This is a genomic window from Leucobacter luti (assembly GCF_004217175.1).
In the GTDB taxonomy this organism is placed as follows: Bacteria; Actinomycetota; Actinomycetes; order Actinomycetales; family Microbacteriaceae; genus Leucobacter; species Leucobacter luti.
In genome coordinates this window covers 458,730-516,400 of the sequence record NZ_SHKI01000004.1, presented here as the reverse complement: position 1 = coordinate 516,400, position 57,671 = coordinate 458,730, and the positions used below count along the sequence as shown (strand labels likewise).

At 69.9% G+C, this 57,671-nt stretch carries 51 protein-coding genes and 1 tRNA gene (1 of these 52 only partly in view); 35 read left to right on the top strand and 17 right to left on the bottom strand.

Going from position 1 to position 57,671, the window contains the following annotated elements:
* From EV139_RS08730 to EV139_RS08720, 3 genes are all read right to left on the bottom strand, one after another.
* Positions 1–638 carry the 5' portion of a bifunctional 3'-5' exonuclease/DNA polymerase gene (locus EV139_RS08730; RefSeq protein WP_241989005.1) on the bottom strand. Its footprint begins 1,126 nt before the window's first position, so 638 of the gene's 1,764 nt are visible here — the first part of the coding sequence; it begins with the start codon at positions 636–638; its stop codon lies off the left edge, out of view.
* 132 nt (positions 639–770) lie between these two features.
* Entirely contained in the window at positions 771–1,463 is a 693-nt protein-coding gene (locus tag EV139_RS08725) for a response regulator transcription factor (protein WP_130453916.1), read from the bottom strand.
* Entirely contained in the window at positions 1,463–2,710 is a 1,248-nt protein-coding gene (locus tag EV139_RS08720; RefSeq protein ID WP_130453915.1) for a sensor histidine kinase, read from the bottom strand. Before EV139_RS08720 ends, EV139_RS08725 begins: the two co-directional genes overlap by 1 nt.
* A gap of 135 nt (positions 2,711–2,845) precedes the next feature.
* On the opposite strand from EV139_RS08720, the gene phoU reads away from it, so the two are divergent.
* The 3 genes from phoU (at position 2,846) to rlmB (ending at position 5,994) form a co-directional block, all read left to right on the top strand.
* A complete protein-coding gene (gene phoU, locus EV139_RS08715; protein WP_130453914.1) occupies positions 2,846–3,487 on the top strand; it encodes a phosphate signaling complex protein PhoU in 642 nt (213 codons plus the stop codon).
* Between the two features lie 63 nt (positions 3,488–3,550).
* Entirely contained in the window at positions 3,551–4,990 is a 1,440-nt protein-coding gene (cysS, locus tag EV139_RS08710; protein WP_130453913.1) for a cysteine--tRNA ligase, read from the top strand.
* The gene (gene rlmB / locus EV139_RS08705) at positions 4,987–5,994 is read left to right on the top strand and encodes a 23S rRNA (guanosine(2251)-2'-O)-methyltransferase RlmB (RefSeq protein WP_130453912.1); all 1,008 of its coding nucleotides are present in this window, start codon (positions 4,987–4,989) and stop codon (positions 5,992–5,994) included. Before cysS ends, rlmB begins: the two co-directional genes overlap by 4 nt.
* A 36-nt stretch (positions 5,995–6,030) precedes the next feature.
* On the opposite strand, the gene EV139_RS08700 is transcribed toward rlmB, so the two are convergent.
* Positions 6,031–6,606, bottom strand: coding sequence for an Rv3235 family protein (locus EV139_RS08700; RefSeq protein ID WP_130453911.1), 576 nt, complete (start codon positions 6,604–6,606; stop codon positions 6,031–6,033).
* Positions 6,607–6,801: 195 nt separating this feature from the next.
* Here EV139_RS08700 and EV139_RS08695 point away from each other — a divergent pair, with 195 nt between their 5' ends.
* Positions 6,802–8,313, top strand: a complete 1,512-nt coding sequence (locus tag EV139_RS08695; RefSeq protein ID WP_130453910.1) for a sensor histidine kinase — start codon at positions 6,802–6,804, stop codon at positions 8,311–8,313.
* Positions 8,314–8,397: 84 nt separating this feature from the next.
* On the opposite strand, the gene EV139_RS08690 is transcribed toward EV139_RS08695, so the two are convergent.
* Both EV139_RS08690 and EV139_RS08685 read right to left on the bottom strand, forming a co-directional pair.
* Positions 8,398–8,811, bottom strand: coding sequence for a hypothetical protein (locus EV139_RS08690; RefSeq protein WP_130453909.1), 414 nt, complete (start codon positions 8,809–8,811; stop codon positions 8,398–8,400).
* Positions 8,808–10,598, bottom strand: a complete 1,791-nt coding sequence (locus EV139_RS08685) for a PspC domain-containing protein (protein WP_130453908.1) — start codon at positions 10,596–10,598, stop codon at positions 8,808–8,810. Before EV139_RS08685 ends, EV139_RS08690 begins: the two co-directional genes overlap by 4 nt.
* A gap of 114 nt (positions 10,599–10,712) precedes the next feature.
* Here EV139_RS08685 and EV139_RS08680 point away from each other — a divergent pair, with 114 nt between their 5' ends.
* Complete coding sequence (locus EV139_RS08680) at positions 10,713–12,281, top strand: ATP-binding protein (RefSeq protein ID WP_130453907.1); 1,569 nt, start codon at positions 10,713–10,715, stop codon at positions 12,279–12,281.
* On the top strand, positions 12,271–12,954 hold the full coding sequence (locus EV139_RS08675; protein WP_130453906.1) for a response regulator: 684 nt from the start codon (positions 12,271–12,273) through the stop codon (positions 12,952–12,954). The genes EV139_RS08680 and EV139_RS08675 overlap by 11 nt, the downstream gene beginning before the upstream one ends.
* 23 nt (positions 12,955–12,977) lie before the next feature.
* Here the strand turns inward: EV139_RS08675 and EV139_RS08670 are convergent, their stop codons facing one another.
* Positions 12,978–14,579 (bottom strand): phospholipid carrier-dependent glycosyltransferase, encoded by a 1,602-nt coding sequence (locus EV139_RS08670; protein ID WP_237464495.1) that lies wholly within the window; start codon positions 14,577–14,579, stop codon positions 12,978–12,980.
* Positions 14,580–14,699: 120 nt separating this feature from the next.
* On the opposite strand from EV139_RS08670, the gene EV139_RS08665 reads away from it, so the two are divergent.
* The 12 genes from EV139_RS08665 (at position 14,700) to infB (ending at position 28,448) form a co-directional block, all read left to right on the top strand.
* A complete protein-coding gene (locus tag EV139_RS08665) occupies positions 14,700–16,466 on the top strand; it encodes a proline--tRNA ligase (RefSeq protein WP_130453905.1) in 1,767 nt (588 codons plus the stop codon).
* Between the two features lie 213 nt (positions 16,467–16,679).
* On the top strand, positions 16,680–17,177 hold the full coding sequence (gene yiaA / locus EV139_RS08660; protein WP_130453904.1) for an inner membrane protein YiaA: 498 nt from the start codon (positions 16,680–16,682) through the stop codon (positions 17,175–17,177).
* Positions 17,178–17,243: 66 nt separating this feature from the next.
* Positions 17,244–18,239 (top strand): transcription termination factor NusA, encoded by a 996-nt coding sequence (gene nusA, locus EV139_RS08655; RefSeq protein ID WP_130453903.1) that lies wholly within the window; start codon positions 17,244–17,246, stop codon positions 18,237–18,239.
* 544 nt (positions 18,240–18,783) lie between these two features.
* Positions 18,784–19,443 (top strand): response regulator transcription factor, encoded by a 660-nt coding sequence (locus EV139_RS08650; protein ID WP_241989004.1) that lies wholly within the window; start codon positions 18,784–18,786, stop codon positions 19,441–19,443.
* 3 nt (positions 19,444–19,446) lie between these two features.
* Positions 19,447–20,820: a sensor histidine kinase gene (locus tag EV139_RS08645; RefSeq protein WP_130453901.1), complete on the top strand. Its 1,374-nt coding sequence runs from the start codon at positions 19,447–19,449 to the stop codon at positions 20,818–20,820.
* Complete coding sequence (locus tag EV139_RS08640; protein ID WP_130453900.1) at positions 20,817–21,788, top strand: TAXI family TRAP transporter solute-binding subunit; 972 nt, start codon at positions 20,817–20,819, stop codon at positions 21,786–21,788. Before EV139_RS08645 ends, EV139_RS08640 begins: the two co-directional genes overlap by 4 nt.
* 120 nt (positions 21,789–21,908) lie before the next feature.
* On the top strand, positions 21,909–22,721 hold the full coding sequence (locus tag EV139_RS08635) for an amino acid ABC transporter ATP-binding protein (protein WP_130453899.1): 813 nt from the start codon (positions 21,909–21,911) through the stop codon (positions 22,719–22,721).
* Between the two features lie 60 nt (positions 22,722–22,781).
* Positions 22,782–23,657, top strand: coding sequence for a glutamate ABC transporter substrate-binding protein (locus EV139_RS08630; protein WP_130453898.1), 876 nt, complete (start codon positions 22,782–22,784; stop codon positions 23,655–23,657).
* Positions 23,658–23,759: 102 nt separating this feature from the next.
* Positions 23,760–24,410: an amino acid ABC transporter permease gene (locus EV139_RS08625; protein WP_130453897.1), complete on the top strand. Its 651-nt coding sequence runs from the start codon at positions 23,760–23,762 to the stop codon at positions 24,408–24,410.
* Complete coding sequence (locus EV139_RS08620) at positions 24,407–25,237, top strand: amino acid ABC transporter permease (RefSeq protein ID WP_130453896.1); 831 nt, start codon at positions 24,407–24,409, stop codon at positions 25,235–25,237. The genes EV139_RS08625 and EV139_RS08620 overlap by 4 nt, the downstream gene beginning before the upstream one ends.
* Positions 25,238–25,356: 119 nt before the next feature.
* Positions 25,357–25,614 carry a YlxR family protein gene (locus EV139_RS08615; protein WP_130453895.1) on the top strand — a complete coding sequence of 86 codons (258 nt, stop codon included), beginning with the start codon at positions 25,357–25,359 and terminating at the stop codon, positions 25,612–25,614.
* 74 nt (positions 25,615–25,688) lie between these two features.
* Complete coding sequence (gene infB, locus EV139_RS08610) at positions 25,689–28,448, top strand: translation initiation factor IF-2 (protein WP_130453894.1); 2,760 nt, start codon at positions 25,689–25,691, stop codon at positions 28,446–28,448.
* Positions 28,449–28,600: 152 nt separating this feature from the next.
* Here the strand turns inward: infB and EV139_RS08605 are convergent, their stop codons facing one another.
* Genes EV139_RS08605 through EV139_RS08595 form a run of 3 tightly spaced genes read right to left on the bottom strand, consistent with a single transcriptional unit; the run spans position 28,601 to position 30,283 of the window.
* Positions 28,601–29,008 carry a VOC family protein gene (locus tag EV139_RS08605; RefSeq protein ID WP_130453893.1) on the bottom strand — a complete coding sequence of 136 codons (408 nt, stop codon included), beginning with the start codon at positions 29,006–29,008 and terminating at the stop codon, positions 28,601–28,603.
* Between the two features lie 10 nt (positions 29,009–29,018).
* A complete protein-coding gene (locus EV139_RS08600; protein ID WP_130453892.1) occupies positions 29,019–29,456 on the bottom strand; it encodes a helix-turn-helix transcriptional regulator in 438 nt (145 codons plus the stop codon).
* Complete coding sequence (locus EV139_RS08595) at positions 29,453–30,283, bottom strand: DUF805 domain-containing protein (protein ID WP_130453891.1); 831 nt, start codon at positions 30,281–30,283, stop codon at positions 29,453–29,455. The genes EV139_RS08600 and EV139_RS08595 overlap by 4 nt, the downstream gene beginning before the upstream one ends.
* Positions 30,284–30,446: 163 nt before the next feature.
* Here EV139_RS08595 and rbfA point away from each other — a divergent pair, with 163 nt between their 5' ends.
* On the top strand, positions 30,447–30,896 hold the full coding sequence (gene rbfA / locus EV139_RS08590; RefSeq protein ID WP_130453890.1) for a 30S ribosome-binding factor RbfA: 450 nt from the start codon (positions 30,447–30,449) through the stop codon (positions 30,894–30,896).
* A gap of 810 nt (positions 30,897–31,706) precedes the next feature.
* Here the strand turns inward: rbfA and EV139_RS08585 are convergent.
* Entirely contained in the window at positions 31,707–32,690 is a 984-nt protein-coding gene (locus EV139_RS08585; protein WP_130453889.1) for an HhH-GPD family protein, read from the bottom strand.
* 72 nt (positions 32,691–32,762) lie between these two features.
* The gene (locus tag EV139_RS08580) at positions 32,763–33,212 is read right to left on the bottom strand and encodes a DUF2871 domain-containing protein (protein WP_241989003.1); all 450 of its coding nucleotides are present in this window, start codon (positions 33,210–33,212) and stop codon (positions 32,763–32,765) included.
* 78 nt (positions 33,213–33,290) lie between these two features.
* Between EV139_RS08580 and truB the strand changes: the two genes are divergently transcribed.
* The 11 genes from truB (at position 33,291) to hpf (ending at position 47,036) form a co-directional block, all read left to right on the top strand.
* Positions 33,291–34,298 carry a tRNA pseudouridine(55) synthase TruB gene (gene truB / locus EV139_RS08575; RefSeq protein ID WP_130453888.1) on the top strand — a complete coding sequence of 336 codons (1,008 nt, stop codon included), beginning with the start codon at positions 33,291–33,293 and terminating at the stop codon, positions 34,296–34,298.
* On the top strand, positions 34,295–34,651 hold the full coding sequence (locus EV139_RS08570) for a hypothetical protein (protein WP_130453887.1): 357 nt from the start codon (positions 34,295–34,297) through the stop codon (positions 34,649–34,651). Before truB ends, EV139_RS08570 begins: the two co-directional genes overlap by 4 nt.
* Before the next feature lie 203 nt (positions 34,652–34,854).
* Positions 34,855–35,163 (top strand): WhiB family transcriptional regulator, encoded by a 309-nt coding sequence (locus EV139_RS08565; RefSeq protein ID WP_130453886.1) that lies wholly within the window; start codon positions 34,855–34,857, stop codon positions 35,161–35,163.
* Between the two features lie 70 nt (positions 35,164–35,233).
* On the top strand, positions 35,234–38,605 hold the full coding sequence (locus tag EV139_RS08560) for a glycosyltransferase (protein ID WP_198677505.1): 3,372 nt from the start codon (positions 35,234–35,236) through the stop codon (positions 38,603–38,605).
* Positions 38,602–39,999: a DUF5719 family protein gene (locus EV139_RS08555; RefSeq protein WP_130453885.1), complete on the top strand. Its 1,398-nt coding sequence runs from the start codon at positions 38,602–38,604 to the stop codon at positions 39,997–39,999. The genes EV139_RS08560 and EV139_RS08555 overlap by 4 nt, the downstream gene beginning before the upstream one ends.
* A 327-nt stretch (positions 40,000–40,326) precedes the next feature.
* The gene (locus EV139_RS08550; protein WP_237464479.1) at positions 40,327–40,686 is read left to right on the top strand and encodes a metallopeptidase family protein; all 360 of its coding nucleotides are present in this window, start codon (positions 40,327–40,329) and stop codon (positions 40,684–40,686) included.
* A gap of 648 nt (positions 40,687–41,334) precedes the next feature.
* On the top strand, positions 41,335–42,018 hold the full coding sequence (mtrA, locus tag EV139_RS08545; protein WP_130453883.1) for an MtrAB system response regulator MtrA: 684 nt from the start codon (positions 41,335–41,337) through the stop codon (positions 42,016–42,018).
* Positions 42,019–42,028: 10 nt separating this feature from the next.
* Positions 42,029–43,726, top strand: a complete 1,698-nt coding sequence (gene mtrB / locus EV139_RS08540) for an MtrAB system histidine kinase MtrB (RefSeq protein ID WP_130453882.1) — start codon at positions 42,029–42,031, stop codon at positions 43,724–43,726.
* Positions 43,723–45,408, top strand: coding sequence for an LpqB family beta-propeller domain-containing protein (locus tag EV139_RS08535; protein ID WP_130453881.1), 1,686 nt, complete (start codon positions 43,723–43,725; stop codon positions 45,406–45,408). The genes mtrB and EV139_RS08535 overlap by 4 nt, the downstream gene beginning before the upstream one ends.
* A 186-nt stretch (positions 45,409–45,594) precedes the next feature.
* Positions 45,595–46,299 carry a ComF family protein gene (locus tag EV139_RS08530; protein WP_130453880.1) on the top strand — a complete coding sequence of 235 codons (705 nt, stop codon included), beginning with the start codon at positions 45,595–45,597 and terminating at the stop codon, positions 46,297–46,299.
* A gap of 110 nt (positions 46,300–46,409) precedes the next feature.
* Complete coding sequence (gene hpf / locus EV139_RS08525) at positions 46,410–47,036, top strand: ribosome hibernation-promoting factor, HPF/YfiA family (RefSeq protein ID WP_130453879.1); 627 nt, start codon at positions 46,410–46,412, stop codon at positions 47,034–47,036.
* Between the two features lie 141 nt (positions 47,037–47,177).
* Here hpf and EV139_RS08520 read toward each other — a convergent pair whose 3' ends face one another.
* From EV139_RS08520 to EV139_RS08510, 3 genes are all read right to left on the bottom strand, one after another.
* Entirely contained in the window at positions 47,178–47,960 is a 783-nt protein-coding gene (locus tag EV139_RS08520; protein WP_237464477.1) for a polyprenol monophosphomannose synthase, read from the bottom strand.
* Between the two features lie 73 nt (positions 47,961–48,033).
* Positions 48,034–49,491 (bottom strand): catalase, encoded by a 1,458-nt coding sequence (locus EV139_RS08515; protein WP_130453878.1) that lies wholly within the window; start codon positions 49,489–49,491, stop codon positions 48,034–48,036.
* Between the two features lie 66 nt (positions 49,492–49,557).
* Entirely contained in the window at positions 49,558–49,998 is a 441-nt protein-coding gene (locus EV139_RS08510) for a Fur family transcriptional regulator (protein WP_198677504.1), read from the bottom strand.
* Positions 49,999–50,155: 157 nt separating this feature from the next.
* On the opposite strand from EV139_RS08510, the gene secA reads away from it, so the two are divergent.
* The 4 genes from secA to EV139_RS08490 all read left to right on the top strand — a co-directional run bounded on the left by secA (position 50,156) and on the right by EV139_RS08490 (position 55,432).
* Positions 50,156–52,912 (top strand): preprotein translocase subunit SecA, encoded by a 2,757-nt coding sequence (gene secA, locus EV139_RS08505; RefSeq protein WP_130453877.1) that lies wholly within the window; start codon positions 50,156–50,158, stop codon positions 52,910–52,912.
* A 59-nt stretch (positions 52,913–52,971) separates the two neighbouring features.
* Positions 52,972–53,928: a DsbA family protein gene (locus EV139_RS08500; protein WP_130453876.1), complete on the top strand. Its 957-nt coding sequence runs from the start codon at positions 52,972–52,974 to the stop codon at positions 53,926–53,928.
* 35 nt (positions 53,929–53,963) lie between these two features.
* Positions 53,964–54,036 (top strand) — tRNA-Thr (locus tag EV139_RS08495).
* A 448-nt stretch (positions 54,037–54,484) separates the two neighbouring features.
* Positions 54,485–55,432 (top strand): DMT family transporter, encoded by a 948-nt coding sequence (locus EV139_RS08490; protein WP_130453875.1) that lies wholly within the window; start codon positions 54,485–54,487, stop codon positions 55,430–55,432.
* 95 nt (positions 55,433–55,527) lie between these two features.
* On the opposite strand, the gene EV139_RS08485 is transcribed toward EV139_RS08490, so the two are convergent.
* Together EV139_RS08485 and msrB are read right to left on the bottom strand one after the other, a co-directional pair.
* Positions 55,528–56,079, bottom strand: coding sequence for a nitroreductase family protein (locus EV139_RS08485; protein ID WP_241989002.1), 552 nt, complete (start codon positions 56,077–56,079; stop codon positions 55,528–55,530).
* The gene (gene msrB, locus EV139_RS08480; RefSeq protein ID WP_130453874.1) at positions 56,076–56,516 is read right to left on the bottom strand and encodes a peptide-methionine (R)-S-oxide reductase MsrB; all 441 of its coding nucleotides are present in this window, start codon (positions 56,514–56,516) and stop codon (positions 56,076–56,078) included. The genes EV139_RS08485 and msrB overlap by 4 nt, the downstream gene beginning before the upstream one ends.
* A gap of 412 nt (positions 56,517–56,928) precedes the next feature.
* Here msrB and EV139_RS08475 point away from each other — a divergent pair.
* Positions 56,929–57,671, top strand: a 743-nt coding sequence (locus EV139_RS08475; RefSeq protein WP_206750808.1) for an Ig-like domain-containing protein, incomplete at its 3' end; no start/stop codon positions are given.

Here is a 57,671-nt window from a genome sequence, read left to right as displayed (position 1 = left end):
GCGGGCCGCGGGCCGAGCTCGGCCTGGAGCAGGCGGTCGTGCTCCGCCGTGTCCCAGGGGAGCCCGGCCGTGGCCATCTCGATCGCGATGAGCGCGCCAGCGGACTCCGCGGCGAGGAGCAGCCGCAGGTCGCCTCGCTCGCCAGACGCGGCCCGCTGTCGCGCGAACTCGGCGAGCCCCGCCGCGGTGTCGTGCGGCACCGAGTCGGGATGCGCGGCCGGGATGGCGAAGTCGAAGAGCGTGGCCTCCGGCTGCACCGGCGCCGTGGGGAGCGCTGGGCCCGCGTCCCACTCGGGCGCGGCGCGGAGGGGAGCGGGGTCGGCTACCCGCTCGGAGCCCGCGAGGATCGCGTGGCTCAGTCTGAGGTCGTGGCAGCGCGACACACACACGCCGGCGTCGAGCAACCGTGGGTACCAATGCGGGGTGTCGCTCCACACCCAGCGCACGGTGCCCGCCGCCTCGCGCGCGGCGACGAAGGCGGGGAACGCGGCGGGGTCCAGCTGCACGGCGTCGCCCGCGGCCCCGACGCTGTCGAGCGGCACGGCGGTGATCCCGCCTGCCCCGGACTCGCCGAGCAGCCACCACGCGGGCGCGACCGGCGGCGTGGGGGGAGCGGCGGGAACTGCGGGAGCGGGCACGCGCTCAGGCTATCGGCACCCACCGACACCGATGTTTCGCGTGAAACCGCCGGGGGTCCCGCGGCCCGGCCGCACCGCCCCGTGCCGCGCTACGCCCGGCGGTTGGCAGCGCTGCGGCCCCGCGCGCCGGGGCTATCCGAAGCGGTAGCCGACCCCGCGCACGGTCGAGATCAGCTTCGGCTGTGACGCCTCTTCTTCAATGCGCGCGCGGATGCGCTTCACGTGCACGTCGAGCGTCTTGGTGTCGCCGTAGTAGTTGCTTCCCCACACGCGGTCGATGAGCTGCCCGCGCGTGAGCACCCGGCCGGAGTGCCGCATCAGCATCTCGAGCAGTTCAAACTCGCGCAGCGGCATCGCGATCTCCTCGCCGCGCACGGTGACCGAGTGCCGCTCCGAGTCGAGCCGGATCCCCAGCTCGTCGAGCACGAACGCGTCCACGTTCTCGCGCTCCTCCTCGGCGGCGCCGGTGCGTCGCAGCGCGGCGCGCACGCGCGCGAGCAGCTCGCGGGTCGAGTACGGCTTGGTGATGTAGTCGTCGGCGCCGAGTTCAAGCCCCACCACGATGTCGATCTCGCTGTCCTTGGCGGTGAGCATGATGATCGGGACCTGCGAGGTGAGCCGGATCGCGCGGCACACCTCGGTGCCGGGCAGGCTGGGCAGCATGAGGTCGAGCAGGATGAGATCCGGCTGCGCCGTCGCGAACGTGGTGAGCGCGGCAGCGCCGTCGTCCACGACCGTCACGCGGTACCCCTCGCGCTCGAGGAGGAAGGCGAGCGGACGGGAGATCGATTCCTCGTCTTCAACGAGCAGGATGTGCTGTGCCACTACTTGGTTCCCTTCGGGGAGGATGCTGCCGGGGCAGCCGGGTTCGTATCAGCGGTGCGGGCGTGCGCTGCGGCGCGCACGGCCCGCTTTGCGCGCTTGATCCGCTTGGCGTTCTTTGCGGAGCCGCCGGTCTCGTGGAGCGGGAAGGAGAGGGTAAAGCTCGACCCGACCCCGGGCTGCGACCAGACGTCGACGTCGCCGCCGTGCGCGCGCATGGTGTGCCGGGCGATGCTCAGGCCGAGGCCAGTCCCGCCGTCGCCACGGGTGCGGGCTCCGTCGACGCGGTAGAACCGCTCGAAGATGCGGGGCAGGTGCTCCGGGGCGATGCCCTCGCCCTGGTCGGTGACGGTCACGGTGAAGCGGCCGAGTTCCGAGCTCATACCGATCCCCACGCGGCCCCCAGCGGGGGAGTGCCGGATCGCGTTGCTGAGGAGGTTCGCCACGGCCGAGGCCAGCGATGTGGGGCGGCCGAGGATGATCGGCTCCTCGCCGGCGCTCGAGTCGTCGGTAATCACCAGCTCCACGTCGTGCTGCCCGGCAAAGGAGCGGTGCGAATCGACCTCTCCGCGCACCAGGTCGCGCAGCGAGACCCGCTCGCGATCCTCCGGGCGCAGCGCCGACTGTGCCTCCGAGAGCTGGATGATGTCGCGCGAAAGCTCGCCGAGCCGGCGCGACTCCTTCACGAGGCTCTTCGAGAAGTCGCGCACCAGCTCGGGCTCGTCCGCGGCCTGCTGCGTGGCCTCGGCGAGGAGACCGATCGCCGCGATCGGGGTCTTGAGCTCGTGGCTGACGTTCGCGATGAAGTCGCGGCGCATCGCGTTTACCCGCTGTTCCTCCCCGAGATCCTCCGCGAGGATGAGCACGAAGCGCGGCTGGAAGCGAACAATGTGGATCCTGACGGTGTCCGCCGGGTTGTTCGGATCTGGCTCGTGCGTGTCCGGCACCCCGGTAGACATCACGCGGCGCACACTGCCGAGGAACTCCGGATCGGCGAGCTCAACGTCGCCGACGTGACGCTCCTCGCGTGCGGTGCGGTTCGCGTACACGGGGGCCAGCGCCGAGTCGAGGATCACCGCGAACGTGTCGATCTCGTCGAGGATCGACGTGGCGACGTCTGGCAGTTCGGGGCGCATTTCCGCCGCGCGGCGCAATCCTGCTCGACGGGCCCCCACGATTGCTACCGTGGTACCAGCGCCGATCAGCACGCCGAGTGTGATCGAGGTGAGCACGAGCGAAGCCGGGTCCATGTCTCTCATCGTAGGGGGGTGTTTTCCTGAAAGAGCAGAGTTCAACTGTTGTTCACCTGCCGGTGCGGCACGGTTTACCGGCGCCGCGCACACTGGTGAGGGTGCCCGGAGGCGCGAAATCAGAGAGGAAACCGCATGCGTGAAGTGTTTCAGCAGTCGCTGCGTGAAGTTCAGGAACGACTGGTCAAGATCGCGGAGCTCGTCGAGGACGCGATCGAGAACGCGACGAGCGCGTTCGGCAACTCGGACGTGGCAATCGCCGAGAAGGTGATCGACGACGTCGAGGAGATCGAGGCGCTCGCCGCAGAGCTCGATCTGCACGCCATCGACATCCTCGCGCGGCAGCAGCCGGTCGCGTCGGATCTGCGCCTGGTCGTTGGTGCGCTCCGAATGAGCGCGTCGCTCGAGCGCATGGCCGACCTCGCGCAGCACATCGCGCAGCTCGCGCGCTACCGGTACCCGGAGAGTGCGATCCCCAAGGGGCTGACTAAGACGTTCGTGCGGATGGCCGCGCTCGACGTTGAAATGGCTGCGAAGCTGGTGGAGCTGCTGCGCACGCAGGAGCTCGACGTGGTCGCCGAGATCCGCGATCTCGACGACGATCTCGACGAGCTGCACGCCAAGGTGTTCGAGAAGGTGCTCAGCGACAAGCTCGCGAACAACCCGACCGGCGTGGTCGACGCGACCCTCGCGAGCCGCTACCACGAGCGCTTCGGCGATCACGCGGTCAGCGTCGCGAAGCAGATGCAATTCTTCCTGAGCGGTTCGCTCGACTAACGCCCGAGGCGGCGGTCGCGTGCGGCTCGGGGCCGGCGCGACCGCGGACGCTAGGCTTACAGCGTGAAGCAACGCATCTACGATTCTCGTGCGCAAGCGGTCGTCGACTTCGAACCCCGCGAGCCGGGCCGCGTGAGCCTGTACGTGTGCGGTCCGACGGTTCAGTCGGCGCCGCACATCGGTCACCTGCGCAGCGTGCTCGTGTACGACCAGATGCGGCGATGGTTCGAGGCGACCGGGCTCGACGTGACGATGATCCGCAACGTGACGGACATCGACGACAAGATTCTTGATCACGCGCGCGCCGGCCAGGAGGCAGGTGGCACCGAGGAGTGGTGGGCGCTCGCGTATCGCGTGGAGCGCGAGTTCACCGCGGCGTACGACGCGCTTGGCGTGCTGCCCCCCACCTACGAGCCGCGCGCGACCGCAAACATCGCCGAGATGGTCGCCCTGATCGAGCGCCTCATCGAGCGTGGCCACGCCTATCAGGCGGGCGACGGCTCAGCGAGCGTGTACTTCGACACCGCGAGCTGGCCCGAGTATGGCGCGCTCACGCGGCAGCGCCGCGACCAGATGGAGGATGCCGCCGACTCCGAGCCCGTGGGCAAGCGAGATCCGCGCGATTTCGCGCTCTGGAAAGCGCACCGCGGCTCCGAGCCGGAGTCTGCCTCGTGGCCCTCGCCGTGGGGTCGCGGTCGCCCCGGCTGGCATATTGAGTGCTCTGCCATGGCGTCGCGCTACCTTGGCGCCGAGTTCGACATCCACGGCGGCGGCCTCGACCTGCGCTTCCCGCACCACGAGAACGAGCTCGCGCAGTCGCAGGCGGCCGGCGACCCGTTCGCGCGACACTGGATTCACAACGGCCTCGTCAACACGGGCGGCCAGAAGATGTCGAAGTCGCTCGGCAACTCGCTGTTTGCCGCGGATCTGCTCGCGCAGGCGCGGCCGATCGTGCTCAGGTACTTCCTCGGCTCGGCGCACTACCGCTCCGTGCTCGAGTACTCGGAGACCTCGCTCGCCGAGGCCGAGGCCGCGTTCTCGCGCATCGAGGGGTTCCTTGCGCGGGCCGCCGAGGCCGGCGTGGACCTGGCTGGGGCCGGAGCATCCGGCGGGGCCAGCCCTGAACTTCCCGCCGAGTTCGTGGCCGCAATGCGCGACGATTTTGCGCTGCCGCAGGCGCTCGCCGTGATCCACCAGACCGTTCGCGCGGGCAATTCGGCGCTCGATGCGCGCACCGAACAGGATGCTGCCCAGATTCACGCGTATACTTATCAGATTCTTGGCATGCTCGATGTGCTCGGCCTCAACCCCAACGATGCTCATTGGGCGGCCGCGGAGCGCACCACCGCGCTCGACAGTCTCGTCTCGGACCTTCTCGAGCAGCGATCTGAAGCCCGTGCGAGCCGAGACTTCGCCAAGAGCGACGAGATCCGTGACGCACTGCACCGTGCGGGCATCTCGCTTGAAGACACACCGACTGGAACACGCTGGAGCCTGACATGACGAATAAGAAGAGCCGTACCGGAGCTATCCGGAAGAAGGGGCTCGGCAAGGCTGTCGGGTCCGGCGGGCAGGGGCGACAGGCCCTGGAGGGCCGCGGGCCCACCCCGAAGGCGGAAGACCGCGAGTACCACGCCAAGTTCAAGGCGAAGAAGTCGCGCGAGCGCTACGACGCCGCGAAGGCCCGCTACGCCGAGCGCTCGGGGCAGACCCCCGAGCGGGGCCGCGGCTCCGGCAGCGGTCGCAAGAAGGAAGAGGCTGAGCTCGTCACCGGGCGCAACGCCGTGGTCGAGGCGCTGCGCGCGCGGATCCCCGCGTCCACGCTCTACATCGCGTCAAAGGTTGAGATGGACGACCGGATGCGCGAGATCCTGCGCTTGGCGACCAACCGCAACGTGCCCGTGCTCGAGGTGATGCGCCAGGAGCTCGATCGCATGACGGAGCGCGACACCGTGCACCAGGGCGTGGTGCTCAAGGTGCCGCCGATGGCGTACGCACACCCCATGGAGATGCTCGACGAGATCATCGACCGCGACGAGGTGCCGCTGATTGTGGCGCTCGACGGCGTGACCGACCCCCGCAACCTCGGCGCGATCATCCGCTCCGTCGGCGCGTTTGGCGGGCAGGGCGTTGTCGTGCCGCAGCGCCGCTCGGCGGGCCTCAACTCCGCCGCGTGGAAGACCTCGGCCGGCGCGGCCGCCAGGATCCCCGTCGCGATGGCGTCGAACCTCACGCAGACGATCAAGGAGTTCAAGAAGCAGGGCGTGTTTATCATCGGCCTTGACGGGGACGGCGACGTGTCGCTGCCCGGGCTTGAGCTCGCGGATCGCCCGCTCATGATCGTGATCGGCAGCGAGGGCAAGGGCCTGTCCCGGCTCGTGACCGAGACGTGCGACGCCGTGGTGTCGATCCCGATCCACGACGTGACCGAGTCGCTGAACGCCGGCATCGCGGCGAGCGTTGCGCTCTACGAGGTGTCGCGCCTGCGCGCGAACCCCGAGGCGTAACCGCCGGAAGCGCGGATCACTGGCGGGCGACGCACCTCACAATACTGTGAGGTGCGTCGCCCGCCAGTGTGTTCCCAGGAGCTCGAACCGCAGCGCCACCGCGCTCGTCCGGCCGCGCGCGTGCAGCACCACCGTGGCCTCGATCACCCCGGGCCGTGGCTCGCTGAGGTGCGCGGGACCCGGTGTGGCCACGATCACCCGCTGATCGCCGTAGAGGGTGCGGCGCTCCGTGCGCGCGGTGCGGCGCCACTTGAGCGTGCGGGCCACCTCCGGGGTGACGGCTCCCGCGAGCTGGCCGAGCGCGCGGGTGCCCTCAAGCACCTCGAACGCGGCGAGCGCGAGGCGCTGGATCCTGGCCGGCGTCGGCGCGAGATCTGGCGGGCGCTCGCCGGGGACCGGGAGCACCACCGCCGGGGCGTGCGCTGCCGGGTTCGCCGGGACCGCCTGGAGGTGCCCGGCCCGCCGCCGCGGCCCGAGGCCCCGCTGGGCGCCGGCGCCGCGCTGCGTCCCCGTTCGCTGCGTCGCCGTGGCGCCCCGCTGCGGTGCGGTGTTCGGGGCTGGCGTGCGCAGCGCGGCGGCAGGCACAGCTGAGTGATGGGCGGCGTGGGGCACAGGGGGTCCTTTCGGCTCTCCCGGGTGTGACGCGCCGTGCGTTCCCCCACGTCGCCCGCGTGCTTCGGGATTGAGATGTGTGCTGCCCACCATATGAAAGTCCAATTGGTGCCGGTCAAATAGCGTTTGCGTCCAGGTCGTTCATGACCGGAGTGCGAGCCGCGCACGAGCCGCTTCGTGCTCTACGCTGGGGACGTGGCCACTCTCAGGAACCTTGCGACGAAGTACTCCTCCCTCAGCGAGGAGGAGATCGAGTGGCTTGAGCTGCTCACCCTCGACTGGCAGCTCCTCGCAGACCTCGCGCTCAGCGACGTGGTGCTGTGGGTGCCGTCCGACACCGGCGAGTATCTCGCGGTCGCACACAGCCGGCCAGCCGGCTCCGTGACGCTGTTCTACCGCGACGTGATTGGCGACTTCCTGCGCTCGGACTGGCGCGCGCTCGTGGACCAGACCATGGAGAGCGGCCAGCGGGTCACCTCGACGTCTCCCGCCTGGTACGAGGAGAACCCGATGCGGCTCACCGCGTACTCCGTGAGCCGGCTCGACGAGCATGGCGCGGTGCGCGGCCCGTTCGCGGTCGTGACGGTGCACACGAGCGTTGCAGACACCCAGCCGGCCTCTCGCATCGGGGCCGCGTTCCGCGAGGTGGCCGACGACCTCTTCGGCATGATCCAGGCAGGCCTGTTCCCCATGAAGGGGAACGCGCGCGGTGGCGAGCAGGGATCCCCGCGTGCTTCCGACGGCCTGGTCCGCGTCAACCTCGACGGCGAGGCCACTTTCGCGAGCCCGAACACGCAGACCACCTTCACCACGCTCGGCTACCGCGACGAGATCGAGGGCGAGAATTTCTCCGAGGTGATCGCTGAGATCGTCAAGGGCCAGTTCGACACGAACGAGTCGCTTCCGCTGATCGCCCAGGGCAAGATCGCGAAGCGCGTGGAGATCGACACCAACGGTCGCACGATCACGCTGCGCTCGATCCCCGTCTTCCGCGACGGGGCGCGCGTCGGTGGGATCGTGCTCACCCGAGACGTGACGGAGCTGCGCCAGCAGGCGCAGGAGCTGATCACCAAGGACGCGACGATCCGCGAGATCCACCACCGCGTGAAGAACAACCTGCAGACCGTGGCGTCGCTGCTGCGTGTGCAGGCGCGCCGCGCGCGCAGCGAGGAAGCCAAGGAAGTGCTCGGTCAGGCCATGCGTCGCGTCGCCGCGATCGCCGTGGTGCACGACACGCTCGCGACCGGGCTGTCGCAGATCGTGAGCTTCGACGAGGTGTTTGACCGCGTGCTCGGCCTCGCCGCGGAGGTGGCTAGCCTGCACGGCACCACGGTGCACCCGCACAAGGAGGGCTCGTTCGGCGAGCTCCCCTCCGAGTACGCGACGCCGCTCGCGCTCGCGCTCACGGAGATCGTGACCAACGCGGTGGAGCACGGGCTCGCCGGCCGCGAGGGTGAGGTGTTCATCCGCGCCGATCGCACCGACGAGCGGCTCACCGTCGAGGTGGTCGACACCGGGACCGGCCTGCCGGGCGGCACCGTCGGCGATGGTCTCGGTACGCAGATCGTGCGCACGCTCATCGAGGGCGAGCTCGGCGGAAGCATTGTGTGGGCGCCCGACGCCGGCGGCGGGACCCGCGTGGCGATCCAGATCCCGCTGCACTGGATCTCAACCCAGACGCGTGAAATCCCGCGCATCAGAACGTAGCGCGGCTCAGCACGCGGAATTGCTCACGGCTCCGGCGGGGCGCATCACCGGATGCGTCCCGCCGGAGCCGTGTTCGCGCGCGTCCTAGCGCCGTCGGTTGCGGATGATCACCGCGGCGCCCACCACGAGCAGGATCACGCCGAGCCCGATGGTGGTGATCGTGAGCCAGGCCACCCCGTCGAGCTCGCCACCGCCGAACACGAGCTGCACCACGTACCCGCAGAACGCGAGGATGAGTGCGCCCCACACGATCGGCCCGGTCCTGGGGCCGGTCCTCGTGGGCGGGAGTGGCCGCGGCGGTGCCGCCGCCGCGGCTCCGACGTGCGACCGCGGTGCCGCCTGCGGCTGCGGCTGCGGTGCTGCGGTCTGCGGCTGCGATACGTCCTGCGGTTGCGGTGCGGCCTGCGGGAGCGCCGGTTGCGGTGCGTCCTGCGGTTGCGGTGCGGCGTCCCCAGCGGGGTCCCCGCCGGACGGCTGCTGCGTCGGTTCGGAGCTCATCGCGCCACCTCCAGGGTCTTCAGCTCGGCGAGTAGCTCATCCCGCTCGCGTTCAAGTGTGGCAGTCTCCCGCGTGCTGAGGCCGGGCTTCTCCAGCTGCCACTCGATCTCCGCGATCTGCTCGTCGAGTTCGGCCTGCGCTCGGGACACCCGTGCATCGTCTCCGCGCCCGGTGCCGGACGCGGGCGGCGGCGTCGCGGTGGTGGTGGCGACGCCGTCGACCGAGACGCGGCCGGCGAGGAGGTAGACCACCACGCGGCTCGGCTCCTCGTCGAACCTGGAGCCTGTCTCTTCCGAGAGGTTCGCCGTGAAGGTGTGGCCCAGCAGCGGACCGGCGCGCAGCGTGCCCGCGGTCCCCTCCTGGTCGATCGCACCACCCAGCACGCGCACATCAACGATCGTCGGGGCCGATTCGGGCAGGGTGACCGAGACGTTTCCGGCGAGCTGCCAGGTGGTCAGCTCGGTGCGCTCGGTGGGGGCGGAGTCGAGGCTGCGCAGGTCGATCTCGGTGTTCCCGCCGAGCAGCACGGCGCCGGGGACCGTACCCGCTGTAACGCGCATGGTGCCGAACGGCTGCAGCTGCGAGCCCCAGGGGAGCACGACCGTGGTGAGCAGGGCCACGACGCCGCACGCGGAGAGGAACCCGATCCAGCCGGTGTGCTTGCCGCGCACGCCGGCCACGATGAGCGAGACGGCGCACACGGCGAGCGCCGCGACCAGCGCCGCGATGAGCGCCGCGGGGGCCGCACCGTTGACCGTGAAGTCGAGGTTCGCGCCGAGCGCCCAGACCGCCGTGAGTCCGCCCGCAAGCAGCGCGAGCGCCAGGGTGATGATGGTGTGACCGGCGCCGAGCCGGTACGTGTCGTGGCGCTCGGCGTAGCGCACGCTCCACTCGTCGGCCTGTTTGCCCACCTCGGCGCTCCACCGCGTTGCGGTGTCGCCGGCGCGCTGGCCCCAGTCACCTGCCCGCTGGCCCCAGTCGCCCGCACGGTCGCTGAGTCGCTGCGCGTACTCTTCCGTGCGGTCGGCGAAGGCGCGCGTCTGCGCTACGAACGGGTCTCCCGGCGCAGCCGCGGGATCGTCCGCGGGAGGCCCGCCCGGTGCGGCACCGGGGCCCGCTGCCGACGGTGCGGCCTCGGGCTGCGGCGGGGCCGCACCCTGCGGGGCGACTCCGCCCGGCCCCTGCGTGTGCGCCCGGGGCTGCGGCTCCCAGAGCGGCGCCGATCCCGCCGGCGGTGTCTCAGCGCCGGGATTCGCGGCGCGATCCCGGCCGCGCTTCAGCATGACTCGACGCAGCCAGAGCCCGCCGACCACGAGGATCGCGATCCAGATCAGCCACGCGATGGTGGCGCTCAGCCAGCTCGGCAGACCGATCCAGCCCCATGCCCCCCAGCCCCAGATGCTGAACGGGGTGCCGGCGCCCGGGATGATGAGCGAGAACAGTGCCGGGATGATGACCACGGCCGCGAGCACAATCGCGGCGGTCACGACCCCGGCGTGCGCTCGCCCCCGGACGATGTCCTCCACGTGGATCCGACCCGTGAAATCGGGCAGGAGCAACCAGCCGACGATGTAGAGCAGGATGCCCGGGCCGCCGAGCAGCGCGAGCACCACGAAGATGCCGCGAATGATCAGGGGATCGAGCCCGGTCTTTGCCGCGATACCGCCGGCGACGCCCGCAAACCAGCGGTCGGAGCCGCGCACGATGCCGAGGTCGCGGAGCCAGGAGAAGAACGCTGTCCCCGGGGGCGTGCCGCCGGGACGATCAGTGTCGGGTGAGTGGTTCATGTCTTCGAGTCTGGCGGAGGGCCGCACCGGCGGCTATGGGGGATCCCCCTGATCTGACCCTGATATTGCCTGCCGCGACCCCCGGTCGGGGCCGCGAACTGCTTGGATAGAGCCATGACCCGCCCCCCACTCGTGCGCGCGACAGACGACCGGCTCCTCGCCGGAGTCTGTGGCGGCCTCGCCGCGCACCTGGGCCTGCCGCCCACCGCGGTGCGCGCCGGGATGCTGGTGCTCGCCGCGCTCGGCGGCGCGGGCGCGCTCCTGTACCTGTGGCTGTGGGCGACCGTTCCCCGGGCGGAGGACGCGGGAGGTGTGCCGCCGCTGCGCCGCGCGCTCACTCGCCCCGCGGGTGACGGCGCGGCACCCGCGGCGCTCGGGGCCCCCGCGGTCCCGAGTGCCACCGGAGGATCCCCCGTGAGCGCCGCGGCTCCCGGAGCCCCCGAGACCGCTCCCGACCCCCGTGCGGCGGCCGCTGGGCGTGCGCCGGGCGCTCCGGGTGTGCCCCGCCCCGCGGTGCCGGGGGCGAGCTCGGCGCCGGCCGGTGCCGTGTCGGCTCAGGTGTATCCCGCCGGCGCCGCCTCGGGTGCCGCCGGCGGTGCCGCTGCAGCTCAGGCCACCGCACCACCGCTCGGCGCCGCCGCTCCGAGCGGTGCTGCGGGGCCCGGCGCCCCGGCGGCGTCCGGAGAGTCCGCCCGCGCCTTCCGCTGGCCGATCGCCGAGCTCCTGCTGGGGGCGTGTCTGCTCATCGCGGGAATCGGCCTGGTGCTCGTGCGCCTCGGCGTGCAGATCAACCTCGAGGTGATTCTGCCCGCAATGGCCGTGCTCGTGGGCGTGGGCCTCACCTGGTGGCAGATCGCGGATCGCGACCGGCCGGATCGCAACCAGGTGCCGCGCGTGCTCGGCGCGCTCGCGCTCGTTGCCGCCGGCGTGCTCATGTTCTTTGTGACGTCGCGGGAGCCGAGCGCGCTGACCGTGATCGCGGCCGCCTTCGCGGTGCTTGCCGGGGTCGCGCTCGCGATCGCGCCGTGGCTGCTGCGCCTCAACCGCGAGCTGATCGCTGAGCGCGCCGCGCGCGCTCGTGAGGCCGAGCGCTCCGACATCGCCGCGCACCTGCACGATTCGGTGCTGCAGACGCTCGCCCTGATCCAGCAGCGCTCCGACCCCGGCAGCGAGGTGGCGCGCATCGCTCGCGGCCAGGAGCGCGAGCTGCGGGAGTGGCTGTTTCGTACCGCCGACGGAGCCCCGCCGCCCCAGCGCGAGGCGGCGGGCCAGGAGCTGCGCGCGCACGCCGCGGCGCTCGAAGAGGAGCACCCGGTGCGCTTCGAGGTCGTGGAGGTGGGCGCGAGCGGCGTCGCGCCCGAGGCGATTGTCGCGGCCGCGCGCGAGGCAATGCTCAACGCCGCCCGACACGCTGGCGGCGACGTCACCGTGTTCCTCGAGTCGCGCGGCGAGCGGATCTCGATCGACGTGACCGACCGCGGCCCCGGCCTCGGTCTCGAGCACCTGCCGGCCGGCCGCATGGGCGTGCGCGAGTCGATCCTCGGCCGGATGGAGCGCGCGGGCGGCACGGCCAGAATCGTGCCGGGCCCGGGCGGCGGCACCTCAGTCCGGCTCGGGATCCCGCGCGAGGCCGCACCCGGCAGCGACGCGTCAACTCAAGAGAGGACCAGCAATGACGAGTGAGGCAGCGGGCACCACACCCCCGATCCGCGTGGTGATCGTCGACGACCACCAGATCTTTCGCACGGGGCTCCGGGCCGAGCTGGGCGCCGAGCTGGACGTGGTGGGGGAGGCGGCGACCGTCGACGAGGCGGTGTCGGTGATCGCCGAGCTCGCGCCTGACGTGGTGCTGCTCGACGTGCACCTGCCCGGCGGATCCGGCGGTGGCGGGGCCGAGGTGCTGCAGCGGCTGGTCGGGCTCCCTGGGGCGGCCGAGACGCGGATCCTCGCCCTCAGCGTGTCAGACGCGGCGGACGACGTGGTCAGCGTGATCCGCGCGGGTGCCCGCGGCTACCTCACCAAGACCGCCTCTGGCGCGGAGGTAACCGCCGCGGTGGTGCGCGTGCACGGCGGCGACGCGGTGTTCTCGCCGCGCCTCGCGGGGTTCGTGCTCGACGCGTTCGGCACCGGCGGCGGCGAGACGGCCGCGGCCGACGACGAGCTTGACCGGCTCTCCGCGCGCGAGCAGGAGGTGATGCGGATGATTGCTCGCGGCTACGCGTACAAGGAGGTGGCCGCCGAGCTGTTCCTCTCAGTGAAGACCGTCGAGACGCACGTCTCAAAGGTGCTCCGCAAACTGCAGCTCTCGAACCGGCACGAGCTCACGGCCTGGGCGCTCTCCCGCCGCCTGCTCTAGCCGGTGGGCGCCCCGGGCCGCGCCTAGTCCCAGCCGGGCAGCCAGAGGTGTGCGCGCCAGAACCACTCAGCCACGGGCATCCCAGACCAGGTCGGGAAGTAGAACAGCGCGAGCGCGAGCGCGACCGCGAGAAACAGCGCGGCCGCCGCGCGCCGCCCCCACAGCTCTGACGCTCCGAGCGGCCGGAGGCCGACCGTCGCGCTCACGTCGCGCAGCCCGCCGACCCGGCAGATCATCCCGATCACGAGCGCCAGCGCGAGCGCTGAGAACGGGGTGAGCACCACCGCGTAGAACTGGAACACCGCCGACCTCGACGTGGTGAGCACCCACGGGAGCCAGCCGGACAGATAGCCCGTGAGCACGAATGCGCTGGCGACCGCGAGCGGGATCCGGAGCAGGGGAGCCGGTGCCGCGCCGCTGGCGCGGCCGGGGGCTGTGGGGTCGAGGTGCGGCGGTGCGTCCGCGGAAATGTGCCGGGCCGCCGCAAACGCCGTGGCCCGGCGCCTGGTCTGGATCTCCCAGACCGCACACCACACGAGCAGCACGAGCGCGATCACACCGCCCCAGGTAATCAGCGGGTTCGGCAGGGGCGACACCGCAGCGACGCACTCGCCCCAGTTGCAGCCGTCGCTCCAGCTTTCCTCGTACATCGCCGTGGGACGCAGCGCGAACGGCCAGGTCAGCGGGTGCGACTGGTACGGGTGCGGTGCGCTGAGCGTGCTGTGCCAGCCGAGCATCTCGCGGTGGTACTGCAGCAGGGCGGCGGGCCAGGCGACGCCCGGCGTGCGGGCCCAGCCCCCGGCGGTCACGATCCAGCCGGTCCAGCTCGCGAGGTAGACGAAGAACGTGACGGGCAGCGTGACGAGCGCGGCGACTCCGGCCTGCGCCGCCGCCCGGAGCACCGGTCGCGGGGTGCGGGACCGGAGCCGGACCACGAGGTCGCGGACCGTGACGAAGATGAGGAACGCGGCGAGCGGGTACAGCCCCGACCACTTCACGGCCGCCGCCGCCCCGAACGCGGCCGCCGCCGCGATGAGCCACGGCCGCGCCCACGCGACCTTGATCGCCCGGCCGAGCTCGTGGGCCCGCGCGGCGCTCTCGGCCTGCGCCAGCTGATCGCGCCACACGAACAGGGCACCGAGCGCCACGAACATCGTGAGAAAGCCGTCGAGCAGGCTGACGCGGCTGAGCACCACGTGCACCCCGTCGATCGCGAGAATGAGGCCCGCCGCCCAGGCGACGATCCGGCTCCGCGAGAGGAGCCACCCGAGTCGCATGACGATGCCGACGGTGATCACGCCGGCGAGCGCGGACGAGGCACGCCAGCCCCAGCCGGTCTCCGGCCCGAACGCGAGGATACCGAGGCCGATCAGCCACTTCCCGAGCGGCGGGTGCACCGCGTTCGACGCGGCGTCGGTGAACGATGTGGCGCGCTCGCCCGCCATCGACGGGTCGCTGTCCGGCCAGGTGGTGGGGAACCCGTGGGCGAGCTGGCTGATCGCGTCGCGCACGTAGTAGAGCTCGTCGAACACGAGGGTGTCGGGGCGGTCGAGCGCCCAGAACCGGAGCAGGGCGGCGATCCCGAGCACGACGGTGGGAACGATCCATCCCAGGTGCCTGCGCATGGACCCCAGCCTAGGCCGTGCCGGCGAAATCCGGGGCCTCGGCGCCCGGCCGCGGCGCTCAGCCGAAACCGGGGCCGCCGCGGGGCGGCCGCGCGCCCCGCGGAGGGCTACGATAGTGGGGTGATGACACGGCTCAGCAACTACTTCCTGAAGACCCTTCGCGAGGATCCCGCAGACGCCGAGGTCGCCAGCCATCGGCTGCTGGTGCGGGCGGGATACATTCGGCGTCAGTCGCCCGGCGTGTTCGGGTGGCTGCCACTCGGGCTCCGGGTGAAGGGCAAGCTCGAGCAGATTATCCGCGAGGAGATGGCGGCCGCGGGTGCGCACGAGGTGCACTTCCCCGCGCTGCTGCCGCGCGAGCCATACGAGGCAACGGGCCGCTGGGAAGAGTACGGCGAGACGATGTTCCGCCTGCAGGATCGGCACGGCGCCGATCACCTGCTCGCCCCCACGCACGAGGAAGCCTTCACCCTGATGGTGAAGGACATCGTCACCTCCTACAAGGACCTGCCCCTGCAGCTGTTTCAGATCCAGGACAAGTACCGCGACGAGGCGCGGCCGCGCGCCGGCCTGCTGCGCGGGCGCGAGTTCACCATGAAGGACGCGTACTCGTTCGACGTGACCGACGAGGGGCTCGCCGCCGCGTACCAGAAGCAGCGCGACGCCTACGAGCGGATCTTCACTCGCCTCGGCCTCGAGTACGTGATCGTGTCGGCTGATGCCGGCGCGATGGGCGGCTCGCGCAGCGAGGAGTTCCTGCTCCCCACGCCGATCGGCGAGGACACCTTCGTGCGCTCCGCGGGCGGATACGCCGCAAACGTCGAGGCGTACGTGACGCCGGTGCCCGACGCGATTCCGTTCGACGGGCTGCCCGCCGCCGAGGTGTTTGACTCGCCCAACACCCCCACGATCGAGACCCTCGTGGCGCACGCGAACGCCGTGCTGCCGCGGGCAGACGGCCGCGAGTGGACCGCGGCAGACACGCTGAAGAACGTGGTGCTTGCGGTGACGCCGATCGGCGGCGAGCGGGAACTGGTGGTCGTGGGAATGCCCGGCGATCGCGACGCCGACATGAAGCGCGCGGAGGTCGTGTTTGCCGGCGCCGATGTGGAGCCCGCGACCGCGGCAGACTTTGAGAAGCACCCGGGCCTCGTGCGCGGTTACATCGGGCCGGTGCGCGATGGCGCCCCGATTCTCGGCACCGAGGGCGCGACGGGGATCCGCTACCTGCTCGACCCGCGGGTCGTTTCGGGTACCTCCTGGATCACCGGCGCGAACGTCGACGAGAAGCACGTGGCGTACCTCGTTGCCGGGCGCGATTTCAGCGCCGACGGCGTCGCCGACATGGCGAGCGTCCGCGACGGGGATCCGGCGCCCGACGGGTCCGGCCCGATCGAGACCGCGCGCGGGATGGAGATCGGCCACGTCTTCCAGCTCGGCCGCAAGTACGCCGAGGCTCTGGGCCTCAAGGTGCTCGACGAGAACGGGAAGCTCGTCACGGTGACGATGGGCTCGTACGGGATCGGCGTGACGCGCATCATGGCGATTCTCGCGGAGCTGCACCACGACGACCGCGGCCTGATCTGGCCCGAGGCAATCGCGCCGTTCGACGTGCACCTCGTCGCGACCGGCAAGGACCCGATCGTTGCCGAGGTGGCCGAGGAACTCGCTGCCCAGCTCGAAGCCGCCGGACTCGACGTCCTGTTCGACGATCGTCCAAAGGTGTCGCCCGGCGTGAAGTTTGGCGACGCCGAGCTGCTCGGGGTGCCGCGCGTGGTTGTGGTCGGACGCGATGCCGCTGAGGGCTTCGCGGAGGTCTGGGATCGCGCCGCCGGCACGAAGGATCGGGTCGCGATCGCGGAGGTTCCCGGGCTCTTCCGGTCGTAGCCCGCAGCGCTGACGCCACTCGGGGCGGGATCGTGGCACACGCCGCGGCCCCGCCCCGAGTCGTTTGTGCGACGCAGTGGCCACGACGCATGCAATTTCTGGCATGTGCTCGGCGCCGAAATCGGGCATATGCACGCTCGGGGATGCGGGGCTGCGAGAGTAGCGCCAGCACGGCCCGCACCGGTGCGGTCGTCACGAACGAGGGAGTTCATCATGACTGACACGACAGACCAGGCCGCCAAGCCGACACCGGCATTCGCGGGCGCTTCCTGGGTCGCACTCGTTCTCGGCATGGGCGCGTACCTGGTGGGTCTCTTCAACGCTGGCATGGAGCTCAACGAGAAGGGCTACTACTTCGCGCTCCTCATGTTCGGGCTGTTCGCGGCCGTATCGCTGCAGAAAACGGTGCGGGATCGGGCCGACGGCCTCCCGGTCACGAACCTGTACACCGGCATCGCCTGGTTCGCGCTCGTGATTTCCCTCGCGCTGCTCGCGATCGGGCTGTGGAACGCCGGAAGTCTGGTGCTGAGCGAGAAGGGGTTCTACGGGATCAGCTTCGCGCTCAGCCTGTTCGCGGCCGTCGCGGTGCAGAAGAACGTGCGCGACCTCGCACAGTTTCGGCTCGAATCCGGAGCAGAGGAGCACGCGGCCACCGAGACTGACCCGCCGCGGCGACAGACGGATCTGGCATCCCTCAGGGGTCTAGAGTAACCTGGTCACTTCTCCGCGCCCTCGGGCGTGACATCTAAATACACAGTTCAATATGAGGAGGGCACGATGAAAATCGAGCTAGTAACGCTGCGACAGATCGAACGCGAAAAGGAAATCCCGTTCGACGAGCTCGTCGAGATTATTGAACAGGCAATTCAGTCGGCCTACCTGCGCCACGCTGAAAACAACAAGCTCCCCATGCCGCGCGAATCAGACGTTCGCGTGACCCTCGACCGCAAGAGCGGCGAGATCTCAGTGCTGGTCCCGGAACTCGACGACGAGGGCCAGGTGATCGGCGAGGCGTACATCACCACCGACGAGTTTGGGCGCGTGGCGTCGAGCGCGGCGAAGCAGGTCATCAACCAGCGCCTCCGCGACCTCAGCGACGATGCCGTCCTGGGGACCTTCAAGGACCGCGAGGGCCAGGTGGTGTCCGGCGTGGTGCAGCAGGGCCCCAACCCGCGCATGGTGCACGTCGACCTGGGCGAGCTTGAAGCGATCCTGCCCCCCGAGGAGCAGGTGCCGGGCGAGAAGTACCCGCACGGCATGCGCATCCGCGTATACGTGACGAGCGTTTCAAAGGGCACGAAGGGGCCGCAGGTTGTGGTCTCGCGTACGCACCCGGGGCTCGTGCGCAAGCTGTTCGAGCGGGAGGTGCCCGAGCTCGCCGACGGTCTGGTGGAGATCGTGTCGCTTGCCCGCGAGGCCGGCCACCGCTCGAAGGTCGCCGTGCGCGCAAAGCAGGCGGGGATCAACGCCAAGGGCACCTGCATTGGCGAGATGGGCAGCCGCGTGCGCGCCGTGATGGGCGAGCTCGGCGAGGAGAAGATCGACATCGTCGACTACTCGCCCGAGCTGCCTAAGTTCGTGGCAAACGCGCTCTCGCCCGCCAAGGTGACCGACGTGTTTATGCTGAACGAGTCGCTCAAGCAGGTGCGCGCGCTGGTGCCCGATTTCCAGCTCTCGCTCGCCATCGGCAAGGAGGGCCAGAACGCCCGTCTCGCCGCCAAGTTGACGGGCGCAAAAATCGATATCCAGCCCGACTCGATCATGAACGACTAGCGGAGCGCTGGATATCTGATTTTTGCGCCGCAGCGCTCGGGGCGGGGCCCCGGTGGGGCCCCGCGCGCTGCGGTTCGGCGTGAGCCGGGGAGGAACTGTTGTCCAGCCCGACTCGATCATGAACGACTAGCGGAGCGCTGGATATCTGGTTTTTGCGCCGCAGCGCTCGGGGCGGGGCCCCGGTGGGGCCCCGCGCGCTGCGGTTCGGCGTGAGCCGGGGAGGAACTGTTGTCCAGCCCGACTCGATCATGAACGACTAGCGGAGCGCTGGATATCTGGTTTTTGCGCCGCAGCGCTCGGGGCGGGGCCCCGGTGGGGCCCCGCGCGCTGCGGTTCGGCGTGAGCCGGGCGGGCGCTGCGGTACTCCGCATTCGGGCAGGAAACACGAACTCGCGCAGGGTGAGACTCACATTCTCACCCTGCGCGAGTTTGTTTTTCCCGCGTGGCCGCGCGCGGTCCGGGAAGTTCTGCGCCGCGGCCGGGCTGCTAGCCTGAGGATTCCCCCACCCCCTCCCCGCACAGGACACGCGCCTTGAAGATACTGGTGATCGAAGACGACGATCGCGTCGCCGGTGCCCTGTGCGCCTTCCTCAAGAAGTCCGGGTTCGAGACGGTGCGGGCAGCGGATGGGGCTGCGGCGCTCGCCAGCCTCGACGCCGAGATCGATGTGGTGCTGCTCGACCTCGGGCTGCCGGACATCGACGGGATTGACCTGTGTCGCAGGATCCGGGCGCACACCGGGGTGCCGATCCTCATCGCGACGGCCCGCAGCGAGGTGCAGGATCGGATTCACGGGCTCCGCGCGGGCGCAGACGATTTCCTGGTGAAGCCGTACGACGTGCGCGAGCTGGTGGCGCGCATCGAAGCAGTGACGCGGCGGGTGCGGGCGATGCCGCAGGACGGCGAGCGCGGCGCGCCGCTCGAGGTGGGCGGAGTGGTGATCGACCTGGTGGCGCGCCAGGTCTCGGTCGCCGGCACCCTGGTGGAGCTCACGCCCAAGGAGTTCGATATTGTCGCGGTCCTCGCGCGCTACCCCGGCGTGGTGGTGCAGCGCGAGCGCATCATATTCGAGGTGTGGAATACGGAGTGGCACGCGTTCCAACGCTCGCTCGAGGTGCACGTCGGCTCGATCCGCCGCAAGACCGGGCACGCGGAGTTTATCGAGACGATCCGCGGGGTCGGATACAAGTTGCCGGTGACCTAGCCCGTGCGTCAGCGCCTGGTGATCGTGTTTCTCATTCCCATGCTGGGGCTGCTCGTGGTGCTCGGCGGCGGGTACGCCTGGAGCTCGGCGCAGAGCGTGCAGCAGGCCTTCTTCGCCGACAACGCCGGTGATCTCAGCTACTTCGTGACCAACGCGCGCCAGGCGCTCGCCTCCGGCAACTCGCTCGTGCTCGCGTCCGAGATCGAACGCTACGAAGAGCTCTACGGCGCGAGCGTTGTAGTGATCGATCGCACCGGGATTCCGTGGGAGTTGAACGGACGGGAGACTCGGCTTGACGAGGAGACGCTCGCGCGAGTGAGCCTGGCGCTCTCGGGCCGGCGCGGCGAGACGCCGCAGGCGATGCTGCCCTGGGCGGCCGAGCGGATGACGCTCGTCGAACCGGTGTTCACCGACGGCGACGTGATCGGAGCCGTGGTGCTCTCGCAGTCAATGGCTGCCCCGCGCGCGGCGATCACACAGCACTGGGGGTGGATCGCGGTGCTCGGAGCCCTGGGCACCGCGGCCGGGGTCCTCGTGGTGCTGCGGCTTGCCCGGTGGGTGCTGCGACCGGTGCGTCGTGTGGACGAGGCGATGGCGGCCATCGAGCACGGCGACATGGACGCCCGGATCGACAAGGCGACTGGGCCGCCTGAACTGCAGCGCATGATTCTGGTGTTCAACAACATGGCCGCCGAGATCGAGCGCGTGCTCGCGCGGCAACGGGAGTTCGCGCTGAACGCCTCCCACGAGCTGCGGAACCCGTTGAACGCGCTCCTCGTGCGCGTCGAAATGCTGGCGACCGGGCTGCCCGAGTCCTGGGACGACGACGTGGAGGCCACCCGGGAGGAGGGGCGCCGTCTGGTGCGGATCCTGGACACCCTGTTGAGTCTGTCGCGATCCGGGCACGGCGACGCTGAGGTGCGCGCGGTCGATGTGAGCGAGCTCGTCGCGGCGCGCGCCGCCGCCTGGGATGATGTTGCGGCGCGCGCCGAGGTGCGGCTTCTGGTGCGCGGGGAGCCGGGCGTGGTGTGCGCCACCGACGCGTTCGTCGTGGAGAGCGCACTCGACGCGATCATCGACAACGCGGTGAAGTTTTCGCCCCGCGGCGGCGCGGTCGAGCTGGGGGTGATCCGGCGCGGGGACGCGATCGGAATTGAGGTGCGCGATCACGGGCCCGGGGTGCCAGACGACGAGCTTGAGGCGATCACCGATCGGTTCTGGCGGAGCGCGGGCACCCAGAATGTGCCCGGTTCGGGGCTCGGGCTGGCGATCGCGACCGATCTGCTCGCGTCGATCGACGGCGCGCTCGACATCACGGCACCGAGCGGCGGGGGCCTGTGCGTCACGCTCTGGGTGCGCAGGGAGGCGGCCGCATGAGCGCGCACCGAACACTCAGCCGCACGGTGGCCACCGCGGCCCTCGCGCTCGTGGCCGCCCTCGGCCTGTCCGGTTGTGCCGCGCAGGGCCAGGACCTGCCGCGGCAGGAGATCGTGATTGCGGGGGGCGTGAGCGGCGGGATCTACGCGGGGTACGGGGCGGCCCTCGCCGAGGTGCTCGGGCGGGAGCTGCGGGTGGACGCGACCGCGCTCAGCACGGCGGGGTCGCTTGAGAACCTGCGCCTGGTCGGCTCGGGGGAGGCGCTGCTCGGCTTCGCGCAGAGCGACACCGCGGCCGATGCGATCGCCGGCACCGGCCCGTTTAGCGAGCCGCTCCCGATCGCCGGCGTCGCGCGGCTCTATGAGGAGTACGTGCACGTGGTGGTGCGCGCCGACTCCGACGTGGACCAGCTCTCGGATCTCGCGGGGCGCGCGATCTCGCTGGGGGCCCCGAACTCGGGCGTCGCGGCGGCCGCGGCCAGGATCCTCGCCGAGGCCGAGGTCGACCCCGAGCAGATCGACAACCCGCGGCTCGGCCTCGACGATTCGCTCGCGGCGCTCAGGGCCGGTGAGATCGAGGGGTTCTTCTGGGTGGGCGGGCTTCCCACACCGGGGCTGCAGGAGTTTTCGCAGGAGGTGCCGATCCGGCTGGTCTCGATCGAGCACCGTCTGGTGGATCGGCTCAACGAACGGCACGGCGGGGTGTACCGCACCGCGGAGTTCCCCGCCGGGCTCTACGGGCGCGACGAGGTGAGCGTCACGATGACGGTGCCGAACTACCTCATCGTGAACGAGGCGGTGCCCGACGACGTGGTGCGCGACGCCCTCGCCGCGGTGTTCCGCACGCGCGCGGAGGTCGCGACGCGCGTGCCGACCGCGGCGCTGCTCGATCGGCGGCTCGCGATCTTCACGGCCCCGCTTGAGCTGCACCCGGGCGCCGCGGCGTACTACCGGGAGACCAAGCACTAGCTGCGCGGCACCGACGCGCCACATTCTCAGCGAACCTCAAGAAACCCTCAAGCCGGGTGAAGCGGTTGGGGAGCCCTCCGTATCGTGGCGTGCATCCACCGATTCAACGGAGAATTTCAGATGAATGCAGCGGCACCAGACACGCCAACGACCCCCCTCGGCGAGACCACCGCCATCCGGGTACAGAGTGACGAGCGCGACCCGCTGGTCGTGATCTCGGGCGTCAACAAGTACTACGGCGACCTGCACGTGCTCAACGACATCAACACGACCGTGGGCCGCGGCGAAGTCGTCGTCGTCCTCGGCCCGTCGGGATCGGGCAAGTCGACGCTGTGCCGGGCGATCAACCGGCTCGAGACGATCGACTCCGGCACCATCTCGATCGACGGGGTCCCGCTGCCCGAGGAGGGCAAAGAGCTGGCCAGGCTGCGCGCCGACGTCGGCATGGTCTTCCAGTCGTTCAACCTCTTCGCGCACAAGACGATTCTCGAGAACGTGACGCTCGGGCCGATCAAGGTGCTGGGAATGAGCAAGCAGGAGGCCGAGGGCCACGCGATGGCCCTGCTCGAACGCGTGGGGATCGCGAACCAGGCGAAGAAGCTCCCCTCGCAGCTCTCGGGCGGCCAGCAGCAGCGCGCCGCAATCGCGCGCTCGCTCGCGATGCGGCCGAAGCTGATCCTGCTCGACGAGCCGACCTCGGCTCTCGATCCGGAGATGATCAACGAGGTGCTCGACACCATGATCGGGCTCGCAAACGACGGCATGACCATGGTGGCGGTGACCCACGAGATGGGCTTCGCACGCCGCGCAGCCGATCGGATCCTGTTCATGGCTGACGGCCAGATCGTTGAGGAAGCCACCCCCGAGCAGTTCTTCACTGACCCGCAGACCTCGCGGGCGCAGGACTTCCTCTCAAAGATCATCGGCCACTGAGCCGACCCACCCCGCACACCGGTCGACGCTGCCGTCGGCCGCACAGAAAGTAAGGACATCATGCGATTCACAAAGTACGCAGTAGCACTCGCCGCGACGGGCGCGCTCCTCCTCGCCGGCTGCTCCGGCGGCGGCGACCTCGACTCGGGTTCGGGCGAGGCTCCCGCGGTCAAGGAGGACGTCTCGTTCCCCGCTGGCAGCACGATGGAGAAGCTGAACAAGGCCGGCAAGATCACGGTCGGCACGAAGTACGATCAGCCGCTCTTTGGCCTCCGCGGGCTCGACGGAAACCCCGAGGGCTTCGACGTTGAGATCGCGAAGATCATCGCGGGCGAGCTCGGGATCGACGAGGGTAACATTGAGTGGATCGAGGCGGTCTCCGCGAACCGCGAGCCGTTCATCGAGAAGGGCGAGGTCGACATTGTCGTCGCGACCTACACGATCAACGACACCCGCAAGGAGGTCGTCTCGTTCGGCGGCCCGTACTACATCGCTGGTCAGGACCTGCTCGTGCTCGCGGGGAATCCCGACAGCATCGAGAGCATCGATGACGCGAGGGGGAAGAAGGTCTGCTCCGTGACGGGCTCCACTTCGGCCCAGAACCTGAAGGACGCGGGCGTCGAGGTCATCGAGACCGACACCTACTCCAACTGCCTGTCGCCGCTTCGTCAGGGCGAGGTCGTCGCGGTGTCGACCGACAACGTGATCCTTGCCGGCCTGGTCGATCAGAACCAGGGCGAGTTCGAGGTCGTGGAGAACCCGTTCACCGAGGAACCCTACGGCGTTGGCCTCGCGAAGGACGACGACGACTTCCGCAACTTCATCAACGACACGCTCGAGGCCTCGTTCACTGACGGCCGCTGGGAGCAGGCCTGGACGAGCACCGCTGGCACCGTCCTCGCCACCCCCGAGCCCCCGACCATCGACCGCTACTAAGCGCGCCGCCGAGTCGTCGGCCGGGCCGGGCTTCCCGGCCCGGTCGACGACTCGGCCTGACCACACCTCAGAGCGATCTGACTGGAAGGGAGCGTGGGACACATGAACGTGCTGATCGACAATCTCGACGGCGTGCTGACCGGGTTCTTCACGACCGTGCGACTGCTCGTCTTTGGCGGGCTGGGCGCCACGATTATTGGCCTCTTGGTGGCCACGATGCGCATCTCGCCGGTGGCGTCGCTGCGCGGCTTTGCCGTCGCCTACACCGAGCTGGTGCGGAACATCCCGCTCACGCTCGTGTTTTTCTTCATGACGTTCGTCCTGCCGCTGATCGCGACGAACCTGCCGCCCTACGAGATCCGGGCGGTGATCGCGCTCGCGATCTACACCTCCCCGTTTATCGCCGAGGCACTCCGATCCGGCATCAACGGTGTCCCGGTGGGCCAGGCCGAGGCGGCGAGGTCGATCGGACTCGGCTTCGGCCAGACCCTCACGCTGATCGTGCTGCCGCAGGCGCTCCGCATGGTGGTACCGCCGCTCATCAACGTGTTCATCGCCCTGACGAAGAACACCTCGGTAGCCGGCGGCTTCTTCGTGCTTGAGCTCTTTGGCACGGCGCGAATCCTCACGAACAATCACGGGAACGCGGTGATCCCGATCCTGGTCGGCGTCGCCTGCTTCTACCTGCTGATTACCATTCCGCTCGGCCTCATCGCCGGCCGGATCGAGAAGAAGGTGCGGGTGCTGCGATGACTGCTCAAGCTACCGTGCTCTACGACGCACCGGGCCCCAAGGCGCGCACGCGCTCGCGGCTCATCTCGGTGGTCGGGATCCTCGCGCTGCTCGGTCTGCTCGGCTGGATTGTGTACCGCCTGTCGATCCCACAGGTCGCGGCGAACGGCGCCGAGACGCTGCCGATTCTCGCGCCCGAGCGATGGGAACCCCTCGGCGATGTTCGAGTGTGGGAGCAGATCGCACGCGGCGTCGGCGCGACCCTCGCGGCAGCGCTCGTGGCGATGGTCGGCGCACTGATCCTCGCGGTGCTCCTCGCGTTCGGCAGGCTCGCCACGAACCCGCTGATCCGAGTCCCGGTGACGGTGGTGCTCGAGTTCTTCCGCGGGATGCCCGTGCTGCTGATGATGCTGTTTATCCTGCTCGTGGCGTCGACCGGGGCGTTCTGGGCCGTGGTGATCGCGCTCGTGGTCTACAACGGCTCGATCCTGGGCGAGGCGCTCCGCGCTGGAATCATCTCGCTGGGGAAGGGGCAGCGCGAGGCCGGGCTTTCGATCGGGCTCACGCCGACGCGCACGCGGTTGCTGATCGAGCTGCCGCAGGCGTTCACGCAGATGCTCCCGATCATCATGGCGCAGCTCGTGGTGCTGCTGAAGGACACCTCCCTCGGCTACATCGTTGGCTACTACGAGCTCCTGCGGACGGTGACCAACCTGTCGACGTTCTTCGGAAACCAGTACCAGTTCACGTTCTGGTTCGTTGGGGCGGCCGTGTACCTGGTGATTAACCTGCTCGTTTCGATGCTCGGGCGCCGCGCCGCGCGGGTGGTCGAGGCGAAGCGGGCCTAGCCGACTCGCCGCACACGCGCGGGCGCACCCCGCCCACACACGCCTGCCTCCCGGGGAAACTCGGGAGGCAGGCGTGTTCACAGCGCAGCGCCCCGTGCGGAGTGTGGGAAGCTGGTAGGATGGATGCGGTTCGGACCTGTGTAGCGTGTCGTACGCGCGCCTCGCGCACGTCTCTGCTTCGAGTGGTGGTGCGTGATGGTCAACTCTGTGTTGATGATCGCGCGGTGCTTCCCGGGCGAGGTGCGTGGGTGCATCCCACGACAGAGTGTCTGAAACTGGCGGTGACGCGCGGAGTCTTTCCGCGGGCGCTGCGTGTGTCGGGTAAGCCCGATGCAGGCCCTTTAGAGAACAGGCTGAAAACACACATGGACAACTAATGAGCGGCTCACGATGAGACCCGTCCAGTAATTTTGGTTCTCGCCTGTCTGGCGTGAACCCAGACAGGAGAAAAGTGGCTAACCCACGCGTACACGAGATCGCTGCGGAGATCGGTGTCGACAGCAAGGTCGTTCTGGCCAAGCTGAAAGAAATGGGCGAGTTCGTGAAAGCGTCCTCGTCGAGCGTTGCACCCCCGGTTGCACGCAAGGTCAAGGCAGCACTCGCTGCCGATGGCGTGACCGGCTCTGCCGGCGACGCCCCCGCTGCTGCGCCCGCCGCAGCCCCCAAGCGTCCCGCGGCGCAGAAGCCCGGCCCCCGGCCCGGCCCCAAGCCCGCGGCCCCCGTCGAGGAGCCCGCCCCGGCGGCCCCCGAGGCGGCTGCTCCCGAGGCGGCAGCTCCGGCTGCTCCCGCGGCTGCTGAGGCGCCCGCTGCTGAGGCAGACGGTGCGGCTGAGAAGGGTGCGGCCGACAAGGGCGCCCCGGCAAAGCCCGGAAGCGCCGCAAAGCCCGGCTCAAAGCCCGGCCCCAAGCCCGGCGGTCCCCGCCCGGGCAACAACCCCTTCGCGTCGAGCCAGGGCATGGGGATCCCGCGTCCCCCGCGTCCCGGCAACAACCCCTTCGCCCCCAACCAGGGCATGGGTCGTCCCGGTGGCGGCGGCGCTCGCCCCACGCCCGGAAACATCCCCCGTCCCGCAGCGCGCCCCCAGCCGGGTGCAGCGGGTGCGGGCCGTCCAGGCGGTCCCGGTCGCCCCGGCGGTGCAGGTCGTCCCGGCGGCGGCGGCGGCGGGTTTAACCGTCCCGGCGGCGGTGCAGGCGGCGCCGGTGCACCCGGCGGCGGCTTCGCTGGTCCCCGTCCGGGCGGCGGGTTCGCCGGTCGCGGTCGTGGCGGCCGCGGTGCAGGCACCGCTGGCGCGTTCGGTCGTGGCGGCTCCAAGAGCAAGGCACGCAAGTCGAAGCGGGCGAAGCGGGCAGAATTTGAGATGCGCGAGGCGCCGTCACTCGGCGGCGTGAGCGTACCCCGCGGCGACGGCACCACCGCGATCCGACTGCGCCGCGGCGCGTCGCTCTCGGACTTTGCCGACAAGATCAACACGAGCGCGTCGAACCTCGTGACGGTGCTGTTCCACCTCGGTGAGATGGCGACCGCCACGGAGTCGCTCGACGAGGCAACGTTCCAGATCCTTGGCGAGGAGCTCGGCTACCGCATCCAGGTCGTCTCCCCGGAGGACGAGGATCGCGAGCTGCTCGAGGGCTTCGACATCGACATTGAGAGCGAGCTCGAGGAAGAGGGCGACGACGTGCTCCAGGCGCGTCCGCCGGTCGTGACCGTGATGGGCCACGTCGACCACGGTAAGACGCGACTGCTCGACGCGATCCGCAAGGCGAACGTCGGTGGCGGCGAGGCCGGTGGTATCACCCAGCACATCGGTGCCTACCAGGTATCGACCGAGCACGACGGCGTCGAGCGCGCGCTGACCTTCATCGATACCCCGGGCCACGAGGCGTTCACCGCCATGCGTGCCCGTGGTGCGCAGGTCACCGACATCGCGATCCTCGTGGTCGCGGCAGACGACGGCATCATGCCCCAGACGATCGAGGCGCTCAACCACGCGCAGTCGGCCAACGTGCCGATCGTGGTCGCGGTCAACAAAATCGATAAGGAAGGCGCGAACCCGGAGAAGGTGCGCCAGCAGCTCACCGAGTTCGGCCTCGTCTCCGAAGAGTGGGGCGGCGACGTCATGTTCGTCGACGTGTCGGCGAAGAACAACGTCGGCATCACCGAGCTGCTCGACGCGGTGCTGCTGACCGCGGACGCCGGTCTCGACCTGCGGGCAAACCCCAACAAGGATGCACGCGGTGTGGCGATCGAGGCGAAGCTCGACAAGGGCCGCGGCTCGGTGGCAACCGTGCTCATCCAGTCGGGTACGCTCCGCGTGGGCGACGCGATCGTTGCGGGCACGGCCTACGGTCGTGTGCGTGCGATGCACGACGAGAACGGCGATGCCGTCCTCGAAGCGCTCCCGTCGCGTCCCGTCCAGGTGCAGGGCCTCTCGAGTGTCCCGCGCGCCGGTGACAACTTCATCGTGACCCCCGAGGACCGCACGGCCCGTCAGATCGCTGAGAAGCGTGAAGCGGCCGAGCGCAACGCTCAGCTGGCCAAGGCCCGCAAGCGCATCAGCCTCGAAGAGTTCACGAAGGCGCTTGAGGATGGCAAGGTTGAGTCGCTCAACCTCATCATCAAGGGTGACGTGTCGGGTGCCGTTGAGGCGCTCGAGGAGTCGCTCATGAAGATCGAGGTGGACGATTCGGTCCAGCTGCGCATCCTGCACCGCGGCGTTGGTGCGATCACCGAGTCGGACGTGGATCTTGCCACGATCGACAACGCGATCGTCATCGGCTTCAACGTGCGCCCCGACGTCAAGGCTCGCGAGCGCGCTGCGCGCGAGGGCATCGACATCCGCTTCTACAACGTCATCTACAACGCACTCGACGACATTGAGGCATCGCTCAAGGGCATGCTCAAGCCCGAGTACGAGGAGAAGCAGTCGGGTGTTGCGGAGGTCCGCGAGGTCTTCCGTTCGTCGAAGTTCGGCAACATCGCCGGTGTCATCGTGCGCTCCGGCACGATCACGCGCAACGCAAAGGCGCGCGTGATCCGCGAGGGCGTCGTGGTCGCCGATGGCCTGGCCATTGAGTCGCTGCGCCGCTTCAAGGACGACGTCACCGAGGTCAAGACTGACTTCGAGGCCGGTATCGGACTTGGCAAGCACAACGACATCCAGATCGGCGACGAGATTGAGACGACCGAGATGGTGGAGAAGCAGCGCGACTAGCGTGAGCTGATGTATCACCGGCGGGGGCCGGGCTGGGATTCCAGCCCGGCCCCCGCTGCGTCTGTGGGTGTCGGTGGCGTGCCGCGTGTGTGGTGTGGTGCGCGTGCGCGGTGGAGCGGCGCGGTGGTGTGTGGCGGTGTGTGGCGCCTGCGCTAGAGCTGCTGCACGCGGACTGTGTTGCCGGCGGGGTCGCGGAATGCGAAGTCGCGGGTGCCCCAGTCCTGTGCCATCGGTTCCTGCAGCACCTCGGCGGCTGACGCCTCGACGCGCGCAAACAGTCCGTCGAGATCGTCCGTCGCAAAGACGATCGAAGCGTACGACCCCTTCGCGATCAGCTCGCCGATCACGCGGCGCTCGTCGTCGGTGAGGCCGGGGTCCACCGCGGGCGGGGTGAGCACGATCGATGTGTCGGGCTGGTTCGCGGGGCCGACGGTGATCCACCGCATCGCCTCGTAGCCGACGTCGTTGCGCACCTCGAAGCCCAGCACGTCGCGATAGAACGCGAGCGAGGCCTCGGGGTCGGTGTGGGGCAGGAACGTTGCGTGAATGTTGATGTTCATGCCGGTCACGCTACTCGCGTGAGCGGGGCGGAACTTCTCGATTCCTGACCGGTTTCGTGGCGCGCATCGTGACGATTCCCGGGAGCCCCGCGAGTGGTGCCTCCCGGCGGTACTTGCCGGGGGAGACGCCCACGACCTCGGTAAACCGCGTGGTGAACGTGCCGAGGGAGCCGTAGCCCACGGCAAAGCAGATCTCGGTCACGCTGAGATCGCCGCGACGCAGCAGCGTCATCGCGCGTTCGATCCGCCGGGTCATCAGGTAGCTGTACGGGGACTCACCGTAGGTGGCCCGGAACTCCCGGCTGAGATGCCCGGCTGAGAACCCCACGCCGTGGGCCAGCGCGGCGACGTCGAGCGGGCTCGCGTACTCGCGGTCGATGCGATCCCGCACGCTGCGGAGGAGCCGGAGCGTGCGCAGGCGCTGCTCCGGATCCCCCGCACCGGTCATGCGGAGGCCGGCCAGGCTCGAGGCGTGTCGAAGCGGCGCCCCGTCGGCTTCGAGCGGAGCAGGGTCAGCACGAACACTGCGATCCCGCCGTAGGGGACCAGCGAGATGAACCAGAGCGGGCCCGCGAAGTTGCCGTCGTGCAGGCGGCGCCAAGAGATCGCGAGGCTGGGGAGCAGGAGGCCGAGCCCGACGATGACGAAGAGGATCACCCCGGCAAAGAAGAGGAACGCCGCCGGTGCGTAGTCGGTGATGCCCTCGGGGCCGGAGCGGGTGAAGTCCTGGCCGCCAGAGTAAGAAGCCGAGTACGGCTGATTCTGCTCCCACGCGGCGCCGACGATTGCGCCGATGCCCATGAGAATGAGGCACGCGATCCGGGTGAGCCCAGCGAAGAGCATCGCCCACCAGTACTCGCTCCGCGACGCGCGGCCCGAGAACTTCGCGTAGCCGCGGAAGAACCGGGCGATCGCCTGGCCAAACGTAGCGCCGTAGAGCGGGCGCTCAATGTCGGCCGGGTCGGTGGCGCCGTCGAACGGCTCGCCGGGGCCCGGCTCCGGCGCGTAGGGTGGGGCCCACGTCTGCGGCTGGGGCTGCTGGGGTGCGGAGTACTGGGGCTGCGCGTACTGGGGCTGCGCGTACTGGGGCTGCGCGTACTGGGGCTGCGCGTACTGCGGCTGCGCGTACTGGGGCGCGGGCTGCTGGGGCTGTGCGTACTGGGGCGCCGCGGGCTGCTCGGGCCCCGGGGCCTGCGGCTGCGCCGGGGCCGGGGTGTCAGCGCCGCTGGGCGGCTGGTTGGCGGCTGGGTCGCTTGGGTTCGGGGGCAGCGTCATGGGGGCTCCAGTGATGCGGTGCGAAAAGGGGGATACTCAGCATCTTACGAGTGTGCGGGCTGATGCGGGGCGCCGATCCCGAACTCGGAGCCGCTGTCCGGCGGCTTCCCCGACACTGCCGCCGCCGCTGGGACTCCTGACCGGGTCGCGGTAGGCTGGGCGCATGAGTAATCCACGTGCGGGAAAGGTAGCCGAGCGGATCCAGCAGATCATCGCCCGGCGCCTGGAGAAGGGGCTGCGGGATCCGCGCCTCGGGTTTGTGACGATCACCGACGTGCGCGTCACCGGTGACCTGCAGCAGGCGAGCGTGTTTTACACGGTCTTCGGCGACGAGCAGGAGCAGACCGACACGGCCGCGGCACTCAAGGCTGCGACCGGCATGCTGCGCACCGAGGTGGGCAAGCAGCTTGGCACTCGTCTCACCCCCACGCTCGAGTTCATCCACGATGAGCTTCCCGAGAGCGCCCAGCACCTGAGCGAGCTGCTCGCGGAGGCGAAGCGCCGCGACGAGGAATCCGCGGCGCTGGCCGCCGGGGCAACCTTCGCGGGCGACGCCGATCCCTACACGAAACCCCGCGACGAGGAGTCCGACGCGGAGGAAGACGCGCGCTAGTGCTCCCCGGGCGCGGTTGCTGCGGCGCGGTTACGTGCGCGGTGCCCGACGCGGCGGTGTAGCTGGGCGGTCACCGGCTGTGTGAGCTGTGCGCGTCGCACCTCGGTGTGGCGGCGCTCGGCTGTGTGCCGTGCTCGGCCGCGCCGCGCCGTGATCGGCCGCGCCGCGCTCGGCCGTGCCGTTTTCGTTCTGTCGGGTCGCCCCCCGCTCTGCATCGCCCTGCCTGCTCTGCGTGCACGCACGAGTGTGCGGCTTCGTGGCGAGTGTGCGGCTTCGCTACCGCAGCGAAGCCGCACGCTCGTGCGTGAACCCGCCGCTCGTGGATCCTGCCCGGCCGGGGCTCCGCTGCGCTCGACCTTTCCGTGCTCGGCCGCGCCTTGCCGCTGCCATCCTGGTTCGCCCGAGCGCGGCGCTGTATCTCCCCGACGAGTGTGCGGCTTCGTGGCCAGCGTGCGGCTTCGCTGCGGCAGTGGAGCCGCACGCTCGCGCGTGAATGCGCCGCTCGTTGGCGAACGCGCCGCTCGTGCTGCGTGAACTCGCACGCTCGTGGCGGCGGAGCGGCCTGTTCGTGCACTACCGATCCGGGTCCCACACCGCCTGACCTTGCCGTGCGCTGTTGTGCTCTGCCCGGTTCTGCTCAGTGCAGCAGCGCCCTGACCCGTCGCCCCAGCTCACGAGTGTGCGGCTTCGTGGCGAGCGTGCGGCTTCGCTGCGGCAGTGGAGCCGCACACTCGTGCGTGAACCCGCCGCTCGTGGGTGAGAACCCGCACGCCCCTCGCGGCCGCACCGCGGAAAGCGGCGGCGCGAAGCCTAGGGGAGCCGCAGCTCGGGGCCCTCGCTGATCACGAGCCCGTCGCTCAGGAGCGAATCCACCGCGCGCCGCGCCTGGTCGGTGTCGGCCGCGGCGGTTACGCCAGCGCCAGAGTCGCTACTGCCGGCGCCTGAGCCGCCACGGCCAGAGCCCCCAGAGCCCCCAGAGCCCCCGGGGCCGCCGGCGCCGCCCACGGCGCCAGCCGCTGCCGCAGTGGCGGCCTCCCGCGTCACCGGTCCGGAGGCCGCGCGCAGCAGCGCCATCACCCGGCCTCGGGCCTGCCGGTCGCTGCCCTCAAACTTCGCCTGCGTGGGGCGCTTGGCCGGCGCGTTGTCCGGGTACCCGCTGCCCCGCCACTCGCACCAGGCGATCAGCGGGCACTCGTCGCAGCGCGGCGCCCGCGCCGTGCACACGATCGCGCCGAGTTCCATTGCGGCGGCGTTGAACGTGGCCGCGTCGGCGGGCTCCGCGGGGAGCAGCTCGGCCATATCGCTGAGGTCGCTCGCTGCCGGCATCCCTGCGGCGGCCCTCCCGTGCACGAGCCGCGCGATCACGCGCCGCGTGTTGGTGTCGACCACGGGGTGCCGCTCTCCGAACGCGAACGTCGCGACCGCCCGCGCCGTGTAGGGCCCCACCCCGGTGAGTGCGAGCAACTGGTCGACATCGGACGGCACTTGATCGCCATGCTGCTCGGCGATCTCCACGGCGGCGCGGTGCAGCCAGAGCGCGCGGCGCGGGTACCCGAGCCGATCCCAGGCGCGCACCGCCTCGCCGGGCGGATCGGCCGCGAGCGCGGAGGGCGTGGGCCAGCGCTCGAGCCAGGCCAGCCAGCGGGGGAGCACACGGTCAACCTGGGTCTGCTGCAGCATGAACTCAGACACGAGGATCGCCCACGGTGTGGCCGCCGGATCCCGCCAGGGCAGGGGTCGCGCCGCGCGGGCAAACCAAGCGTTCAGGGCGTGCGCGATCCCGGTGGTGTCCATCCGTCACAGTCTACGGTGGGGCCCAGCGGGGCGCGGCGGACCCAGCGGGGCTTGGTGCCGACCTCCGCAGGGCTAGGCGGCTACGGCCGCGGGGCGTTCAACGCCGCGCACCGCCGTGCGGAGCGCGAGGAAGAGCACGATGATCGCCGCGGTGATCGCCATGTGGCCGAGCCCGGCGATCCCCGAGATCATCGCCGACGATTCAAGGCCGAGCACGGTGAGGCAGCCGTGCACGATCAGCATCGCCGAGGTGAGGATTACGCCGGCGTGGTACAGGCCGAGGAACCAGCCGAACCGCTTGCGCGACGCGGAGAACGTGAACGCGCGCTCGAGCCCCAGCAGGATCAGGAACGGGAAGAACCCGAGCGACAGGAGGTGCGTGTGAGCGAGGCCCAGCTGGGTGAACGCTCCCTCCGGGAAACCGTTGAGCTTGGTGAACTCGCGGTAGAACAGCCCGGAGGCGACGCCGAGGCCCGCGTAGACGAATGCTGAGACGAGGAGATGGTTGAGTGGTTTCTTCACGCTTCCAGCCTCGCGGGCGAGCGGCTGGCAGCGCATCACCCGAAATGATGACATCGGCGCGACGGGTAGGCTGGTGTGGTGTCGCATCCTCCGATTTCACTGCCGCCGCAGGGCGGAATCCTGTTGCTTGACAAGTCGGAGGGGTGGACGAGTCACGACGCCGTCGCGAAGTCACGCCGCGCCCTCGGCACGCGCAAGGTCGGTCACGCCGGCACGCTTGACCCGATGGCGACGGGGCTGCTCGTGCTGGGCGCTGGCCCCGCGACGCGGCTGCTGACCCACCTCGTGGGACTCGACAAGACCTACACGACCACGATCCGGCTCGGCACCGCGACGGTGACCGACGACCGGGAGGGCGACCGGATCTCGGCCGCGGCTCCGGCGGACGTGGCCGCGGTGCTCGCCGATCCCGCGCGGATTGCGGCAGCGGTTGCCGTGCTGACGGGGGCGATCGAGCAGGCCCCGAGCGCGGTGAGCGCGATCAAGGTAGACGGCCAGCGCGCCTACGATCGAGTGCGTGCGGGGGAGACCGTCGAGCTGAAGCGGCGCCCGGTCACGATCCACGAGTTCACAATCGGCGCGCCCCGCGCGGCGACCGAGGCCGACGGCACCGCCGTGATCGACGTGGACGCCACGGTGCGGTGCTCCACGGGCACCTACATTCGCGCGCTTGCCCGCGACCTCGGGGCCGCGCTCGGGCTCGGCGGGCACCTCACGGCGCTGCGGCGCACCGAGGTGGGCCCGTTCTCGGTCGCCGACGCCGGCACGATCGAGCAGCTTGTCGCCGGGGAGCGCGTGCGCCTGCTCGAGCCGGCTGCGGTGGCGCTTGCGCTCTTCCCGGGGCTGGCGCTCACCGCGGAGCAGACCACAGATCTCGGCCACGGGAAGCGGGTGGCAGTGCCGGGCGTGGAGAACGCGAAGCTCGTCGCGGCCACGGCTCCGGACGGCCGGCTGGTGGGCCTCGTTGAGGTCTCCGGGGGTCGCACCCGCGTGGTCACGAACTTCCCGACGCCCGACGCGGTGAGCGGATCCGGCACCCTGGCCCGGACCCCGGGCGCGGCACCCACCGAGGAGGCCGGCGCATGATCACGGGCTACGGAATCGCACTCATGGTTGTCGCGGGGCTCGGTGCTGTGCTGAGCTTCGTCGAGACCGCCCGAAAGCGCGGGCCCAACGACTTCACCATGGGCGCCGCGCTCGTCACGGCGCTCATGCTGCTCGCCCAGATCGTCATTTCGATCGCGGCCCCATTCGCCGGGAACGCGGCGACCGGCGACCCGCTCGAGTTTTGGATGTACCTGATCGTGGCGTTCTTCCTGCCCGTGGGGGCGGGGTTCTGGGCGCTCGTCGACCGAACCCGCTGGGCGAATCTGGTGCTCGGCGTTGTGCAGGTGTCGATCGTCGTGATGACGTACCGGATGCTCGTGATTTGGGGCTGAGGCTCGCGCTCAGCTGAATACGCCGCCGGAACACGCCCGGCTTGTGACACAGCTGCGACACGAATGCGTGTCACCGACCCTCAAGCGCACCTTGAGGGTTTACACTTTCTGGCTTGACTTGAGCGAATCACAACGGTGTAATTAATGCATCGTTGTCGAGCCGCTGGTTCGACACGCGGAGCAAGTGAGGAAAGGAGCGTGAGATGAGCGAGTCACCGCACACTCCGGTACCCAGCAACTGGTTCGTTGATCCGGTGTTCCTGGGTACCCCCACCGTCCGCGAGGACGACGAGGCGCTTGCCTGGCAGGCAGACGCGCTCTGCGCGCAGACCGATCCAGAGGCGTTCTTCCCTGAAAAGGGCGGATCCACGCGCGAGGCGAAGCGAATCTGTGAAACCTGCGAGGTGCGCTCCGAGTGCCTCGACTACGCGCTTGAGAACGACGAGCGCTTCGGCATCTGGGGCGGCCTGTCCGAGCGTGAACGCCGCCGCCTGCGACGCGAGGCAATGTAGCTCACGGATGCAGGGCCACACGGCCCGCCTCCAGAGCTCACGGGCCGGACGCACCTAGACTGAGCCCGATATGCGCACCAGAGTAACGGTCATCTTGGTCGCCCAGCAGGGCGGCGAGTGGCTCGACCAGACCATTGCCGGGATCACGGCTCAATCCCTCGCGCCCGCTGCGATTATCGCCGTGAACAACGGTGGATCGGAACGGGTGAGCGAGCAGCTCATGACGAGCGGCGCCGAGCGCGTGATCGGGCTTGGCTCGCGCGTCTCGTTCGGCCAGGCCGTGGCGCAGGGCGTTCAGGCCGCTGGGCTCGACGCGGGGGACCCCGAGACGAGCGAGTGGCTCTGGCTGCTCAGCGAGGACGCCTGCCCGGAGCCGGCGGCGCTCGAACACATTGTGAGCGCCGTGCAGCGCGCACCGTCCGTTGCCGTCGCGGGGCCCAAGCTCGTCGACTGGGATCGCCCCGAGCACATCATCGAGCTCGGGCAGAGCCTCACGCGCTACGGCTCGCGGTGGACGCTGCGCCGCCAGGAGCTCGATCAGCAGCAGTACGACCACATGCAGGACGTGCTCGGCGTGGGCCCGGTGGGCATGCTGGTGCGCCGCGACGTGTGGGAGGAGCTCGGCGGCTTCGACCCGGCGCTCCCCGTCTACGACGACGGCCTCGACTTCAGCGTGCGCGCACGACTGTCTGTCCACCGCGTTGAGGTTGCGCCCGCGTCGCGCGTGCGCTTCGCTCAGAGCGGCGTGGCCGGGCCCCGGATTGACCGCAAACGATCGGTGCTGCGGCAGGCCCACCGGCAGGCGCGCACCGCGCACCTGCACCGGCGAATCGCCTACGCACCCGCCCCGATCGCGTTTCTCGCCTGGCTCGGACTCCCGCTGCTCGGCCTGTTCCGGGTGCTCTGGGCGCTCATCCGCGAGCAGCCGGGGCACATGCTCGGCGAGTTCGTTGCCGCGATGAGCGTGTTCCTGCGGCCCCACGCGATCCTCGCGTCCAGGCGCAGGATCCGGGCGCACAACACCGCGGGTTGGGCGGCGATCAGGCAGCTCCGGATCGACCCCAAGAGCGTGCGCACCGCGCGCATGATCGATCGCGAGGCGATCCTCGCCTCGTCCGGTCGGCAGCGCCGCGAACTGCACTTTATTTCTTCGGGCGGGCTCGCGGTGCTCGCCACCTCGCTCGTCATCACCATCGCGCTCACCTGGTGGGCGCTGCCGCGCACGAACATCGCGGGCGGGGGCCTCGCGCCGCTCAGCGATCTGGGGCAGCTCTGGTGGAACACGCGCGCCCTCGACGGCGTGCCCGCGGATCCATTCGCCTGGGTGCTCGCGCTGCTCGGCTCGCTCACCTTCTGGAACCCCTCGCACGCGATCGTGCTGCTCGTGATCGCAGCGATCCCGCTCACCGCGCTGGGCGCCTGGATCTGGGCCGCCCAGCTCACCGAGTCGCGGGCGGGCCGCGCCGTCACCGCGCTCGGCTTCGCCCTGAGCCCCGTGCTGCTTGGCTCGATCGACACCGGCCGACTCCCCACGCTGGTCCTCACGATCGTGCTTCCGTGGCTGTTGCTCGCCGCCACCCGCAGCCGCGAATCGTGGAGCTGGGCGGGCACGGCTTCGCTGCTCGCCGGCATCGCGCTCGCCGCGGCACCGATCCTGCTCCCAGCAGCGATCCTCATCTTCATTGTGGGGCTGTTCACCACGCTGCGCGGCGCCGCCCGAGTGCTCACCACCGCGCTCGTGCCGCTCGTGCTCTTCGCGCCGAAGATCGTTACGAGCGTGATTGCCGGCCGACCGCTCGACATTCTGCTCGACCCCGGCGTGGTGCTCCCGTTCACCCCGGGCACCACCTGGCACCTGCTGCTCGGATTCCCGGAGTTCGGACTCGAGGGGTGGGGTGGGATTCTCGACGGGATCGGCCTGGGCGGTCCGCCCGCGACACTGCTCGTCGGTGTCCTCATGCTGCCGATCGCGCTGCTCGCGGTCCTCGGAATCTTTACCGGCCGCGTTGCGGTCACCCTGCTGAGCGCGCTGCTCGGCGGCCTGGGCATGCTCACCGCGATCGCCGCGGCCCAGCTGCAGCTCATTGTGCTCGGCGACGAGAGCGTTGCGCTGTGGACCGGATCCGGGCTTGCTGTGTACTGGCTGGCCGTGCTCAGCCTCGCCGCCGTGGGGGCGGGGACGCTCCGCCGCGCCGCGACCCCGATTGTTGCGGTCGCACTCGTCGGTGCGGTGGTCGCCGTCATTCCGGTGGGCACCCAGCTCTTCCTCGGACGCGTCCCGTTCGGCCCCGCGACGGCGCAGATGCCCGCGCTCGTGCAGGCCGCAGGCGAGACGCAGCCCGGCACGAAGACCCTCGCGATCACCGCGGAGGCGCCGCACGCGGTGCGTGTCGAAGTGGTCACCGGCTCTGGCCTGCGACTCGACCAGATCCGCAGCGCCGATCGCACGCCCGAAAACACCGCGGCTGACCGCGCGATTGCCGATCTCACCGGCGGTCTCGCGAGCGTGGGCGGCGCCGACCTGAGCGCGGAACTGCGCGACACCGGGATCGGCTTCGTGTTGCTCTCGGACCACGGCAACGACGTTGAGCGGGCGGAGCTGCAGCGGGTCTTCGACCAGCACGACTCCCTCGTGAGCGCGGGGCAGACCGAGCAGGGACTGCTCTGGCGCGTTGCCGACCCCGAGGCGGACGCCGCTGCGCCGGGCGACGCGACCGAGATGCTGGGCGGCACGTCGTTCAGCGGGCAGACCATCTGGGTGATCCAGCTCATCGTGCTCCTCGGTGTGCTGCTGCTCGCGCTGCCCACGGGTGAGGTGACCTACCGGCCTGAGCGCCGCCGCAAGCCGTCGCGGTGGAAGCGGCGCAGCACCGCGAAGGCGGCGGAGCGCGCTTCGGCGGCAGCGGCTGCCGCTGCGGCTGCGAGTGTGACCGCAGCTGATCCCGCCGCGGCTCCCGCGAGCGCGAGCGCGGCTAATGCGGCGTCTGCGGATGCCGCGTCTCCGGAAGCCGCGGACGCTGATTTCGAGGCGGCGGACGCCGGGCCCGAATCAGCTGACGATGCGGCGGGTACCGCTAGCGTCGCAAGCGCCGAGGGCACCAACAGTGCCGACAGCGTCAGTGGCGTTCCCGAGGCGGTTGCGGAGCCCGAGCGCCCCGCGCGCGCTGAGACGCCTCCCATGGCCGATCCGGAACAGACCCTTGAAGCCGAGGCCGAGGCCGAGGCCGACGCCGGGGTCGACGCGGTGCCAGAGAGCGAGCCCGCCCCGGACACTTCACCCGATCCGGAGTCCGAGGCGGTGCCCGACGCGGCCCCCGCAGCGAGCCAGGAGCCGACCCCCACCCCCGCAGTCACCGCCGAAGCTGACCCCGCGAATGACGCCGACGCCGCAGCGGAGACCACCGCTCCGGACGCCGAGCCGACGGACGGAGCCGCACGATGAGTGACCGATCCCGCATCCTGCTCGGAAGCGCCCGAGCCGTGACCGGCCTGATGATTGTTGCCGCGTCTGCGACGGCGGTGCTCCTGCTCACGAGCGTGTCGCTGCCCAGCGTGGCGCGTGCTCCCGAGCCGGTCGTCGTCGACACCACGCAGAACACGACCCGCACGCTCGTGTGCTCCGGCGCGTTCAGCGTGCTCGGGGCGGACACCGAGCGCCCCGGCGCCGCGATCCCCACCGGAGCGCCCGCCGTGACCGTCGCCGGTGCCGCGGCGGAGACGTCCGCCCTCACGCGCGCCGAGGGCGGCGACGGCCTGCCGACCGTGGTGTCGGCGCCAAACGCCGAGCCGCTCGCCGCCGCACAGGTGCAGGCCGTGGGCACGGAGAGTCTCCGCGGGGTGACCGCGAGCGCGTGCGCCGAGCCCCTCAACGAGCAGTGGCTGATCGGCGGCGCGAGCTCGCTCGGCATTTCGACCACGCTCAGCCTCGGCAACCCCGGGACCGTGCCCGCGACCGTGCAGCTCTCGGTGTACGACGAGAACGGCCCGGTTGACGCGGTGCAGTCAGCCGGCGTCCTCGTCGCGGCCGGATCCGAGCAGACCGTATCGCTCAACGGCTACGCGCCCGACCGCGAGCGCCTCGCCGTGCGAGTGGTCAGCACCGGTGCTCCGGTGACGGCGAGCCTCGGCGTGGGTCAGAGCAGCGGGATCGAGCCGTTCGCCGTGTCGTCGGTCACGCGCCAGGTTGAGCCGCAGACGCAGCTCGTGATCCCCGGTGTGGCAAACCGCAGCGACCATGAGCACGGGCCGTCCGACTCCGGTGAGGGCGACGAGTTCCCGGTCATCGTTCGGGCGCTCGCACCGGGCACCGAGCCCGGCACCGCGAGCGTGCGCGCCGTCGACGGCAAGGGTCGCAGCACCGACCTCGGCGTGATCGAGCTGACGCCCAACACGGTGGGCGAGCTCAGCGTCGCGGTGTGGCCCGAGGGGGCGACCGCCCTCATTATCGAGTCCGACGTGCCCGTGATCGGTAGTGCGCTCGGCTCCGTCACACTCCGTAGTCTGCACGATTACGCCTGGTTCACCCCTGCCCCGGCGACCGCGGCGAACGCGCCGATCGCCGCGCCAGTGGTGAGCGGCGGTCAGCTCATCCTCGTGAACACCGGGGACGAGGACGCCGCCGTCACGATTCGCGCGGCAAGCGGCAAGGGCAAGGACATCACGGCGAAGGTTGCGGCCGGATCCGGGGTGACCGTGAAGGCGCCGGCCGACGCGGTACTGACGAGCACCGAGCCACTGCACGCCGGGGTGCGGTACCTCAACGGGGGCGACCTCGCGGGGTATCCGGTGCTCGCGCCGGATCCGCGCGACGGCGAGCTCACCGTCTACACCAGGTAGCGCGGCGGGGGTGCGCCTGCTAGCGCCCGCCTCGGGCGCTCGCGCCCCGAGCTCGACCCTGCCCGCGAGCTCGCGCCCGCCCGCCTCGGGCGCTCGCGCTCGCTCGCCGAGCCCGCGCCCAGCCCCCACTCGAGTGGAGCCAAATCTCCCTTTCGCGGGGCACGAAGGAGACTTTTGGCGCCACTCGGCGTCCTGGCCCGCTCGCTCGAGGCCCGGCGTGAGGGGAAGCGGGCCGCGCCGCGTAGACTTGGGCACATGTCCGGAGGAAAAGGCGCGTCGCGTCGCACAGCGTCCAGGCGGCACGGCCGGCGTCCGATGCGCTCGGCGATGGTCGGTCCTGGACTTCCGGATCCGCACAGCAGGGTGCGCCGCTTCGAGGCGGACGCGCGCGGTGCGGTGGAGCTGCTGCAAGCGCACTTCCCGGAAGAGCTCGCCGACGTGCAGATCGGGTTCCAGACGGCCCCAACCGGCACGGGCGACGGCGGCAACCCGCTGCTCTATGCGGTCGATCGGAAGTCTCGTACGATCATGCTGTTCAGGGTGCCGATTCAGCGCGCCCGCGGCCTCCACGTGAACGACGACGAGCACCGCCGCTACTTCGTGGAACACTGCGTGCACCTTGCAGTCTGCGAGTACCTGGGTCGCGAGCCGTGGGAAGTGCTCCCCGGCCGCTTCGACCACTACTAGGCCGGACGGCGCGGGTTGCCCGCACAGGCGCGCGCCCGCGCCCGCGCCCGCGCCCGCGCCCGCGCCCGCGCCCGCCCACGCCCGCGCCCGCCCACGCCCACACTCGCGCCTGTGCGCCCACGAACCCCCGCCGAGTGGAGCGAAAGGCGCCCTTCGCGGCGCGCGAATGGCTCTTTTGGCAACACTCGGCTGGGGTGGGGCGGGGTGGGACGGGGTGGGGTGGGATGGGCGAGGTGGGGTGGGATGCGCGAGGTGGGGCGGCGTCGAGCAAGGTGAGGTGCGGGTGGCGGACGGCGGCCCCGCGTGCACGCGCCCGTGCGACGCGCGCCGCGCCGCACGGGCATGCGCCCCGCGCCCACGCACCCGAATTGAGTGTTGCCACAGACCCCCTTCCCATGTCACGAAGGGGAGATGTGGCAACACTCGATGCCAAGACGAAGGCAAAGACAAGGACAAAGACGAAGACAAGGGCGAAGGCGAACGCCAAGACCAAGACGAAGACGAAGACCAAGACGAAGCCAAACGCGAACGCGAACGCCAAGACGAAGGCGACCCGCGGGCCACGGATCCGCCCCCTGAACCCAAGGTTTTTGCCCGGGGCGCGCTGGCTCCCACCCATATTTCCGCATTGCCAGTCATAATGGGACCATGAGTGCGCGCATCTTGGTGGTTGACGATGACAGGGCGCTTGCAGAGATGCTCGGCATGGTGCTGCAGGGTGAGAGCTTTGAAACTGATTTTGCATTCGATGGCACTGACGCGATCGAGAAGTTTCGCGAGACCCGCCCGGACCTGGTGCTGCTCGATGTGATGCTGCCGGGGCTCGACGGGATCGAGGTCGCGGAGAAGATTCGCGCGGAGTCCGGCACGCCGATCATCATGCTGACGGCGCGCACCGACACCCGCGACGTGGTGCGCGGTCTTGAGGCGGGCGCCGACGACTACGTGGTGAAGCCGTTCAACCCGGTGGAGCTGATCGCTCGGATCCGCGCTCGGCTGCGTGAGCCGCAGCAGGAGGCGACCGAGACGCTGCGCATCGGCGACCTCGCGATCGATGTTGCCGCCCACGAGGTGCGCCGCGGCCCCCAGGTGATCCCGCTGACTCCGCTCGAGTTCGATCTGCTCGCGATCCTCGCCCGGAAACCGCAGCAGGTGTTCACCCGCGAGGTGCTGCTCGAGAAGGTGTGGGGCTACCAGTACAAGGCGGACACCCGGCTGGTCAACGTGCACGTGCAGCGCCTCCGCGCCAAGATCGAGCAGGACCCCGATCACCCCACGATCGTGACGACGGTGCGGGGCGTGGGCTACCGCGCCGGCACACCAGTCGAGTAGGTCGCCCGTCGTGACCACCAGCCGCTCGCGGTTTTCGATCGCGCTGCGCCGGCTTCGGCTGCGTTGGACCAGGTGGTCCCACCCTGTGCTGGGGCCGTTCCGCGCGCGCTGGCGGCGCTCCCTCATGGTGCGCATGATGACGATCACGGGCTTGGTGACCGGGTTTATCGTGCTGATCGCCGGGGTGTTCATCCTCACGAGTATCGGGAGCGACCTGTACACCTCGCGGAAGGATCAGGCGCTGCAGGATTCGGCGCGCGCCACGCTCGCGGCGCAGCGGCAGATCGATGCTTCCGACGCCTCGGACCGGAGCGGGCTGTCGGTGCTGGCAACCTCGGTGCGGCGCGTGGTGCAGGATGCGTCGTCGAGCCAGCTCGTGTACATCCGGCGCGAGCCCGGGCAGGCGCCGTTCCCGGAGGCGCCGCCGCCCTCGCTCACCACGAACATGCTGCTCGACGCGGTGAGCCCGGAGTTGGCCGCGGCAGTGACCGAGGGCACCGATCCGCAGCACTGGCAGTCGGTGACGTTTGTCGAGGACGATGGCACCACCGCCCCGGGGATTGTGGTGGGGTCGACACTCGCGTTCCCGGCGGGCGCCGGCACGTACGACCTGTTCATCGGGTACAACCTCGCGGACACGCAGGCCACGCTGAGCTTTGTGCAGCGCACGCTGTTGATCACGGCGGCCGCGATGATGGCGTTCATCGGGATCCTGGTCTGGATCATGTCCCGGATCCTGTTCCGGCCGCTCCGGGCCGCCGCAGCAGCGAGCCGTCGCATCGCCGCGGGGGAGAGCGACGCGCGCATGCCGCAGCAGAACGACGAGCACTTCGACGTGCTGTCGGAGGGCTTCAACGACATGGCCGACACGCTGCAGGCGCGAATCGGCGAGCTCGATCAGCTCTCGGAGATGCAGCAGCGCTTTGTGTCGGACGTGTCGCACGAGCTCCGCACCCCGCTGACCACGATCCGGCTGGCGAGCGAGGTGCTGCAGAACTCCCCGGAGGGCCTCCCGCCCGGCCAGCAGCGCGCCGTGGAGGTGCTCGGCACGCAGGTGGAGCGTTTTGAGCTGCTGCTCGGCGACCTGCTTGAGATCTCGCGCTACGACGCCGGGCGGGTGACGCTCGAGACGGAGCCCACGAACCTGGTGGCGCTCGTGGAGGAGGTCGTCGAACACCTTCGCCCGCTCTCGGAGAGCGCGATCGAGGTGCGGGCGCTCGGCGGCTACGCCCCGATCGAGGTGGATCCGCGCCGGATCCGGCGCATCATCGCAAACCTCGTGGGCAACGCGATCGAACACGGCGAGGGCGGGGACATCCTCGTGAAGATTGACTCAAACGCGGCCGCGATCGCGATCTCGGTGTGCGACCGCGGGGTGGGGATGACCACGGAGGATCTCGAGCACGTGTTCGATCGGTTCTGGCGCGCCGATCCGTCGCGCAAGCGCACCCTCGGGGGGACCGGCCTGGGCCTGGCGATCGCGCAGGAGGACGCCGCGGTGCACGGCGGGATCCTCGAGGCGTGGTCGCGACCCGGGGTGGGATCGAACTTCCGACTCACGCTCCCGCGCGGCGAGCACGTCACCAGTTATGTCTCACCGCTGCCGCTGCTCCCCGACGGGGTCGAGGTCGACGACGGTGATCCTCAGTCGACTGGCGGGTGGCTGCGCCGACCCGGCCGCCGGATCAGGAAGGACAAGCGCCGATGACCCGCACCCGCGCTCGCCGCAGAATCGCCGGCACCGTCGCGCTCATCACCTCCGCGCTGGTGGCACTCACGGGGTGTACGGCCATCGCGGTCTCAGGACCGGTCGAGGTGGGGCTGAAAGACCTCAAACAGGTTGACCAGATCTACCAGTACAAGCCGCCCGGGCCCATCCCGGGAGCGAGCCAGGAGGATCTGGTGCGCGGCTTCGTGCTGGCCGCGACCTCCTCCGTGGACGACTATGCGACGGCCCGCGAGTTCTTGACCTCCGACTACACGGAGCAGTGGGACCCGTACTACGGCGTGCTCATCGACGAGGGGACCCGCCCGTACCGCAAGGACGGCGACACCTCCGGGGTGCTCTCCCTCGCCGCGACCGCCAAGGTCGACGCGGAGGGCGACATGCTGCCCGTGGGGCCGGGGCCGAGCATCGACATGCGCTTCGAGTTTGAGCGGATCGGCGGCGAGTGGCGGATCTCGTCTGCCCCGAGCGGGATCATTCTCGACTCGAACATGTTTGGCACGATCTGGTCGTCCCACCAGCTGTACTACGTCGGCGCGGGGAACCTGCTCGTCCCGGAGACGCGCTGGTTCCTGACGCGCACGGCCCTGGTGACCGAGATCGTGGGCGCCCTGATTGAGGGGCCGAGCGATCGCATGCGCGAGGTGGTGCGCAGCGGCTTCCCCTCGGGGACGGCGCTCGCGACGAACTCGGTGCCGGTGGTCGACGGGAAGGCGATGATCGACCTGACCGGCAACGTGCTGGAGGCCGGGCCGAAGGCAATGGCCGAGATCCGGCAGCAGCTGAAGTCGAGCCTGCAGAGCGTGAGCGGGGTGAGCGGCTTTGAGCTGCTGGTCGACGGTACTCCGCTCCGCGAGACCTCGGGCGACGAGTCGAACGCGCCCCGCGTGGTGAGCCTCACGAACAACCCGGCAGTGATGATCGGTGCGGAGTTTGGCACGATAGTCGCGGGGGAGTTCACTGAGATGCAGGGCTTCGAGGAGTCGCTGCCGGCACTCGACCCGCAGGCAATCACGCTCTCGTCGGATGAGCAGACCGCCGCGGTGCTCAACGCCGGGGGCCTGACTCGGGTCGACGGATCTGGCACTCTCGCGCTTGACTCGCGGCCGGGGCTGCTGGCGCCGAGCATCGATCCGCTCGGCTACGTGTGGACGGTGTCGACGCGGGCGCCCGAGGTGCTGCTCGCGTACGCCGCGGACGGCTCGCTCACGGAGGTGCCGGCGCCCTGGCTCACGGGGCGCACGCTGCAGGCGCTCCGGCTTTCGCCGGACGGGAGCCGCGTGGCGGCGCTGGTGGCCGACGGAGAAGAGTCGCAGGTGATGGTGAGCGGCGTGATCCGCGATGAGCTGGACGCGCCAGTGCGCACCGTTGACGAGGCGGACGTGAAGCTGTGGGCATCGGGGACCCCGATCGACCTCGACTGGGTGGGGCAGCTGCGCTTTGCGGCGCTCACTCGGGTGGGGACTGCCGGAAAGGTGACGAACGGCGGGATCGGGCTTCCCGCGCAGGAGCAGACCTCGGTTCCCGGCGGCGCCCACCTGAGTGGCGGCGGTGGCCGACTCTACGTGCGGGTCCTCGGCGCGGACGGCGATCTGTTCTCGCCCCAGGGAATCGGCTGGCAGCGGGTGGAAGACGATATCTCGGTGCTGGCGAAGCGGGGGTAGCCCGCCGGCGCGGGTGGCAGTGACCGCGGCGTAGGCGGTGCCGGCGGCGTAGGCGGCGCGGGGTGCGGCGGGCGGTGCTTGGCGCCGCGTTCCTCACACCCCGCGGCGAGCCGGCCCCGGTCCGGAGTTATCAACAGTTCCGGACCCCGCGCGAACGTCCAGGCAGCGCCGGGCGAGGATCAGTGCATGCCCATCACCCCGATCCTCCACGAGCTCCTCCTCGACCTCCTGGCGCTCCTGTGGCCCACGGAGTGCGTCGGGTGCGGGGCGGCGGATCGGGAGTGCTGCGCAAGCTGTCTGCGGGCCCTCCGGGCCGCACGCCCGGGACACCCGCCGCAGCTCGGCACGCCGTGCTTTGCGCGGGCCGAGTACGCGGGGGTGATGCGCGCCGTGCTGGTCGCGTTGAAGCACGGCGGCAGGGTGCGCTTTGCCCGAGAACTCGGTGCGCAGCTCAGCGTCCCGCTCCACGCTGCGCGCGCCCAGTGCGGTGCGGCGCGGCCACCCGTGATCGTGCCCGCGCCCTCGCGCCCGGCGAGCGTTCGGCGCCGCGGGTTTCGCCACGTGGAGCTGCTGGTCGCCGCGGCGCTGCGCGCGCAGCGGCGGCGGGGGAGCCCGATGCCGACCGTGCTCCGGGCGCTGCGCACCACCCGCGGGCGGCGCGGGCAGGTGGGGCTCGGCCCGGCGGAGCGCGCGCGCAACGCCGGCCTGCTCGGGCTGCGCCGCACGGCCCGCGCGGCGCTGCGCGGCCGCGAGGTGATCCTGGTCGACGACGTGCTGACCACCGGCGCGACGGTGCTCGCCGCGCGCGACACGCTCACCGCAGCGGGGGCCCGGGTCGTCGCGATAGTGGTGCTCTGCGTTGCCGAACGAGCCCCGCCACCTGGGAATTAGCTCCCCATCAAGAGATGGTGGCAACCGCTCGGCTCCGTGGAGTAGAGTTCGACAAAGGCGTAGCGGTGCGCCGCACTGGCCCACCCGCCTGAGCACCCTGGGAGGTCACCATGGACGTGAACATCCGCGGCAAGAATGTCGGTATTACCGATCGCTTCGAGCAGTATGTCGAGTCAAAGACCGAGAAGGTAGCGGGGCTGTTGCCCAGGGCGCAGTCGTTCGAAGTGCGGGTGTCGCGGCAGAGCGACCGCAGCCCGCAGAACGGCGATCAGGTGGAGCTCACGCTGATTGGGCCGGGTCCGGTCATCCGCGCGGAGTCCGCGGGAGCAGACAAGTACACGGCGTTCGACATGGCGTACGGCAGGATCCTCGAGCGGATCCGCCGCATGAAGGATCGGCAGCAGGACCGACGCGGCCGCGGACGCGTCTCGCTCGGTGATGCGGCGGCGAGCGACTTCGGCACCATCGATGTGACGCCCGCACCGCTGGAGGTGCTCGAATCGGTGGCCACCGGCGGGATCCCCGTAGTCGGTGAGACCGAGGAACAGTACTCGCCCGTGGTGATCCGCAGCAAGGAGTTCCCGGCCGAGCGGCTCTCGGTCGAAGACGCCGTCGACCAGATGGAGCTCGTGGGACACGACTTCTTCCTGTTCGTCGAGACCGACTCGGGGCGGCCGAGCGTGGTGTACCGGCGGAAGGGCTGGAACTACGGCGTCATTACGCTCGCTGAGGCGTAGCACTTCGGCTCGCTGAGGCGCAGCCCTTCGGTTCGCTGAGGCGTTCCTTGGCGTGCTGAGGCGTCGCACTGCGGCCCGCCGAGGGATCCCCTCGGCGGGCCGCAGCGGCGTCGCATGACGAAGCGCGGTGGGCCCGGCCACTCAGGCCGCGCCACCGCGCTTCGTCGCGCTGGACCCGGCACCGAACCGCAGGCGCCAGCCCCAGCGGAGCACCCCGCGCAGGGCCTCCCACACGATTCCGGGCGTCATCTTTGAGCGGCCCTCGACGCGCTCCACGAAGGTGATGGGCACCTCGGTGATCGGGCACCCCATGCGCTCAAGCGTCCATGCCGTCTCGACCTGGAACGCGTAGCCCTGCGAGTCGAGTGCAGCGGTGTCGAGCCGCCGCAACCAGGACGTGTCGAGCACGCGGAAGCCGCTCGTGAGGTCGTGCAGCCGAGACTTGAGCGCGATCCGCGCCACCGCCGTACCGGTGCGCGAGATCCAGCGCCGGTACCAGGGCCAGTTCACGATCTTCCCGCCGGGCACCCAGCGCGCGCCAATCACGAGGCCGGCGCCGGCCTCCGCTGCGGCCACCAGCGCGGGAAGCTCGCTGACCAGGTGCGATCCGTCGGAGTCCATCGCCACGACGTAGTCGTACCCGCGGTCGATCGCGGCCTGGAATCCCCAGACGTACGCCGTTCCGAGGCCTAGCTTCCCCGCTCGGTGGTGCACCGAGACGCGCGGGTGGTCGGCGAGCTGGTCGGCGATCCTGCCGGTCCCGTCGGGGCTCCCGTCGTCGATGATCAGGATCTGGGCCAGCGGCAGGTGGTGGAGCACACCCGCAACCGTGCCGGGAAGCGTGGCCCGTTCGTTGTACGTGGGCAGCAACACGAGGACACCCCCGCGCGCGGGGGGATCGTCCGGCGGCTGCATACCGCCCATCCTGGCAGAGTATTGCCGGGGAAACGCAGAACGGGGGGCCGCCCACTGGGCGGCCCCCCGTCACCGGGCGAAACTACGCGGCGTTGCTGCGCAGGATCTGGCCGAGCTCCGCGTCAACGTTCGTCCAGTACTGGAAGAACTGCTCGCGGATCCGGGGCACCGTGATCGATGCAAGCTGGCCGCCGAGCACCGCGTGGAAGCGCTCCTTGGCTGCCGCGTCGAACACGTCGCGGTACAGCGTGCCGGCCTGACCGAAATCGTCGTCGTCAGCGCGCAGCGTCGCCGCCGTGCGCGTCAGCTCGCCGTCGGACTCCCAGCGCGCCTCGACACCCGCGAGCGGGTCGGCTGCCGGTCCGCCGGCTGCGCCGTACGAGTTCGGCGTGTAGGTGCGGTGCTCCGGTCCGTTGAAGTGGAACCGCATGTTGCCCTCGTGCATGTAGTTGTGCGTCTCGGCAACGTGGGGCTGGTTGACCGGCAGCTGGTTGAAGTTCGTGCCGATACGGTGGCGCTGCGCGTCCGGGTACGAGAAGACGCGAGCCATCAGCATCTTGTCGGGCGAGATGCCGGTACCGGGCACCTGGTTGCCGGGCGAGAACGCCGCCTGCTCGATCTCCCCGAAGAAGTTGCGCGGGTTGCGGTTCAGCGTGAACGTGCCGACCTTGATGCGCGGGTAGTCCGCCTTCGGCCACACCTTGGTGAGGTCGAACGGGTTGAAGCGGTACGTCTTCGCCTCTTCGTAGGGCATGATCTGCACCTCGACGTCCCACGAGGGGAACTCGCCGCGGTCGATCGCGTCGAACAGGTCGCGCCGATAGAAATCGGCGTCCGAGCCGGCAATCCGCTCGGCGTCCTCGGGGGACATGTGCTCCACGCCCTGCTGGGAGATGAAGTGGTACTTCACCCAGAAGCGCTCGCCGGCCGCGTTGATCCACTGGTAGGTGTGCGAGCCGTAGCCGTTGAGGTGACGCCAGCTCTTCGAGAGGCCGCGGTCGCCCATGAGGTACGTGACCTGGTGCGCGGACTCCGGGGAGAGGGTCCAGAAGTCCCACTGCATGTCTGCATCGCGCAGCCCGGATGCGCCCAGGCGCTTCTGCGAGTGGATGAAGTCGGGGAACTTGATCCCGTCGCGGATGAAGAACGTCGGGGTGTTGTTGCCGACGATGTCGAGGTTGCCCTCGGTGGTGTAGAAACGCAGCGAGAAGCCGCGCACGTCGCGCCAGGTGTCGGGGGAGCCCTGTTCGCCGGCGACCGACGAGAAACGGATCAGCGTCTCGCTCTTGGCGCCCGGCTGGAACGCTGCCGCGCGGGTGTACTTCGACACGTCCTCGGTGACCACGAACTCGCCGAACGCGCCGCCGCCCTTGGCGTGCGGGTTGCGCTCGGGCACACGCTCGCGGTTGAAGGACGCAAGCTTCTCGATCAGGTAGTGATCGTGCAGCGCCGTCGAGCCGTTCGCGCCGACGGTGAGCGAGTGCTCGTCGCTCGCAACCGGGGTGCCGGTCTGCGTAGTGGTGGGCTGTTTCTCAGTCATGATGCCTCTCTAATGCTGGGGGATACAGGGACGAATGAAAGCTGTGGGTGCTGCGCGCCCGACGGATCAGGTGCGGAGTGCGGCGGCGCACGCCGCGCACCGGCCGAGGAAAGTGATGTTTGCGGTTTCGACGACAAAGCCGTGGGTGTCCGACGGGGTGAGGCACGGTGCGCTCCCCACCACGCACGGCACGTCTTCCATGCGGCCGCAGTCGCGACATACAAGGTGATGGTGGTTGTCGCCAACGTGGGCCTCGTACTGTGCCGGGCCGCCCACCGGGGAGATGCGGCGCGCGAGCCCCGCCTCGGTCAGCGCGCTCAGGACCCCGTAGACCGCCTGCAGCGAGGTGCCGGGCAGCTGCTCGCGCAGCCGCTCGTACATGTCGCTGGCCTCCCAGTGGCCACCCTCGGCGAGGATCTCGAGCACGGCGCGGCGCGGCGCGGTGGACCTGAGTCCGGCCGCGCTCAGCTGTGCCGCGGCTGCGGGGGCGTGCTGGGTTGATGTCACACCCCAATTATAGCGTTGTTTTGAATGATTCAAAATAATGCCATTCTCAGCGGGTCGCTGTGCGGCGTTGCTAAGCTGAAGTGTTGTCACAATTAGGCAACAACGGTGGCTCCGCTTGGCGGGTCTGCGATCCGTGTAAACATACAGGAGAGACAACGTGGCGACAGTTCTCGAAAAGCTCCTTCGCGTCGGCGAAGGTCGCACACTGAAGAAGCTCGAGCGTCAGGCGAAACTCGTCGCCGAGCTCGAAGATTCATTCTCAGAACTCAGTGACGAGGAGCTGCGAAACGAGACCGACGAGTTCCGCAGCCGGCTCGCGCAGGGTGAGACGCTCGACGATCTCCTCCCCGAGGCGTTTGCCGCGGTCCGCGAGGCATCGAAGCGCACCATCGGCCTGCGTCCGTTCGACGTGCAGGTCATGGGTGGCGCAAACCTACACATGGGCAACATCTCTGAGATGAAGACCGGTGAGGGCAAGACCCTCGTCGCGACCATGCCGGCCTACCTCAACGCGCTCGCCGGCAAGGGCGTACACGTGGTCACCGTCAACGACTACCTCGCGAGCTACCAGTCGGACCTGATGGGACGCGTGTTCCGCGCGCTCGGCATGAGCACCGGCTGCATCGTCGCGGGTCAGGATCCCACGCTGCGCCGCGAGCAGTACAACGCCGACATCACGTACGGCACGAACAACGAGTTCGGCTTCGACTACCTGCGCGACAACATGGCGTCCTCCGCCGAGGAGCGCGTGCAGCGAGAGCACTTCTTTGCCGTCATCGACGAGGTCGACTCGATCCTGATCGACGAGGCGCGTACCCCCCTGATCATCTCCGGCCCCGCCTCTGGCGAGGCGAACCGCTGGTTCTCCGAGTTCGCGCGGATCGCCCGCAAGCTGAAGCCCGGCGTCGACTACGAGGTGGACGAGAAGAAGCGCACCGTCGGTGTGCTCGAGCCCGGCATCGAAAAGGTCGAGGATCACCTCGGCATCACCAACCTCTACGAGTCGGTGAACACCCCCCTGATCTCGTTCCTCAACAACTCGATCAAGGCAAACGCCCTGTTTACGCGCGACAAGGACTACGTCGTGCTCAACGGCGAGGTACTGATCGTCGACGAGCACACCGGCCGTATTCTCGCCGGGCGTCGCTACAACGAGGGCATGCACCAGGCCATCGAGGCGAAGGAAGGGGTGCAGGTCAAGGCCGAGAACCAGATGCTCGCGACCGTCACCCTCCAGAACTACTTCCGCCTCTACGAGAAGCTCTCGGGCATGACCGGCACGGCCGAGACCGAGGCCGGCGAGTTCATGTCGACCTACAAGCTCGGCGTGGTGCCGATCCCCACGAACCGCCCCATGCAGCGCAAGGACCAGCCGGACCTCGTCTACAAGAACGAGGAAGCGAAGTTTGCGCAGGTCGTGGCAGATATCGCCGAGCGCTACGAGGCGGGCCAGCCGGTGCTGGTGGGCACCACGAGCGTGGAGAAGAGCGAGTACCTGTCGCGCCTGCTCGCCAAGGCCGGCGTGCGCCACGAGGTCCTGAACGCGAAGAACCACGCGCGTGAGGCCGCGATCATCGCGCAGGCCGGTCGCCTCGGCGCAGTCACGGTCGCCACGAACATGGCCGGCCGCGGTACCGACATCATGCTCGGCGGCAACGCCGAGTTCCTCGCCGTGCAGGAGATGGCCGCCCGCGGCCTCTCGACCGATGAGGATCCGGATGCCTACGAGGCCGCCTGGGACGACGTGTTCGACGCCGTCAAGGAGACCGTCACGGAGGAGGCCGACAAGGTCATCGCCGTGGGCGGCCTCTACGTGCTCGGCACCGAGCGCCACGAGTCACGCCGCATCGACAACCAGCTCCGCGGGCGCTCCGGTCGTCAGGGCGATCCCGGCGAGAGCCGCTTCTACCTCTCGCTCGCAGACGACCTGATGCGCCTGTTCAACTCGGGCGCTGCGGCCGCGCTGATGAACCGCGACAGCTTCCCCGACGATCTCGCGATCGAGTCGAAGGTGGTCTCGCGTGCGATCCAGAGCGCGCAGAGCCAGGTGGAGCAGCGCAACGCTGAGATCCGCAAGAACGTCCTCAAGTACGACGACGTTCTCGACCGCCAGCGCAAGGCAATCTACGGCGACCGCCAGCAGATCCTCGACGGCGAAGAAATTGAGCCGCGAATCAAGGCGTTCCGCGAGCAGACCATCGACGCGATCCTCGACTCGCACGGTTCGGATGGCGAGTGGGACTTCGACGCCCTGTGGAGCGATCTGCGTCAGGTGTACCCTGTCGGCATCACCGTCGACGAGCTGCTCGCCGAGGCCGGCGGCGGACGCGTCGACAAGGCGTTCCTGCGCCGCGAGATCCTCTCCGACGCCATCGTCGCCTACGAGAACCGCGAGGCGGCCCTCGGCAGCGAAGCGATGCGCGAGCTCGAGCGCCGCGTGGTGCTCGCAACGATCGACCGCCGCTGGCGAGATCACCTCTACGAGATGGAATACCTCAAGGAGGGCATCGGCCTGCGCGCCATGGCCCAGCGTGATCCGCTCGTTGAGTACCAGCGCGAGGGCTACACCATGTTCGAGGGCATGATGGGGCAGATCAAGGAAGAGTCGATGGGCCTCCTCTACAACCTTGAGGTGAAGGTGCGCGAGGACGTCGGACACGAGGGTCACGTGCACCTCGAGGGCGGCGGACTCGACCAGCAGCAGACGCCCGACCAGTCCAAGCTGTCGTACAGCGCACCCGACGAGGACGGCGCCCCCGCCCTGAGCGGCGCGGCCGACGCCGCGGCGCAGGGCAAGGCCCGCGCCGGCGCAGCCCCGGCACAGCCGGCTCAGCGCGGCGCGTTTGGCCAGCAGGTTCCGGCCGATGCGGCACCGACCAACCGCGCCGAGCGTCGCGCAACCAAGAAGAAGTAGGGCGTCAGCCCCTCACCGAACCGTGATCCGCGTCTGCGGACCTACTGGGAGATATACCTATGGCAAGCGAGAGTAACAGTCGCCCGTCGAAGAACGAGCGCCGCACGCAGGCGCGCGAGCAGGCACGCCTGGCGCGCGAGCAGGAGAAGAAGCGCGAAAAGCGCAATCGCCTCTTCCTGCAGGGCGGCATCGTCGTCGGCGTGCTGGCAATCCTCGGGATCGTCGCACTCGTGCTGACGCAAACCATGAAGCCGGCCGGCCCCGGCCCGGAGAACATGGCCTCCGGCGGCGTGGTGTTCACCAAGGACCTCAAGGTCGTCCCCAGTGAGGCGCTCGCCTCGGGGGAGGAGCGCCAGGCCCGCGAGGTAAACCGCGATGAGCTGCCACTCGACGTCACCGTGTACGTGGACTACATGTGCCCCGCGTGCGGCGCGTTCGAGCAGCAGTACGGCACCATGCTCGAGAACTACGTCGGCGCAGGCGACATCGAGCTCGAGGTCTACCCGCTGAACTTCCTCGACAGCGCCTCGCTCGGCGCGAAGTACTCGACCCGCGCGGCGAACCTTGTCTCCTGCGTGGTCGAGGAGCAGCCGGACGTGGCGTTCGCGCTGCACAACCGCCTGCTCAGCGCAGAGGTCCAGCCCTCTGAGGGCACCACCGGCCTCACCGACGAGCAGCTGCTCGCCCAGGCGGAGTCCGCGGGTGCCGAGCTGACCACCGAGCTGCGGCAGTGCGTGAAGGATGTCCGCTTCGGCAACTTCATCTCGGCGAACTACAAGACCGCGAGCGAGAACGGGATTCTGGGCCTCGCAAAGGGCGCGCAGCTCCTCAGCTCCGACGGTGCCACCCCGCAGCCCGCGGGCGAGCCGCAGCGCCTCGTTTCCACGCCGACCGTCATCGTGAACGGGCAGCAGTGGAACCAGGCCCGCGACGGCGATCTCGAGTCCTACCTCCTGAAGGTCAAGGGCGAGTTCGAGCAGAACAAGGACAAGTCGGACGACGCAAAGTCTGAGTAGAATGTGTGGGGCGGTCCGTGAGGGCCGCCCCATATGCCGCCTTAGCTCATCTGGTAGAGCAGCGCCCTTGTAAAGCGCAGGTGATCGGTTCGAGTCCGATAGGCGGCTCTGTTTTTCCGTTCGCGCGGGCCTCGCGGCGAGCGTTTCCGTAGGCGCTTCCGCCCGGTGCTCCCGGGGGCCCTTCCGCCCGGCCCCTCCACGAGTGTGCGGCTTCGCTCGGGCTCCCGCTTGGGCTCCCGCTCGGCGCTTTCTCCGGGCCTTTCCACGAGTGTGCGGCTTCGCCCGGTGCTCCCGGGGGCCCTTCCGTCCGGCCCCTCCACGAGTGTGCGGCTTCGTGACGAGTGTGCGGCTTCGCTGTGGTGGTGAAGCCGCACGCTCGTCCACGGATCCGCCGCTCGTGCGCGGTCCGGGCCGGACCGCGCCCGGACCGGGCGCCGGCTCGTGTCCGGACCGGGCGCCGGCTCGTGCCCGGACCGGCCGCCGGACCGCACCCGGGCGGGCGCCCCCGGGTGCGGCGCCCGCTGGCGCGCCCCGCGGGCGGAGGTAGGGTGGGTGGGTGAGTCGCACAGGATCCTTCCCCGTTTGGGCCGCCCTTCTTGGCTCCGGCCTCGCGGGCGTGCTCGTCGCCCTGCAGTCGCGGATTAACGGTGGCCTCAGCCAGCAGCTCGGCAACGGGTACGTGACCGCGGCGGTATCGTTCAGCATCGGTCTCGTAATCATGTGCATCGTGCTCGCAGTGTCGCGCTCAGGGCGTAGGGGATTCAGCGCGCTCAACACCGAGATTCGGGCGGGGCGCCTGCCCGTGTGGACGCTGCTCGGCGGCGTCGGTGGCGCGTCGTTCGTGCTGAGTCAGGGGCTCGTTGCGCCGCTCACTGGCCTCGCCCTGTTCACGGTCGGCATCGTCGCCGGGCAGGTGCTGGGCGGGCTGGTGCTCGATCGCGCAGGCCTCGGACCCGGCGGACGGATCGATCCGACCCCCACCAGAATCGTCGGCACCGTGCTTGCGGTGCTCGCGGTCGCGCTCTCAGTCGGCATCGATGCGGGCGGTAGCGGTGTGCTGTGGCTCGTCATCTTCCCGGTGGTCGTGGGCGTGCTCGTCTCAGCGCAGTCGATGGTGAACGGGCTCGTGCGCGCTGCCTCGCACAGCGCGGTCACGTCGACGTTCATTAACTTCGTGGTCGGATCGGTGCTGCTCGTGCTGATCGCGTGCGTCTCTGTTGCGCTCATGGGGTGGCCCGAGGTGTGGCCCACCTCGCCGTTCTACTACATTGGCGGATTCGTGGGCACCATCTTCATTGCCGTCGCGGCGATGCTCGTGCGCACGGCTGGCGTACTCCTGCTGAGCATGTCGAATGTTGCCGGCCAGCTGATCGCCGCCGTCGCGTTCGAGGCCGGTGCGCCGCTCGCCGGAGGGCTCACGCAGGGGCTGATTGCGGGCGCCGCGGTCGCGCTCCTCGCCGTGGTCGTCGCCGCGATTCCGTGGCGCGGAGCGGCGGGGCGCTAGCGCTCGGCCGGGCACGCCGCGCGGGGCCGCACGCGGGTTGCGATGACGCGCGATCCGGCACCGCTTCGCGCGGGCTGAGACCGTGCGGCGGCACGCTAGAGCGCGCTCAGGTGCCGCGCCGGATCGAGCGGCTTGCGCGGCTTCGTCTTGCGATCCCGCTCGGGGATCCCGCCCACGTACAGCCAGCCGAGCAGGTACTCCTCGGGCGCGAGCTCGTGCGCCTCGTGTACGGGTGCGGTGCGAGTGAGCGGGCCGGTGCGCCAGATCGAGCCCCAGCCGGCCTCGTGCAGCAGCAGCCCGAGGGCGTGCGCGACACCGCTCGCGACGGCCTCTTGTTCCCACACGGGGACCTTGTGGTTGATTCTCGGCGTCACCACAATCGCGAGCACGAGCGGCGCGCGAGTCGCTTTCGCGAGGTACTTCTCGCGCTTTTCACCAGCCGCAGCGGCGAGCCCTTCGCCCAGCCGCAGCCGCGCGTCGCCGCGCAGCTCGATGAGCCGCCAGGGGCGCAGCCCGGAGTGGTCGGCGATGCTCGACATCGCGCCGACGAACTCGGCCAGGAGCGCTTCTGGAGGAGCGTCGTCGGTGACCTTCGAGTGGGATCGCCGATCCCGAATCGCCGCGAGCGCGGCGGGGTCGGCGTTCACGCGTCGAGTTCGGGGGAAGCGCCGGCCTCGAAGCTCAGGGCGAGCGAGTTCATGCAGTACCGATCTCCGGTGGGGGTGCCGAATCCGTCGGGGAACACGTGCCCCAGGTGCGAACCGCACTGCGCGCAGCGCACCTCAGTGCGCGTCATTCCGAGGCTCCGATCCTCGAGCAGCTCGACCGCGCCGGGACGCACGCTCTCGTAGAAGCTCGGCCAGCCGCAGCCTGAATCGAACTTGGTTCCGGCGACGAACAGCTCGTTGCCGCAGGCACGGCAGCGATACAGGCCGTCGCGCTCCTCGTCGAGCAGTTCACCGGTGCCGGCGCGCTCGGTGGCTGCCTCGCGCAGGATCGCGTACTCCTCGGTGCCGAGCCGCTCACGCCACTCGCTGTCCGAGAGCTGGAACGGGTAGTTCGTGGAGTCGCTTGTCTTGCTCATGTGTATCTCCAACCAGCGGTGAGGCCCAGGGCGGTGCTGTATCCGGTCCCAAGTGTACGCGCACACAATCCGAACTCCGCTGGTAGATCCGGCCGAGCGGGATCCGAACTTGCATCATCAGACGATATTCGTCAGACTAATAGCTGCGCACTTTGTAAGGGTTGCCTCACCTGAATCTGATGTATGGGTTGGGGGTGCAGACACGCCAGTCCTCGGTGCCGGTCGTACAGCCAAGATGAGGAGCAGTATTCGCATGTTTGCACAACGGGGGATTCGCGGGGCGATCTCGGCGGTACTCGCGACGGCGCTGGTTTTTGGTGGAACGGTACTCGGAACGAGTGTTGCATCCGCGGAGCCCATAGCCGAAGCTCAGGCGGACGCAGCTCTTGCAGCGCCGGTCGTCACTCCGACGGTGTCGAGCGCGACCACCGCCGGGATCCGGCTTGAGGTGGCAGTCTCCGGGATCAGCGTGCCCAGCGGCAAGGCCGGCGTCTACGCGGCGCTCACTCCCGCTGGCACGACGGCGACGATTGGGTCAGGCGCATTCCTGCCCACCGTTGCTCTGCCCGGCGGTGCCGGAACGCTTGCCTATGACGTGCCGGCCGGTTCCCTCGACCCCGCGCAGGCGTACGAGGCGATCGTGTGGTACGCACACGGGAACCCCGAGGCAGACGTGATTGTCGCCCAGGTCCCCGTCCAGATTTCTGCTGAGCAGTGGGACGCAGTATTCCCGCCAGCGCAGCCGACGGCGACAGCAACGACGCTGAGCGCTTCGGCGGCAACAGCGGTCGAGGGCGACGAGGTCACCCTGACCGCGCAGGTCGCTCCCGCGGCGGCCGGAACCGTGACGTTTACCGAGGGCGAGTCCCAGCTGGGCAGCGCCGCCGCGGCAGAGGCCGGCGCGACGCTGACGCTCTCAGATCTCGCAATCGGATCGCACACCATTGCGGCGACCTTCGCCCCGGACGACGCCGTAGCGTTCGCGGGCTCCAGCTCACAGCCGGTTGAGATCGTTGTCACCGCGCAGGAAGAGCCGCCCACAGGTGTGTCGGGTTCGGCGTCGGTGTCTGCTGCGGATGCGTCGGGTGTGACGGTTGAGGCGAGTGTGTCGGGTGTGGATCCGGCGTCGCAGCCTGCTGGTGTGCACGTTGGTGT

Excerpts from the sequence above, each read along its gene's own strand:
- EV139_RS08720 (WP_130453915.1), bottom strand. The coding sequence starts at position 2,710 with ATGGACCCGGCTTCGCTCGTGCTCACCTCGATCACACTCGGCGTGCTG.
- phoU (WP_130453914.1), top strand. The coding sequence starts at position 2,846 with ATGCGTGAAGTGTTTCAGCAGTCGCTGCGTGAAGTTCAGGAACGACTG.
- rlmB (WP_130453912.1), top strand. The coding sequence starts at position 4,987 with ATGACGAATAAGAAGAGCCGTACCGGAGCTATCCGGAAGAAGGGGCTC.
- EV139_RS08690 (WP_130453909.1), bottom strand. The coding sequence starts at position 8,811 with ATGAGCTCCGAACCGACGCAGCAGCCGTCCGGCGGGGACCCCGCTGGG.
- EV139_RS08685 (WP_130453908.1), bottom strand. The coding sequence starts at position 10,598 with ATGAACCACTCACCCGACACTGATCGTCCCGGCGGCACGCCCCCGGGG.
- EV139_RS08680 (WP_130453907.1), top strand. The coding sequence starts at position 10,713 with ATGACCCGCCCCCCACTCGTGCGCGCGACAGACGACCGGCTCCTCGCC.
- EV139_RS08675 (WP_130453906.1), top strand. The coding sequence starts at position 12,271 with ATGACGAGTGAGGCAGCGGGCACCACACCCCCGATCCGCGTGGTGATC.
- EV139_RS08670 (WP_237464495.1), bottom strand. The coding sequence starts at position 14,579 with ATGCGCAGGCACCTGGGATGGATCGTTCCCACCGTCGTGCTCGGGATC.
- yiaA (WP_130453904.1), top strand. The coding sequence starts at position 16,680 with ATGACTGACACGACAGACCAGGCCGCCAAGCCGACACCGGCATTCGCG.
- nusA (WP_130453903.1), top strand. The coding sequence starts at position 17,244 with ATGAAAATCGAGCTAGTAACGCTGCGACAGATCGAACGCGAAAAGGAA.
- EV139_RS08640 (WP_130453900.1), top strand. The coding sequence starts at position 20,817 with ATGAGCGCGCACCGAACACTCAGCCGCACGGTGGCCACCGCGGCCCTC.
- EV139_RS08635 (WP_130453899.1), top strand. The coding sequence starts at position 21,909 with ATGAATGCAGCGGCACCAGACACGCCAACGACCCCCCTCGGCGAGACC.
- EV139_RS08630 (WP_130453898.1), top strand. The coding sequence starts at position 22,782 with ATGCGATTCACAAAGTACGCAGTAGCACTCGCCGCGACGGGCGCGCTC.
- EV139_RS08625 (WP_130453897.1), top strand. The coding sequence starts at position 23,760 with ATGAACGTGCTGATCGACAATCTCGACGGCGTGCTGACCGGGTTCTTC.
- EV139_RS08620 (WP_130453896.1), top strand. The coding sequence starts at position 24,407 with ATGACTGCTCAAGCTACCGTGCTCTACGACGCACCGGGCCCCAAGGCG.
- EV139_RS08615 (WP_130453895.1), top strand. The coding sequence starts at position 25,357 with ATGGATGCGGTTCGGACCTGTGTAGCGTGTCGTACGCGCGCCTCGCGC.
- EV139_RS08605 (WP_130453893.1), bottom strand. The coding sequence starts at position 29,008 with ATGAACATCAACATTCACGCAACGTTCCTGCCCCACACCGACCCCGAG.
- EV139_RS08600 (WP_130453892.1), bottom strand. The coding sequence starts at position 29,456 with ATGACCGGTGCGGGGGATCCGGAGCAGCGCCTGCGCACGCTCCGGCTC.
- EV139_RS08595 (WP_130453891.1), bottom strand. The coding sequence starts at position 30,283 with ATGACGCTGCCCCCGAACCCAAGCGACCCAGCCGCCAACCAGCCGCCC.
- rbfA (WP_130453890.1), top strand. The coding sequence starts at position 30,447 with ATGAGTAATCCACGTGCGGGAAAGGTAGCCGAGCGGATCCAGCAGATC.
- EV139_RS08585 (WP_130453889.1), bottom strand. The coding sequence starts at position 32,690 with ATGGACACCACCGGGATCGCGCACGCCCTGAACGCTTGGTTTGCCCGC.
- EV139_RS08570 (WP_130453887.1), top strand. The coding sequence starts at position 34,295 with ATGATCACGGGCTACGGAATCGCACTCATGGTTGTCGCGGGGCTCGGT.
- EV139_RS08565 (WP_130453886.1), top strand. The coding sequence starts at position 34,855 with ATGAGCGAGTCACCGCACACTCCGGTACCCAGCAACTGGTTCGTTGAT.
- EV139_RS08560 (WP_198677505.1), top strand. The coding sequence starts at position 35,234 with ATGCGCACCAGAGTAACGGTCATCTTGGTCGCCCAGCAGGGCGGCGAG.
- EV139_RS08555 (WP_130453885.1), top strand. The coding sequence starts at position 38,602 with ATGAGTGACCGATCCCGCATCCTGCTCGGAAGCGCCCGAGCCGTGACC.
- EV139_RS08550 (WP_237464479.1), top strand. The coding sequence starts at position 40,327 with ATGGTCGGTCCTGGACTTCCGGATCCGCACAGCAGGGTGCGCCGCTTC.
- mtrA (WP_130453883.1), top strand. The coding sequence starts at position 41,335 with ATGAGTGCGCGCATCTTGGTGGTTGACGATGACAGGGCGCTTGCAGAG.
- EV139_RS08535 (WP_130453881.1), top strand. The coding sequence starts at position 43,723 with ATGACCCGCACCCGCGCTCGCCGCAGAATCGCCGGCACCGTCGCGCTC.
- EV139_RS08530 (WP_130453880.1), top strand. The coding sequence starts at position 45,595 with ATGCCCATCACCCCGATCCTCCACGAGCTCCTCCTCGACCTCCTGGCG.
- hpf (WP_130453879.1), top strand. The coding sequence starts at position 46,410 with ATGGACGTGAACATCCGCGGCAAGAATGTCGGTATTACCGATCGCTTC.
- EV139_RS08520 (WP_237464477.1), bottom strand. The coding sequence starts at position 47,960 with ATGGGCGGTATGCAGCCGCCGGACGATCCCCCCGCGCGCGGGGGTGTC.
- EV139_RS08515 (WP_130453878.1), bottom strand. The coding sequence starts at position 49,491 with ATGACTGAGAAACAGCCCACCACTACGCAGACCGGCACCCCGGTTGCG.
- EV139_RS08500 (WP_130453876.1), top strand. The coding sequence starts at position 52,972 with ATGGCAAGCGAGAGTAACAGTCGCCCGTCGAAGAACGAGCGCCGCACG.
- msrB (WP_130453874.1), bottom strand. The coding sequence starts at position 56,516 with ATGAGCAAGACAAGCGACTCCACGAACTACCCGTTCCAGCTCTCGGAC.